Consider the following 56,365-nt stretch of genomic DNA (forward strand, 5'->3'; position numbering starts at 1 on the left):
GACCCAGCCATGTTGAAAGTGGGTCAAGCCTGCTTCCAGCAGGCTTGACCACGAACATAGGATCTCGGCTCTACAAGGTCCAGTAGATCCACGCCATGCGTGGATGCCCCCCGCGTCCCGTCGAAATCGAAGACTTCACAACCCACAAGCACGCCAACCGCGACCATGGGCCGCCCCACGCCCACGAGTTCCGCCGAGGATGCTGCAGAACCTGCTCCATTTCGCGCCGCTGCTGACGGCAGTGATGACCTGCGTGACCGCCTTGATCTGGGTGGTCTACCTCAATTTCTTCCTGCGCAGCTACCGCCGCCAGCAGCGCCCGTCGATCCTCATCACCTCCGGTGCCGGCCGCAACCTGGATGCGCACTGTTTCGTGACCAACCTGGGCCTGGAGCCGGTGTACCTGCTGGACGTGGTGATCGATCTGATCGAACCCGACGGCACCGTGGTGCGCGCGGTCATCCCCGAGCGCACCGAGCACTGGAGCAAGGGCGCGCCCAGCGAGGAGGAGGACATCCGCCGCGCCACCAACGTCGGCCCGCTCAGCAGCGGCGGTGAGCGCGACCTGGGGCGGTTCCGCACGCTCATCGACCGCGCCGGTACCGAGAACCCGGATATCAAGACCGGCAACGCCTTCACCAGCCTGGAAGTCACCGTGGTCATCGTCACCGCCAGCCAGGCCGAGCTCTGTGGTGCCTCGCGCTGCTATCGCATCGAATACGGCGCCGACGGCACGCCGAGATTGAAGGCGCGGACCATCAAGGCCGCGCAGCTGCAGGGGTATTTCGCGCGGCGGAACCTGACCCGGCTGCTGACCACGCAGCTGGAAGGCTCGCGCCGGTAACGTCGGGCCATGCTCGACGGCTCCGCTTTTGTAGAGCCGAGCCATGCTCGGCTGCATTGTTTTTGTAGAGTCGAGCCATGCTCGACTGGTTCGCGCAGACCGCAGCCGAGCATGGCTCGGCTCTACAGAGGAGCGAAAGGCAGCCGAGCATGGCTCGGCTCTACAGAGGAGCGAAAGGCAGCCGAGCATGGCTCGGCTCTACAGAAGAGCGAGGAGCAGCCGACTGCCTGCAGATCGCGTCGCTTTCGCAATTCTTGCATTGCTGCTGCGCCGCTCGAACGCATGCCGCCGCAGGGCCCCCACAATGCGTGCAAATTGCGACACGCATCGGTGTTTCGCAGTGTCCCTCCACCGCATCGCCAAGGCATTCGCGACAGCGCTTTACCCGTCAGCACAGCGGCCCGCGTTACAGCGGCAGCTCCCACTGCAGCCGTACGCTGGGGACCGACTGCCGCGCGCTGCGAACCACTTGGGTGCCGCCATCGTCGAAGCGCCATTGGCCGCTCTCGCTGTCCCGGCCGAGCAGGGTGCTGCCGGTCAGCCGTAGCTTGCCACGCCCGTGGGTGCTGTACTGCACCCACGCCTCAAGCTCGCGCCGGTAAGCGGCGATGTCGATTTCGCCCAGACTATAGCGGATGCGCCCGCCGCTGCGGTAGGTAAATGCCAGACCGCTGCTCCAGCGCGGGATGATCCGGTAGTCCATGGCCGCGCTGGCAGTGAACGGCACCTGGTCCTGGATGCGGTTGTCGGGCCCGGGGACACCGCGCACCCGTGACTGGTTCCACGTGGCGTTGCCGCGCAGTTCGATTTCAGGTGCATCGGGCAGCACGCGGGCCAATGGCATCTGTCCGTCGAGTTCGATACCCCAGGCAATGGCGCGGCTGCCGTTGACCGGGGTGGCGACCCAGCGCCCATCACGCAGCAGGGTTTCGGTGCGGATGGGTGAATCGATGCGGCGCAGGTAGCCGCCGATGCTGCCTTGTGTGCCTTCGCGGCCGTGCAGCTCCCAGGCAGTGTCCAGGCCCCAGGCCAGTTCCGGGCGCAGCGCCGGGTTGCCGATCTCGTCCGGGTTCAGTGCGCGGTTGTTGGTGGAGGTGTAGGGCCGTGGCACCAGCAGACGCAGCTCCGGCGCGCGGAAGGTGCGGCTGAGGGAGAAGCGCAGCTGGTCCTTGCCCTTGGCCCGCTTCCACAGCCCCTGCAGCACCGGGGTGAACACGCTGGCGCGATTGCGCACGGGGGCAAAGTCATGCCCTTCGCTGGTGGTCTGCAGCCGCTCCCAGCGGCCGCCGAGGTAGAAGGCGCTGTGCTCGCCCAGGGCGAACTCATCCTGCGCGTATACCGCAACACGCTGCAGGCGTGCATTGAAGGAGAGATCGCTCGTTGAACCGGCTGCGCCATCGAAGCCCTGCAGCTGCTGCAGGCGCGATTCGCGACGGTCGTCCAGGCTGCCTTCGGCGCCGACCTGCAGGGTATGGCGGCCGCGCGCAGGCAGGGTCCATTGCGCGCGGCTGCTGCTGCCCAGGACATGCAGTCGCGCATCGGTGTGATCGATCAGGTTGTCCTGCCCATCCTGTGCCTGGCCCTGCTCGCGAAAGCGATAGTTTTCGCGGTTGCCGTCCACGGCGCCGCGCACCGTGAGGGTGCCGCCGCGCTGCAGCTGGCGGGTCCATTCCGAGCTGGCCTGCCCTTGGTCCAGGCGCAGGCGCGTGCGCTGGCGGTAGTGCGGCGTGCGCAGGGCGGGTCCACGCTGGGTGTCCCAGTCGATCACCATGTCGCGACGGAAGTCGGACGCATCCAGCAGTGCCTGCAGCGAAACCGTATCGTCCGCCGTGGCATTGAGGGTCATCGAGGGTGACAGCGAAACGTTGTCGCGGCGACCGGTTGCGCGCAGCTGGCTGTGCCGCAGCAGCAGTGGCTGCCCATCGGCATCCCAGGCCTGTTCGCTGCCGTGCTCTTCCGCCAGGAACGCGCGTCCGGTGGCGGTTGCCGTAAGTGCATGGTCGACCCGCGCGCCTTGGTGCGTCTGCCGCCAGCTGGCCGTGGGCGTGCTGCGTGACTGGCTCCCGGCCCAGGACAGGGTCAGGCGTTGGCTGTCCTTGGGTGCGGTGGCGCGGGTGACGATGTTGAGGGTGCCGGCGATGGCGCCTGTTCCGTGATCGACGGTGGGCGCACGCAGGATCTCGATGCGTTCGATCTGATCGGTGGCCAGCGAATCGAGGCTGAACCCGGCGGGGGCGCGCTGGCCATCCAGCAGTATCTGGGTGTAGCCGCTGCCCAGCCCGCGCAGCGATACCGCGCCCGGGCGTCCCGGTGCGCCGCTGGAGACGCTCAGGCCGGGCAGGCGCTTGAGCGCCTCCAGCAGATCGGTATCACCGTGGCGCCTAAGGGTTTCGTGATCGACGACGATGCGGCTGGCCAAATCATCACGCCGCGCGTCATAGCGCTGCGTCTGCACCTGCACGGCCTCCAGTTCGGTGGTGGCCGGCGCCGATGGTGCGGTCTGCGCAGCAGCGGTGGCGGCGGGCCAGAGCAGGCAGCCGATGGCCAGGCGGGTGCTGGCTTGCAAGCGGCGTGGCGGTCGCTGCGTGGAAGAGCCTTGCATTCTCGTTGGATTCCTTTCTGATGGCGAAGCGGCGGGCAGCAGCGGAGCCTCCCGCGGCCGGGCATCGAGTCACTTCGCTTCGGGTGGCAACGCGCGGCGGGCGCGTCAGCGGGTTACTGCAGCCAGGCCTGCGGATCGACGCGCGTGCCGCTGCGCAGCAGTTCCATGTGCAGATGGGGGCCGGTGGTGCGGCCAGTGTTGCCGGTGCGGGCGATGACCTCGCCCTTGCGCACGCGTTGACCGACAACCACCTCGTAGTCCTGCAGGTGGGCAAGCAACGTCTGCCAGCCACCTCCGTGGTCGATGACCACCACGGTGCCGTAGTTGGGGCCATCAGGGTAAGTGCGAGTGGCGGCGATGATCGTGCCATCGGCCGGCGCCTGCACGGCTGTGCCACGTCGCGCTGCAAAGTCCACGCCACGGTGGGCGCGTTGGCGGAAGTCCGACGCATGGCCGAACACGCTGGTGACCCGCGCTTGGGCAACAGGCGCGGCAAAAGCGGGGGCCAGCGGCACAGTGGCTTCCAGCAGCGTGACCGATGCGGCCTGCAGCGGTACGGCCAGCGATGGCGGGACAGCGGTGGCCGCCGCCTGCACGGCAGCCAGGCAAAGGGTGGCGGTCACACCGGACGCGGCCAGCAGCAGCGTGATGGCCTTGCCGGGGCGGCGACCTGCATCGCCCTGCAGCATGTGCCGCAGGCGCAGCTGGTGGCCGCCGGGATCGCGGTGTGACAGTGCGCTGGCAGGCCGCAGTGCAGTGGCATGGCGCAGCGTTTCCACGTAGGCCTGCGCCAGCAGGCGGCCATCGCCAGCGGCGGGCGCTTCGGCCAGCGCACGGGCATCGCACTGCAGTTCGGCTGCGAGCTGTACGCGCGCGGCAATGCGTTGCACGAAGGGATTGAACCAATACAGCGCGGCTACCAGACGCATGATGCCGGCGCGCAGTGGATCACGGCGGTGCAGGTGCGCGGCCTCGTGGCCGATGACCAGGCGCAGTGCGCGGTCCGGCAGGGTGAGGCTGGCTGCAGGCAGGAGGATGCGTGCATGGGGCCAGCCGACGGCGAACGGCGTGCCGCCGCCTTCCGTGCAGCGGACAGCGATGCCTGTGGCCTGCAGCTGCCGTACCGCCTGCCGTGATTCTGGGCCCGGCAATTGCGACGTCTGCACGGGGTGACTGCTGCGCAGCACCGCCTGCAGCCGGCGCGTGGCCAGCGCCCAACGTGCCAGCCAAAGCAGCACGCCGCCGCCATACACCGCCCATAGCAGGGCCGGCAGGCCTGCCGCCAGTGACATGCCGAGCGCAGACGCGGGCTCGGCTGCGGGCAGCATGCGGTCCGGCAGCGAGTGCAGTGCGACCGGCAATGCGCCGGTCAGCTGCGGCAATGGTGCGTGCTGAAGCGGCAACAGCAATGCCAGCACGGGCGGCAGCACTGCACACAGCCACGCACCCAGCCAGTAATGCGACGACGCGTGGGAGAGCCGCAGCCTGCGCTGCAGTGTCTGTGCTGCGTACCAGGCCAGGCCAGCGCTGAGCAGGCTGGTTGCAAGCGCGGCCCCCCAGGTGGCGGCTGCCGGCAGGCTCATGGCTGGCCCTCGTCATGTGCACGCAGCAGGGCCTGCAACTGCTCGATCTCCTGGCTGCTGAGCAGCCGGCTGTCAGCGAAGGCCTGGCTGGGCAGCGGCCCATCGATTTCCAGCACGCGGCGCGCGAAATCCGTGCTGAGGGCTGCCAGGGTGGCCACTTTGCCGACCCTGGCGCTGTACACGTTGAGTCCGTGCTGGCTGCCTTCCTTCACCAGGCCCTTGTCGACCATGCGCTCCAGCGTCTTGCGGGTAGAGGAGTACGACCAGTCCAGCGTGGCGACAGCGGCGTTGTGCAGTTCACGTGCGCTGCAGGCGCCGTCGCGCCAGAGGCACTTCAACAGTTCCAGTTCGGCATTGGAGGGGGTGGGTGCGGAGGACATCATCTGGCCTGGCGTTTGATCGATGTCGCAAGTCTGCGACACATGTCGCAAGCAACGCAAGTCGGTCGGACATCACGGCGCGGCGCGAATTGTGCTGACGATCCACTCCGCATACCGCGAGATGCGTACGTTGTGGACCACCTGGCCGTAGAACCCTGCGTCCAGCGCGTGTTCCGGCACGGCGGTGATCCACGACGCCAAGCCGATGACGTGCCAGCCTGTCTGATCCTGGATCAGCAACGGGCCGCCGCTGTCACCGCTGCCGATCACGCCTTCCAGCGGCCGGCCACTGCCCGGGCCGTCGAAGCGATACCAGAGATAGCGGTCGTTGCCGCCGGTGACCGCGTTTTCCGCGCGGCGCAGCTCACCCCGGTGAGGAGCACCTGGCGCCAGCCCGGTCAAGCCGTTGCCTGTTGCACCTTTGCCCACGAGCGTGGCGATCCTGCCCGCTTCGTCATGCCCGCGATAGAGGCGGACCGGCGCAACGTCGTTGACCGGCGTGGCGAGCTGGATCAGCGCGATGTCATCGGAGGCGGCGAGGAAGGCGTGGATGGGGCCCGGGTCACCCGATGCCAATGCCGCCTGGCCCAAGGCATCGGGCATGCGCCGGTAGCCTGGATGCACGAACACCCGCTCGACGCGGTAGGCCTGACCATTGATCTGCACCTCGGCGTTCATGCCCTCCATCGGCGCGGCGTGCGCGGCGGTGACCACCCAGCGCGGTGCGATGAGCACGCCATGGCCCTCGCCGGGCAGGTCGGCCAGGGCCGGGAAGGCCGACGGCGGTATCCGGTAGGCGCTGTCATCCACATCGCTGCGGATGACGATGGCGCCAGCGGCGAAGGGCAGGGTGGCGAGTACGAGAAGAAGCCAGCGGCGCATGGGCAGGTGCAGTCGTGTGCGGGGTCAATCCGCACCGTATCCCGGTTCTGGCCCGCTGAGAACCCGTATGCGATGAAGCGGCCCGCACGTGCGACGAACACGTGCGGATCCGCGACGGAACGGCCAGCTCAGTGCGCGCGCAGCACCGCGTCGAACGTGGCCGAGTTGCCATCGTTGGCTGCCGCCGGCACGTCCAGCAGGCGGGCGAGCAGCGGATAGACATCCACGTTGTCGAAGCCATCCAGCGTCCTGCCCGCCTCGAACGAAGGCCCGCTGGCCACGAACACCGCGCGCATCGACGGCAGGGTGTTGTCGTAGCCGTGGGTGCCACGGTACGCATGGGCGTGGCGGGCCAGCATGCCGGGCGTCAGTGCATCCCAGCCTTCATCCATCTCGCAGATGATCGGCGGCGTGCGGGGGTGCTGGCCGTACTGCCAGCGCGGCGGCAGGTCGGCGCGCTTCCAGCACTGATAGTGGTCGTGGCGGCCCAGCAGCGCCCGTTCGGCCTCGCGTTCGCGCCCGGGCTTGGCCTGGAAGCCGACCGGCTGGCCCACGCTGGTGGCCACCGCAATGGCCGGATCGACCATGCGCTCGGTGTCCAGTACCTGGCCCTCGGGCAGCTCGGCCATGCCGTGGTCGGACACCAGCACGATGTTGGTGCCGGTGGCCAGGCCTCGTGCGTCCAGGCCTTCCAGCACCTGACCGACGATGGCATCGGCGCGCTGGATCGCCTGGCGGTACTCGGCCGAATCCGGCCCGTAGGTGTGGCCGGCCTTGTCGACGTTTTCCATGTACAGCGTGGCCAGGCGCGGCGCCTGCGGGCCGGTCTGCGCCAGCCAGCCCAGCACGGTCTGCACGCGGTCCTCCAGTGCGATGGAGCGGTCATAGACCTGCCACTGGCTTGGCCGCACGCCCTGGATGGCGGCCTCGCTGCCGGGCCACGACCAGGTGGCCGTGCGCACGCCGGCCTTCTCGGCGCTCACCCAGATCGGCTCGCCGCCCCACCAGCGCGCGTCGGTGACGGCGGCCGGGTTGCTGATCTCGAAACCGCCCAGCTGAGGGTCGTGCATGCTGTTGTGGATGATGCCGTGGTGGCCGGGACGCAGGCCGGTGACCAGCATGTAGTGGTTGGGGAAGGTCAGCGACGGATAGGACGGCGTCATCCAGCGTGCGCGTACGCCACCGTCGATCATCCGCTGGATGTTGGGGGTCAGGCCGCGATCAAGGGCATCGGCGCGCAGGCCATCGATGGAGACCAGCAGCAGGCGCGGTGACGGCTGAACCGTGGTCGGGGGCGTTGCAGAGGACTGGCGGGGCGATGGCGTGCTGCACGCCATCAGGGAAAGAGCGGCGATCGAGCCGCAGACAAGGCGCATGTTCATGGCCCATCCTAGCCCTGTGCGATGACAGGTCTAGGACGGATGTGGCCTCTACCGGGCCAGGGCCTGCCAATCGCGTTCCGGCTGCAAGCCGAGGCTTTCGATGAAGGGCTCCAGCCCCGCGTAGAACGCCTGCGGCACCGGATTCCTGGTGCCATCCCACTGCAGCTGGTTGCACTGGAAGCAGACCTCCAGCGTGCGGGTGCGCTTCTTCCCCTTGTAGAACTCGAAGCGATGGTGGGGCTCGAAGATGCAGGCGGTGGCCCAGTCGCTCACATAAGGGTCGATGCCCTCCAGCGTGGCCAGGAACGGCTGCTTGCGAGTGCCGGTCAGCACCGCTTCGCGATACCTGCGCTCCGCGGGGCGGCGTGGCACTGTTGCTGCTGTTGTTGGTGTCATACGGGGAGGAATGTTCAACGACCACGATGCGGTCGGCGTCGCGGGCCACGCGGGCAAGATCATCCAGCATGGGTTGGCCCTCGGCGTTGGGTGGCTTGTCTTCGATGGCCAGCGGGTCTTCGCTGGCGGCGGCCGGTGGTGGCACTGGCGCGGACGGGGTGCAGCCACAGGCAAGGCCCAACAGGCCCAGCGCTGTCATTCGTTGCAGCAGGTGCATCAGCGGTCACTCCTTGATTGGGCTGGATGGCCGTGTTCGACGCCGGGTAGCAGGCAGTCCGTTGCGGGTGCTGGGCATGCTCGTGGAGTCGAGGCAGTCGAGCAGGCTCGACTCTACCGGAGGGCGGCGGCGGTTGACGCTGGCCGCGGCGGGGCGCAGGCTGGACGGGCCTGGTTCCTGGACAGAAGGGAGACTTATGACCGCAAGCGCGTCCCTCCACCCCTCGCCTGGCACGCACGGCCACACGCGCCTGTGGAGCGTGTTCTGGCTGCAGGGGGTCATTCCCAGCAATCTGCTGTGGGCGGCAGCCCTCTGGGCCCTGGCCAACCAGCGCACCACGCTGCTGCTGGCCCTGTTTGCCGCGCTGCTGCTCTATACCGGCTGGATCATCCCGGCGGTGTGGCGGGCCGCGCCCACCGCGCGCACCCCCAACCTGGGCGTGGCCGCACGCGGGCTGACCGTGGCCTGGGGGCTGAACACCGTGCTGGTGATCTTCTTCCTGACCCTGCAGCTGCTGGCCTAGTAGAACTGGATCGGCTCGCCAGCGCGGTCGAAGGCGGCAAAGCGGCCGATCTGGCCGTCATGGATGGCATTGACCATCAGCTGCAGCGGGCGGGCGGCTTCATCGCTGTTGGGCGCAAAGCCGGCGCGCCCGTCCATGGCGGCCACGAACACCAGGTCCCAGTTGATGCCGGTGGTGGTCGATTCGGCGGCCAGGGCCCGGAAGCTGGGTACCTCCGCAGGCAGCTTGTCCACGCACAGCACCGGTGACAGCGTGCCGCCCTCGCGGCGGTCGTGCCGGTCGCGCTGGTCGGTGGTGGGCGACTCGGGCAGGTCGGCACGCACGAACACGAACAGCAGGCGCTGTGGCTCGGCCTGTTCAGCGGCGGCGTGCAGGAGTTGCTGGAAATCGTTCATCATCATGAGGGTTGTCACACATCCGCTGCACGGAAAGCCGCATGCTGCCACAACGCGTGCGCGGCCGGGCCAGCGGCGATTGATTTAAGTCATGCCCAAGGAACTGAAGGCCGCGTACTCTGGCAATCGTTCCAGCAGGCGAGGGTATCCGGACCATTCCGGGCATAGGCAATACGGTGGAGCAACAAGGTGGACCAGCCATGAGCCAACTCACCGACGGTTTCGGGCGCAGCTTTCCGTACCTGCGCCTGTCGCTGACCGAAGCCTGCAACTTCCGTTGCAGTTATTGCCTGCCCGATGGCTACCAGGGTGAGGGCAGGCCGCGCTTCCTGCAGGTGGACGAGATTGCCCGGCTGGTGCGCGCGTTTGCGGCGTTGGGCATGAGCAAGATCCGCCTGACCGGTGGCGAGCCGAGCCTGCGCAAGGACCTGGAGCAGATCATCGGCACCGTGGCTGCGGTGCCCGGCATCCGCAAGGTGGCCATCACCACCAACGGCACCTTGCTGCCGCGGCGCCTGCCGGGCTGGCATCGCGCCGGCCTCACGGCCTTGAACGTGAGCATGGACAGCCTGCAGCGCGAGCGCTTCCACGCCATTACCGGGCATGACCGGTTGCCGGAGATCGAGCAGGGCCTGGCCCTGGCCCAGGCGCTGGGCCTGCAGTCGATCAAGCTCAACGCGGTGCTGCTGCGCGGGCTGAACGACGACGAGCTGCCGCAGTGGATGGAGTACCTGCGCGAGCGGCCCTTCAGCGTGCGCTTCATCGAACTGATGCGCACCGGCGACAACGAAGCCTATTTCCAGCGCCACCACCTGCGCGCTGACGTGGTGATCGAACAGCTGCTGGCGGCTGGCTGGCAGGAGCGCCCGCGTGCGGCCGATGCCGGCCCGGCCCGCGAGTTCGGCCACCCGCAGCACCGCGGCACGGTGGGCATCATCGCGCCGTACTCGCGCGATTTCTGCAAGGGCTGCAACCGCCTGCGGGTGACCGCCAAGGGCGACCTGCGGCTGTGCCTGTTCGGCGAATTCGGCGTGCCGCTGCGCCCGTTGCTGCAGAGCGACGACGACCACGACGCACTGCTGGCACGCATCACCACCCAGCTCGGCCTGAAAGCGGCCGGGCACGGATTGCACCAGGGCCAGACCGGGCTGACCCCGCACCTGGCCTCGATCGGAGGATGAGCAACACCATGACCGGGGAATTGAACGCGGCCTTCCACATGGCCGATGTCCGCGACAAACGCATTACCCGCCGCCGCGCGGTGGCCGTGGGCGAACTGCATGCCGGGCCGGTGGCCTACCCGCTGATCGTCGAGCGCCGCCTGCCCAAGGGCGATGCGCTGGTGATGGCTGAGATTGCCGGCCTGCAGGGCGCGAAGATGGCGTCGATGCTGATGCCGCTGTGCCACCCGCTGCCGCTGGAACTGGTCCAGGTGTTCTGCGCACCGGTGCCGGAACGGCAGGCGATCCGCGTCTGGTGCGAGTGCGCCAGCGAGGCGCGCACCGGCGTGGAAATGGAGGCGCTGGCAGGGGTGAACGCGGCCCTGCTGACCCTGTACGACCTGAGCAAGCCGGTGGAACCGGCGCTGCGTATCGAAGGCGTCCGCCTGCTGTTCAAGGAAGGCGGCAAGCGCGGCGTCTGGCTGCACCCCGATGGCATGGACGAGGCCGAGCGCGCCCGTTTCAAGCCACGTGCGCCGAAGGGCCTGGAAGGCGCGGCGTGCGCGGTGATCACCCTGAGCGACCGGGCCAGTGATGGCACCTATGCCGATGCATCCGGCCCGAAGCTGGTGGCTGGCCTGCAGGCGCTGGGCGGCGAGGTGGTGGCGGCCGAGGTGCTGGCCGATGGCATCGAGCCGCTGGCCAGCCGCCTGCGCGCGCTGGCCGACAGTGGTGTGCGCCTGTGCCTGTGCACCGGCGGTACTGGCCTGGGCCCGCGCGACCTGACCCCGGAGGCGCTGCGTTCGCTGGACGCGCGCCCGGTGCATGGGCTGGCGCAGATGGTGCGCGCGCTGAGTGCGCAGCACACGCCGATGGCCTGGCTGAGCCGGGCCGAAGTGGTACAGCTGGGCGACCTGCTGGTGTTTGCCCTGCCGGGCAGCCCGCGCGCCGCCGCGCAGTGCCTGGACATCCTGGCGCCGGTACTTGGACATGCCCTGGCGATGGTCGATGGCGGTGGCCACGGCCAGGGGGGCGCCGCATGATTGCCTACAGCGAAGCACTACAGCACCTGCTGCAAGCGGCCTCGGCGCTGCCGGCCGAACGTCTGCGCCTGCACGATGCGGGCGGGCGCACCCTGGCCAGCGACATCATCAGCGCACAGTCGCTGCCGCCGTTCGACAACTCGGCGATGGATGGATTCGCGCTGCGGGCCAATGGCATGGCCTTCGCCAGTGGTACCGAATTTGCGGTGCAGGGCTGGCAGGCCGCCGGCGATGACGGCGCCGTGGGCGGCGAGGGCGCCTGGGAAATCATGACCGGTGCGCGCATGCCGACCGGCCTGGATACGGTGGTGCCGGTGGAGCAGGTGGAGATCCTGCAGCGGCACGAAGGCCGCCCGACCCGGATCGCGCTGCGCGCGGACGCCAGCCCCGGCCAGCATGTGCGCCTGCGCGGCCAGGACGTCAGCGAGGGCGAGCGCGTGCTGCGTGCCGGCGACGTGCTGGATATCAACGCCCGTACCCTGTTGCACGCCATTGGCGTCGGCGAGGTGGCGGTGGTCGCGCGGCCGAAGGCTGCGGTGATCGCCACCGGCAAGGAACTGGTGACCGAGGCCGCGCAGTCGCTGCAGTCCGGGCAGATCCGTGACAGCAACCGGCCCTATCTGGTGGGGCGCCTGCAGGCAGCCGGCGCCGAGGTGGTCTGGCAGGGCACGGTGGGCGACGAGGTGGCCGCCTTCAACGCCGTGCTGGACCAGGCACTGGACGCCGGGGCGCAGCTGCTGATCAGCACCGGTGCCGTGTCGGCCGGGCGCTACGATTTCGTGCCAGACGCCCTGCGTGAGCGCGGCGCCCGCATCATCTTCCACAAGGTGGCGATCCGCCCGGGCAAGCCGCTGCTGTTCGCGGTACTGCCTGGCGGCGCGTTGTATTTCGGCCTGCCGGGCAACCCGGTGTCGGCGGCGGTGGGACAGCGCTTCTTCGTCGAGCCGGTGCTGCGCCGCCTGTTGGGGCTGGCCCCGGAAACGCCGCTGCAGCTGCCGTTGCAGGCCGATGTGCGCAAGCCCGAAGGCCTGCGCTTCCATGCCCGTGCGCGGGTGGAGGTGGATGCGCAGGGACGGTTGAGCGCGCGCGTGCTGTCCGGCCAGGAGTCGTTCCGCCTGATGTCCATGCTGCGGGCCAACGCCTGGGTGGTGCTGGAGGCCGAGGGCAACCTCGCGCCGGCCGGGACCTATGTGCGGGTGCAGGGCTGGGGTCACCACGAACCGGTGCAGCTGGTAAGCGAGGAATCATGATGAAACAGGTGAACCTGCAGTTGTTTGGTGCGTTTTCCGACCTGGATGCGAGCCGCGAGATCGCGGTTGACGTTGCCGGGGCGACCATTGCCGATCTGCGCCAGGCGCTGCGCGAGCTGCTGCCGGTGCGCTGGCCGGATTTCCGTGCCGGCCTGCTGGACTACTCGGCGTTCGCCGACCAGCAACGGGTGCTGCGCGACCACGATGCGCTGCCGGCCGATGGCCGCGTGGCGATCCTGCCGCCGGTCAGTGGGGGTTGAGATGAGCCATCCCACGATCGCGAAGGTGGTCGACCGCGCACAGGCGGCGATTGATCCGGGCGAAGGCATTGCGGCGGTATCCGATCCCGGTTTCGGCGGCATCGACGTATTCATCGGCAAGGTGCGCGACCTCAACCAGGGCCGGCCGGTGCTGGGCATCAGCTATGACCTGTTCGAGCCGCTGGTGCTGAACGAGCTGCAGCGGCTGGCGGCCGAGGTGCAGGCCGCCTACGGGCCGAAGCTGAAGCTGTACGTGGCCCACGCCAGGGGCCGCCTGGCGGTGGGCGAGGTGGCGGTGGTGGTGGCCGCCGGCAGCCCGCACCGCGACGAAGCCTTCCGTGCATGCCGGCAGCTGATCGAGGCGGTCAAGCACCAGTGCCCGATCTGGAAGCAGGAGCACTACCAGGACGGTGACAGCGAGTGGACCGAGGGTTGCAGCCTGTGCCACGCCGACGACACCCCGGTGCATGACCATGACCACGAGTAGAACCACGCCACCGGCAGCCACGCATGGCGTGGCTCTACTGACGGTTGGGCCCAGTAGATCCACGCCATGCGTGGATGAGTGCGTGGCGCTGCCATGAACGCGCCGATGGCCGGCATCGTGCTGGCCGGCGGGCTGTCCAGCCGCATGGGGCGCGACAAGGCCATGCTGCCCTGGCAGGGGCGCACGCTGCTGGAACACATGCGCGGCCTGCTGATGCTGGCAGGCGCGGACCGGGTCTGGGTGAGTGGCCACTACCCGGCGTTTGATGGCATCCCCGACCGGGTGGCCCGCTGCGGTCCGCTGGGCGGGCTGTACAGCGTGGCCCTGCAGATGCCTGACGGCCCGGCGTGGGTGGTGCCGGTGGATACGCCACGCCTCACCCACCGGCTGCTCGAGCAGTTGCGTGATGCCCATCCTGGCCGCTGCACGATCTATGACGGCCATCCGCTTCCAATGCTGTTTAATGTGGACAATGAAAGCCGTACAGTCCTTGAAAGCATGATCCACGATCCCCTTGGCCCGCGTTCCCTGCAGGCCCTGCAACATCGCCTGGGCGCACACACCGTGCGCCTGGCCCACGCCGACGAAAGCGCCCTGGTCAACTGCAACACGCCCGCCCAATGGGAGGATGTCGCCTCATGAAGGTGCAGCTGCAGGATCAAGCCATGCGACTACGCCTGGACGAGGCCGAGCTGGCCCAGCTGCTGGCCGGCGAATCGGTCGAGAACCTGACCCGGTTCGGCGGCAATGGAGGCTGGGGCACGGCAGTGTCCCTGCATGGCGGCGACCAGGCCGTGCTGCTCGACGGTGGCACCTACTGCCGGCTGGTACTGCCGCGCGAGGCGGTCGAAGCGCTGGCCGGGCGCCTGCCGTGCCGTGACGGGCTGGCCTTCCCGCTGTACCTTGATGACGGCACCACGCTGCAGCTGCAGTTCGATGTGGATGTGCGCGACAGCGTGCGCCAGCGCGGCGTGAGCCGCCGCAGCAGTTCCGGGTCACCGGTTTGACATTTGTCAGGGGCAGGGTGGATACCGGCCCCTGATTGATCCAGATCAACCCCGTCGAGGGCATTGCCCGGCCTAATGGCTGCGTGACGACGGGTTACAACTTGAAAGCAGTACCCACGTCATTTCACAGCCCTGGAGCCATGTATGACCGTCGGTAGCGATCCTGTTGTCCCCAGCACTGCCCGATCCGGCCGCGTCATCAGCGACTGGATGCCGGAAGACGCCGGTTACTGGGAACGCACCGGCAAGCGGGTCGCCACCCGCAACCTGGTCATCTCCATCCCCTCGCTGCTGCTGGCCTTCGCGGTCTGGGTGCTGTTCTCGGCGGTGACCATCAGCCTGCCGAAGATCGGCTTCCCCTTCAGCACCGACCAGCTGTTCTGGCTGGTGGCGCTGCCCAGCCTGTCCGGCGCCACGCTGCGCATCTTCTACTCCTTCGTCATCCCGATCTTCGGTGGTCGCCGCTGGACGGCGCTGTCCACCGCCTCGCTGCTGGCGCCCACGATCTGGCTGGGGTTTGCCGTGCAGAACCCGGCCACCCCGTACTGGGTGTTCGTGGTCATCGCCATCCTCTGTGGCTTCGGCGGGGCGAACTTCTCCTCCTCGATGTCCAACATCTCCTTCTTCTACCCCAAGCAGAAGCAGGGCCTGGCTCTGGGCCTGAACGCCGGGCTGGGCAACGTGGGCGTGTCGGTGGCGCAGGCGGTCGTGCCGCTGGTCATCACCGTGGGCGTGTTTGGTGCGCTGGGTGGCGCACCGCAGCCGGTGGTGGACGGGGGCGCGGCGCTGTACCTGCAGAACGCCGGTTTCATCTGGGTGCCTGCCATCATCGTCTGCGCGGTCGCGGCCTGGTTCGGCATGAACGACCTGACCAGTGCGCGCTCCTCCTTCGCCGAGCAGGCGGTGATCTTCCGCCGCAAGCACAACTGGCTGATGTGCTGGCTGTACATCGGCACCTTCGGTTCGTACATCGGCTTCTCGGCCGGCTTCCCGATGCTGGTCAAGAGCCAGTTCCCGGACGTGAATCCGCTGGCCTACGCCTTCATCGGCCCGCTGCTGGGCGCGCTGATGCGCTCGGTCGGCGGCAGCATGGCCGACCGCTGGGGCGGCGCACGCCTGACCTTCTGGGTGTTCGCGCTGATGATCGCTGCGGTGTTCGGCGTGCTGCACTTCCTGCCCAGCGACGGCCAGGGCGGCAGCTTCAACGGCTTCCTGCTCAGCTTCATGGCGCTGTTCGTGCTCAGTGGCATCGGCAACGGCACCACCTTCCGCATGATCCCGGTGATCTTCCGCACCCTGCACGAGCGCTGGGCGGCCAATGACAGCGCCGAGGGCAAGGCCGCTGCCGGGCACCAGGCCAGCATCGAGTCGGCCGCCGTGGTCGGCTTCTCCGGCGCGATCGGCGCCTACGGCGGCTTCTTCATTCCCAAGAGCTACGGCTCGTCCATCACGTTGACCGGCAGCCCGGACATGGCGCTGTACGGATTCATCGCTTTCTACTTCACCTGCCTGGCCGTGACCTGGTGGTGGTACTACCGGCGCGGTGCTGAAACCCCCTGCTAGGGGCAGCCCAGCTGACAACCCGAGCAATGCACCGAAGCCAATGAACACCCCAGCCACGATGCCGATGTCCGCAAAGGGAGATCCACGATGAGTTATTTCCTCGATCGCTTGCAGTTCTTCAAGCGTGAACCCCAGACCTTTGCCGATGGCCATGGTTTTGCCAAGAGCGAGGGCCGTGACTGGGAAAACAGTTACCGCCAGCGCTGGCAGTACGACAAGATCGTCCGCTCCACCCACGGGGTGAACTGCACCGGTTCGTGCAGCTGGAAGATCTACGTCAAGAACGGCCTGGTCACCTGGGAAACCCAGCAGACCGACTACCCGCGCACGCGCCCGGACCTGCCCAACCATGAACCGCGTGGCTGCCCGCGTGGCGCCAGCTATTCCTGGTACCTGTACAGCGCCAACCGCCTGAAGTACCCGCTGATCCGCGGCACGCTGCTGCGCCTGTGGCGCGAAGCCCGCAGGACCAAGGCTCCGGTGGATGCCTGGGCCAGCATCGTCGAGGACAAGGAAAAGGCACGCTCGTACAAGACCCGCCGCGGCATGGGCGGCTTCGTGCGCCTGCAGTGGGAAGAGGCCAACGAGATCATCGCCGCCTCCAACCTGTACACGGTGAAGCAGTACGGGCCGGACCGCGTCGTCGGCTTCTCGCCCATTCCGGCGATGTCGATGGTGTCCTATGCGGCCGGCGCGCGTTACCTGTCATTGCTGGGCGGCGCCTGCCTGTCCTTCTATGACTGGTACTGCGACCTGCCACCGGCCTCGCCGCAGATCTGGGGCGAGCAGACCGACGTGCCCGAATCGGCCGACTGGTACAACAGCCGCTACATCATCGCCTGGGGTTCGAACGTGCCGCAGACGCGCACGCCCGATGCGCACTTCTTCACCGAGGCGCGCTACAACGGCACCAAGACGGTGGCGATCTGCCCGGACTATTCCGAGCTGGCCAAGCTGACCGACCATTGGCTGCACCCCAAGCAGGGCACCGATGCGGCGCTGGCGTTTGCCTTCGGCCATGTGATCCTGCGCGAGTTCCACGTCGATTCGCCTTCGCAGTACTTCCAGGACTACTGCCGCCAGTACTCGGACATGCCGATGCTGGTGCGCCTGGAGCGCCGCGAGGATGGCCGGCTGGTGCCGGGCCGCTTCCTGCGCGCCAGCGAACTGGGTGGCCTGGGCGAAGCCAACAATCCCGACTGGAAGACCCTGGCCTACGACGAGAGCAGCGGCCAGATCGTGGTGCCCAACGGCTCGATCGGCTTCCGCTGGGGCGAGAAGGGCAAGTGGAACATCGAGGAAAAGGAAAGCAACGGCGCCGATACGCGCCTGCGGCTGAGCCTGGCCGAGGGCCACGAGGGTATCGAAGCAGTCAGCTTCCCGTACTTCGGCGGCATCGAGACCGACGGCTGGACCCCGGCCCCGGCCGAGGACGTGCTTGAACGCAACATCCCGGTGCGTCGCCTGGCCCTGGCCGATGGCGGCGACACCCTGGTGGCCACGGTCTACGACCTGCTGCTGGCCCAGTACGGCGTGGACCGTGGCTTCGGCGGCGGCAACGTGGCCACCAGCTTCGACGACATGGTGCCGGGTACGCCGGCCTGGCAGGAGCGCATCACCGGCGTGTCGCGCGGCGAGGTGATCGAGATCGCCCGTGAGTTCGCCCGCACCGCCGACAAGACCCACGGCCGTTCGATGATCATCGTCGGCGCGGGCATGAACCACTGGTTCCACAACGACATGAACTACCGCGGCCTGATCAACATGCTGATCATGTGCGGTTGCGTGGGCCAGACCGGTGGCGGCTGGGCGCATTACGTGGGGCAGGAAAAGCTGCGCCCGCAGACCGGCTGGCAGCCGCTGGCCTTCGGCCTGGACTGGAGCCGCCCGCCGCGGCACATGAACGGCACGTCGTTCTTCTACTTCAACACCGGGCAGTGGCGCTACGAGAAGCTGCAGGTGGATGAGCTGCTTTCGCCGCTGGCCGATGCCAGCAAGTACAGCGGCAGCCTGGCCGACCTCAACCTGCGCGCGGTGCGCATGGGCTGGCTGCCCAGTACCCCGCAGCTGGACCGCAACCCGCTGCAGCTGGTGCGCGAGGCCGAGGCGGCCGGCGTAGCCCCGGCCGACTACGCGCTGGGCAAGTTCAAGGATGGCTCGCTGGACTTCGCCTTCGCCGACCCGGACGCGCAGCAGAACCACCCGCGGATGATGTTCATCTGGCGCTCGAACCTGCTCGGTTCCTCGGGCAAGGGCCATGAGTACATGCTGCGCCACCTGCTCGGCACGCGCCACGGCCTGCAGGGCAAGGACCTGGGCGAGATGGGCGCGATCAAGCCGCAGGAAGTGAAGTGGCATGACGAGGCGCCGGAAGGCAAGCTCGACCTGCTGGTCACGCTCGACTTCCGCATGTGCACCACCGCGCTGTACTCGGACATCGTGCTGCCGACGGCGACGTGGTACGAGAAGGACGACCTCAATACCTCGGACATGCACCCGTTCATCCACCCGCTGTCCAAGGCGGTGGACCCGGCCTGGGAATCGCGCAGCGACTGGGACATCTTCAAGGGCGTGGCGCGTACCCTCAGCGACATGGCACCGGGCGTGCTGGGCGTTGAAAAGGACCTGGTGCTGGTGCCGACCCTGCACGACACGCCCAACGAACTGGGCATGCCGTTCGGCGTGGCCGACTGGAAGAAGGGCGAGTGCGAGGCCATCCCGGGGCAGACCATGCCGTCGATGACCGTGGTCGAGCGCGATTACCCCAACCTGTACCGCAAGTTCACCTCGCTGGGCCCGCTGCTGGACAAGCTGGGCAACGGCGGCAAGGGCATGAACTGGGATACCAAGCACGAGATCGACTTCCTCGGCAAGCTCAACCATACCGTGCTCGACGAGGGCGTCAGCCAGGGCCGTCCGGCCATTTCCACCGCCATCGACGCAGCCGAAGTCATCCTGCACCTGGCGCCTGAAACCAACGGCCACGTGGCAGTGAAGGCCTGGGAATCGCTGGGCAGCTTCACCGGCCGCGAGCACACCCACCTGGCGGTCGGCAAGGAGCACGAGGCGATCCGCTTCCGTGACATCCAGGCGCAGCCGCGCAAGATCATCTCCTCGCCGATCTGGTCGGGCCTGGAGGACGACAACGTCAGCTACAACGCGGGCTACACAAACGTGCACGAGCTGATTCCATGGCGCACGGTGACCGGCCGCCAGCAGTTCTACCAGGACCATGAGTGGATGATCGACTTCGGCGAGGCCTTCATGAGCTATCGCCCGCCGGTCAACACGCGCACGGTGGAGCCGCTGCTGAACCAGCGCCCGAACGGCAACAAGGAGATCGTGCTGAACTGGATCACCCCGCACCAGAAGTGGGGCATCCACAGCACCTACAGCGACAACCTGATCATGCAGACGCTGTCGCGCGGCGGCCCGATCGTGTGGCTGAGCGAGGATGACGCGCGCAGTGCCGGCATCGTCGACAACGACTGGATCGAGCTGTTCAACGTCAATGGTGCGATTGCGGCGCGCGCGGTGGTCAGCCAGCGCGTGATGCCGGGCATGGCGATGATGTACCACGCCCAGGAACGCATCATCAACGTGCCGGGTTCGCAGATCACCGGCACCCGTGGCGGCATCCACAATTCGGTGACCCGCATCGTGCTCAAGCCCACCCACATGATCGGCGGTTACGCGCAGCTGGCCTATGGCTTCAACTACTACGGCACCTGCGGCACCAACCGCGACGAGTTCGTGATCGTCCGCAAGATGGACAAGATTGATTGGCTGGATGGCGAGGCCGTTCCGGCTGCCGCCAAGGAGGTGGTGTGATGAAGGTCCGTGCACAGATCGCGATGGTGCTGAACCTGGACAAGTGCATCGGCTGCCATACCTGCTCGATCACCTGCAAGAACGTCTGGACCTCGCGCGAGGGCGTCGAGTACGCCTGGTTCAACAACGTGGAAACCAAGCCGGGCATCGGCTACCCGAAGGAGTGGGAGAACCAGGACAAGTGGAACGGCGGTTGGGTGCGCACGCGCGCCGGCAAGCTGGTGCCGCGTGCCGGCGGGCGCTGGCGGATGCTGGCCAAGATCTTCGCCAACCCGGACCTGCCGCAGATCGACGACTACTACGAGCCGTTCGATTTCGACTACCAGAACCTGCACACCGCCAAGGACAGCCAGCACCAGCCCACCGCGCGGCCGCGTTCGCTGATCAGCGGCGAGCGCATGCAGAAGATCGAGTGGGGCCCGAACTGGGAGGAGATCCTCGGCTCGGAATTCAGCAAGCGCTCGCGCGACTACAACTTCAACGAGGTGCAGAAGGAGATCTACGGCGCCTTCGAGAAGACCTTCATGATGTACCTGCCGCGCCTGTGCGAGCACTGCCTGAACCCGGCGTGCGTGTCGGCGTGCCCGTCGGGTGCGATCTACAAGCGCGAGGAAGACGGCATCGTGCTGATCGACCAGGACAAGTGCCGTGGCTGGCGCATGTGCGTGTCGGCCTGCCCGTACAAGAAGATCTACTACAACTGGAAGAGCGGCAAATCCGAGAAGTGCATCTTCTGCTACCCGCGCATCGAGATGGGTGAGCCGACGGTGTGCTCGGAAACCTGCGTGGGCCGCATCCGCTACCTGGGCGTGACGCTGTACGACGCCGACCGCATCGCCGAGGCCGCCTCGGTGGCCGCGGAAAAGGACCTGTACCAGGCCCACCTGGACATCTTCCTGGACCCGGAAGACCCGGCGGTGATCGCCGCTGCGCGCCAGGAAGGGATCCCGGACAGCTGGCTGGAAGCGGCCAAGCAGTCGCCGGTCTACAAGCTGGCCATCGACTGGAAGCTGGCCCTGCCGCTGCACCCGGAATACCGCACGCTGCCGATGGTCTGGTACGTGCCACCGCTGTCGCCCATCCAGTCCGCCGCCGAGCGCGGCCGCATCGGCATGAGCGGCGAGCTGCCGGACGTGGCGTCGCTGCGCATTCCGGTGCGCTACCTGGCCAACATGCTCACGGCAGGCGACGAAGCCCCGGTGGTGCGCGCGCTGGAACGGCTGATGGCGATGCGCGCCTGGCGCCGGGCCAAGAACGTGGACGGCGTGGAGGACACCGCCGTGCTGGACCAGGCGGGGCTGAGCATCGCCCAGGTGGAGGAGATGTACCGCTACCTGGCCATCGCCAACTACGAGGATCGTTTCGTGATTCCCACCGGCCACCGCGAGTATGCCAACGACGCCTTCGGTGAGCGCGGTGGCTGCGGCTTCACCTTCGGCAACGGCTGCAACGGTGACAGCCCGGCCGACCTGTTCGGGCAGCGCAAGGCCACCACCTTCGTGGTCAACAACGGGCCCAACCACCGGCGCCGCAAGGAGGTGGTGGAATGAGCGTCCTCAAGCTGGTCGGGGTGCTGCTGGACTACCCCCGTGATGAACTCTGGCAGCACGGCGACGAACTGCTGGCTGCCTGTGACCAGGCGGCACTCCCCGCCGCTCGCCGCCAGCAGCTGCGCGGCTTCGTGCAGCAGCTGCTGGACAGTGACCCGCTGGACGCGCAGGCGGCCTGGCTGGCGACCTTCGACCGGGGCCGTTCGATGAGCCTGCTGCTGTTCGAACACATCCATGGCGAATCGCGCGATCGCGGCCAGGCCATGGTCGATCTGGTGGAAACCTACCGCCGTGCCGGCTTCGAGCTGGACGCGCGCGAGCTGCCGGATTACCTGCCGCTGCTGCTGGAATTCCTGGCGCACCGGCCACGGGAGGAGGCCCGCGAATGGCTGCACCATATCGGCCACATCGCCGGCATGCTGGCCGCGCGTGCGGCCGAACGCACGCTGCCGCACGTACCGCTGCTGGAGATCCTGGTGGAGGCCGGCGACGGCAAGGTCAACCTGGAGGCGCTGCGGCAGCGCGCCAGCGAAGAACCCCGCGACGACACGGCCGAGGCGATGGACCGGTTGTGGGAAGAAGAGGCGGTGCGCTTCGGCGCCGAAGCCCCTGCCGAAGACTGCAAGCCACCGACGCGCTCGCCCGGGCGTCCCGTGCACCGTGAGGTCCAGCCATGAACTACTACCTTCATCAATTCGCCTTCCAGTATTACCCGTACATCGCCGTGGCGGTGCTGCTGATCGGCAGCTGGGCCCGCTACGACAAGGCCATGTACACCTGGCGCACCGGCTCCAGCCAGATGCTGTCGGACAAGGGCATGCGGATCGGCAGCAACTGCTTCCACATCGGCATCCTGGCCATTCTCGGTGGCCACCTGGTGGGCCTGCTGACCCCGCATGCCGTGTACGAGCACTTCATCACCTCCTCGCAGAAGCAGATGCTGGCGATGGTGGTGGGCGGCGTGTTCGGTGCGCTGTGCCTCATCGGCATCAGCATCCTGCTGGTGCGCCGCCTGTTCAACGCGCGCGTGCGGGCCACCGGCAGCTTCGGTGACACGCTGGTGCTGGTGCTGTTGTTCGCCCAGCTGTGCCTGGGCCTGTACAGCATCCGCATCTCGTCCGGCCACCTGGACGGTGGCGTGATGGTGCAGCTGGCCGAATGGGCGCAGCACATCGTCACCTTCCGTGCCGGCGCCGCCGATTACATCGAGGGCGTCAGCTGGGTCTACAAGATGCACATCTTCCTGGGCCTGACCCTGTTCCTGATCGCGCCGTTCACCCGCCTGGTGCACGTGTGGAGCATTCCGATCAGCTACCTGTGGCGGCCATACCAGGTGGTGCGCCGCCGCCAGGCCCCGCTGCGCTACGGTCCGCGGGAGTAAGCCATGGGCAGCCTGCCGAAGTTCCTGCCGATCACCGTGATCGATTCCAATGCCCCGGTTCCGGCCGAGGCCCATTCGCACCACCACGACGCGGCGGAGCAGGGGCCGCGCTTGCTCGGGCAGCCGGCGCCGTGCCGGCTGTACGTGGACGAGACCGCGATCAGCGAGGCCGACATCGCCCGCGAGATGCAGCACCACCGGGCGATGCGCCCGGAGCAGTCGAGGGCCGAAGCGGCACGTGCACTGGTGGTGCGCGAGCTGCTGCGCCTGGAGGTGCAGCGGCTGGGCCTGCAGGCGCAGGAGGGCGGCCGGGTGAGTGACGAGGAAGTGCTGATCCAGCAGCTGATCGAGGACGCGATCGAAGACCGCGTACCCACCGACGAGGACTGCCGGCGCTATTTTGAACAGAACCCCGAACGCTTCCGCTCGCCCGACCGCGTGCGCCTGCGCCATATCCTGCTGGCGGCACCGGCCGATGACGTGGCCGGGCGCTTGGACGCGCGCAACGAAGGCGAGCGGCTGGTGGCGGAGCTGAAGCAGGCCCCGCACCTGTTTGCCGATTTCGCCCTGCGCCACTCGCGGTGCCCCTCCAGCAGCGACGGTGGCGACCTCGGTTGGCTGCAGCGTGGGCAGACCACGCCGGAGTTCGACCGCCAGGTGTTCCGCCTGCGCGAGGGCCTGGCGGGGTTCCCGGTGGAATCACGCTGGGGCTACCACGTGGTCTGCATCGACGCCCGCGAGGACGGCCAGCCGCAGCCTTTCGAGGCGGTGCTGCCACAGATCCGCGACTACCTGGAACTGCAGGTGCGCCAGCGCGAGGTGCAGGCCTACCTGCTGCAGCTGCAGGAACGTTACCCGGTGCGCGGGCTGGACGAGATCGAAGCCGAAGCCGAAGCCGGGAACGGCTGACCGACCCTTGAGAAAGGAGATTGCATGAACCAGGTCCTCGCCCCCGCCAGTGCCGGGCAGCAGCAGCGTGCGCTGTGGCTGAGCACGTTCGCCTTCACCGTGTGTTTCGCGGTATGGATGATCTTCTCCATCATCGGCATCCAGATCAGCGAGCAGCTGGGACTGAGCGACACCCAGTTCGGCCTGCTGATCGCCACTCCGGTGCTGACCGGTTCCATCAGCCGGGTCTTCCTCGGCATCTGGTCCGACCAGTTCGGTGGCCGCAAGGTGATGGTGCTGGTGATGCTGTGTGGCGCGGTGGCCACCTGGATGCTGACCTACGCCCACACCTACACCCAGTTCCTGTTCGCGGCGCTGTGCGTGGGCATTGCCGGCGGCAACTTCTCGGTGGGCGTGGCGTACGTCTCCCGCTTCTTCCCGGCCAGCAAGCAGGGTACGGCGCTGGGCATCTTCGGCGCCGGCAACATCGGCGCCGCGGTGACCAAGCTGCTGGCGCCGCTGGTGATGGTGGCGGCCGGCTGGACCATGGTGGCCAAGGTCTGGGCGGTGGCCCTGGCGGTCACTGCCATTCTGTTCTTCCTGTTCAGCAAGGAGGATCCTTCGCTCGAGCAGCGCCGCCGCGATGGCGTCAAGCCGGTGCCGTTCGCCGAGCAGATGGCCCCGCTGAAGAACCTGCAGGTCTGGCGGTTCTCGCTGTACTACTTCTTCGTGTTCGGCGGCTTCGTGGCGCTGGCGTTGTGGCTGCCGCACTATCTGGTGGGTGCCTACGGCATGGACGTGGGCCATGCGGGCATGCTGGCGGCCTGCTACTCCATCCCGGCCAGCCTGTTCCGCGTGGTCGGTGGCTGGATGTCGGACCGGATCGGCGCACGGCGGGTGATGTACTGGACCTTCGGCGTGTCGGCCATCTGCACCTTCCTGCTGGCCTACCCGGATACCGAATACGTGGTGAAGGGCATCCACGGCCCGATTCATTTCCACCTGGCCATCGGCGTGGTGATGTTCACCGTGCTGGTGTTCGTGCTGGGCTTCTTCATGTCGCTGGGCAAGGCGGCGGTCTACAAGCACATTCCGGTGTACTACCCGCACCACGTGGGTGCGGTGGGCGGGGTGGTCGGCATGATCGGCGGGCTGGGTGGCTTCATCCTGCCGATCGTGTTCGGTGCGCTCAACGATGCGCTGGGCATCTGGAGCAGCTGCTTCATGCTGCTGTTCGTGCTGGTGGCTACGGCGCTGGCCTGGATGCACTTCGCGATCCGCCGGATGGAGCGTCGCCACTTCCCGCAGATCGACCGCGAGACCGATCTGCCCGAAGCCATCGATGCGGCTGCGGCCGATCGTGTGCGTGGCAGGTAGCCGGCGATGCGGCACGCTTGATTTCAATCAGGGCAACGCGAAGAGGGACGCCCGAAGATGTCTGCCATGAGCTTCCACGCCGAACCGAGTGAGGACACCGCGCTGCAGGCAGCATTGCTGCGGCAACCCCGCCACGTGCTGTTCCCGGCGGCCGACCAGTTCAGTGCCGGCTTCGGCGAAAGTGGATGGCGCGGCGCCCTGCGCGCCAGCAACGAGCACCTGATCCCGCGCGGGCTGACTCTGGGCTTCCAGGCCGGCCGGGCAGGGCAGGCGGCAGCCGCGTCCGGCTATCTGGATACCCTGCTGACCGCATTGCGGCGCCAGGCCGATGCACTGGCCGATGATCGCGAGGCGGTGGCCATGGTGCTGCAGCTCGGCCTGGCCGAGGTGCTGGCGCCGGTGGCGTTGGGCCAGTTGCTGGATGCGGTGCCACAGCAGCTGCGCACCGTGGCCCGGCCGCAGGTGGAAGTCCGCGTGGATGCCGGCAGCACGCTGCCACCGGCGCAGCTCCGCGCCGTGGGCTGCACCCGTTTCAATGTGATCGACCGTGCTGATGCGCCGGGCCCGACCCTGCTGGCGCAGTCGCGCCAGGTCGGGTTCACTGCACGCTACTACCAGTTCCGCGTGCCGTCGGCGGAGGATCGTGGCTACATCGAGCGCGTGCATGAAGTCCTGGCCGAGGCACCGGAACGCATCCTGTTGCCGGCACCGTGTGCCGTGCCCGAACGGCCCGCTGCCGATGCGTGGCTGCAGACCTGGCGGCTGCTGCGCGACGCCGGCTACGTGGCCATCGGCGGCGACCACTACCAGCGCGGCGACCTGCCGGACCCCAACGGGCCGGGCGATGGGCAGCGCCATTGCGACCTGGCCGGCGTGCCACGCCGTGACCGCAGCGACTTCGTCGGCCTGGGCCTGGCGGCCTGCAGCCAGATCGGCGAGGTGTTCTACCGGCTGGAAGACGACCTGCAGGCCTGGCAGGCGCGCCTGCAGTCCGGACAGATCGGGGTGACGGCTGGCCTGATCCTGTCTGAACAGGAGCGACTGTCGTCCGAGGTGGCGCAGAGCATCGCCTGCGACCATTTCGTCGATGCCGCGGCGTTTGAATGGCGCAATGGCGTCGCGTTTGATACGTGCTTCGCCGATGCACTGCCGGCCCTGGATCCGCTGCTGGCGCGCGGCTGGGCCCACTGGGACGGGCGCGTGCTGCGCCTGGCCGAAGAAGGGCACCTGCTGTGGCGTATGATGGCGGCATGTTTCCGGCCGGCGGCCGCCATCGCTTGAGTGTCGCTTCGATGTCCTTGACTCCGCCTTCCCGCGGCCGCCTCGGCCAGGCCACGCCGAACCCCGCCGCCGCCGATGATGGCGACGCCCTGCATTTCTGCAGCACCTGCGCGTTTTCCGATGCCTGCATGTCGCAGGGCTACGACAAGACCGCGCTGGGTGACCTGCACGTGCTGGTGGATCATGTCGGCCCGTTCCATGCCGGCGATTACATCTTCCGTGCCGGTGAACAGTTCGATTCGATCGCCGCAGTGCGCGCGGGCATGGTCAAGACCTTCGTCGATGACAGCCAGGGCAACGAGCAGGTGCTCGGTTTCAGCCTGCCCGGCGAAGTGATCGGCCTCAATGCCATCCATGGTTCGCGCTTCCCCTGCAATGCGGTAGCGCTGGACACGGTGCACCTGTGCCGCATCTCCTTCCCGAAGCTGAGCCTGCTGGCCACGCGCATGCCCGGGCTGCAGGCCAAGCTGTTCAGCCTGCTCAGCGCGGAGATCGGCAAGGTCGCCACGCTGGCCGCCAACCACCGCACCGAGGAACGCATGGCCGCGTTCCTGCTGGACATGTCCGAGCGTTACGCGCGCCGTGGTTTCTCCGCCACGCGCTTCAACCTGACCATGGCCCGCACCGAGATCGCCAACTACCTGCGCATGGCGCCGGAGACTGCCAGCCGCGTGCTGCGTCGCCTGAGCGATGACGGTGTGATCGCGGTCAAACAGCGCGAGATCCTGCTGCTGCAACCTGAGCGTCTGGCCACCCTGGCGGTGGCCGACGAATCCGAACCAGACTGAATCCTGACGAGAGCCGATGATGAAACGTGCTGGACTGTTGTTGCTGGGCCTGCTGGCTGCACTGCCGGCATGGGCCGCCGAGCTGACGGTGTCGGCGGCATCGAGCCTGACCGAGAGTTTCCGCGAACTGGGCGCGGCCTACGAGAAGGCGCACCCGGGCACCAAGGTTGATTTCAACTTCGCCGCGTCCGGGGTGCTGCTGCAGCAGATCAGCCGCGGTGCACCGGTGGATGTGTTTGCGTCGGCCGACGAGACCACCATGGACCAGGCCGAACAGCAGAAGCTGCTGGCGCCCGGCACCCGCGAGGTGTTCGCGGTGAACGCGCTGTGGGTGGTGGTGCCGCCGCAGGCCAAGGCCGCCCCGCGTGCCCTGAAGGATCTGGCGGGCGGCAGCGTGCAGCGCATCGCGCTGGGCAACCCTGACAGCGTGCCGGTGGGCCGCTATGCCAAGGGTGCGCTGGAAAAGGCGGGGCTGTGGCCGGCGGTGCAGGGCAAGGCCATCACCACCCAGAACGTGCGCCAGTCGCTGGATTACGTGGCGCGCGGTGAAGTGGATGCGGGCTTCGTCTACGCCACCGATGCGCAGGCCATGCCCGACCGCGTGCGCCGCGCGTTTGAAGTGCCGGTCGCCGGTCGCATCGCCTATCCACTGGCGGTGGTCCAGGCCAGCACGCAGCCGGCCGAAGCCAAGCGCTTCACGGCCTTCGTGCGCTCGCCGCAGGGCCAGGCGATCCTGGTCAAGCACGGATTCGGCAAGCCCTGAGGCATGGATCTGGATTGGAGCGCCCTGGGCCTGTCGTTGAAGGTGGCCGGCTGGGCCACCGCGATCAACCTGGTGCTGGGCGTTGCGCTGGGTGCGCTGCTGGCGCGCAGGCGCTTCCCTGGCCGTGAACTGCTGGATTCGATACTGACCCTGCCGATGGTGCTGCCGCCCACGGTGCTGGGCTACTACCTGCTGGTGCTGATCGGCCGCAACGGTCCGATAGGCGTGTGGCTGCAGTCGTGGTTCGGCATCAACCTGGTGTTTACCTGGCAGGCGGCGGTGATTGCTGCAGCGGTGGCCTCGCTGCCGCTGGTGTTCAAGCCCGCCCGCGCCGCGTTCGAAGGCGTGGATGGCCAGCTCGAGAATGCGGCACGCACGCTGGGCGTGTCCGAGGCCGCGGTGTTCTTCCGCATCACCCTGCCACTGGCCTGGCGCGGCATCCTGGCCGGCCTGCTGCTGGCGTTCGCGCGAGCGATGGGCGAGTTCGGTGCGACGCTGATGTTGGCGGGCAGCATTCCCGGCCGCACGCAGACGCTCTCGATTGCGATCTATGAAGCGGTGCAGGCCGGGCAGGATGGCAAGGCCAATGCGCTGGTGATCCTGACCTCGGTGGTGTGCATCGTGATCCTGCTGCTGGCCGCGCGCCTGGTAGGCGGGCGCCGGCAGGAGCTGCGCGATGTGGCTTGATCTGCAGGTTCACCGGCCGATGCAGGCGGCCAGCACGCAGTTCGTGCTGGACGTGGCGCTGCAGTGCCGGCAGCGGCAGGTGGTGCTGTTCGGCCCGTCCGGTGCGGGCAAGAGCCTGACCCTGAAGGCCGTGGCAGGCCTGCTGCGGCCTTGGCACGGCCACGTGCGGCTGCAGGGCCAGGTGTTGTTCGACAGTGCTGCGGGGGTGAACCTGCCACCGCAGCAACGCCGGCTGGGCTATGTATTCCAGGACTACGCGCTGTTCCCGCACCTGAGCGTGCGGCAGAACGTGGCGTTCGGGCTGCACCGCGGCTGGCTCAATCCTCGCCGCGCCGTGCGCAATGATGCGGTGGAGCGCTGGCTGCAGGCCTTCCGCATCGACCACGTGGCCGATCTGCTGCCGTCGCAGGTGTCTGGCGGCCAACGCCAGCGTACGGCGCTGGCACGGGCGCTGGTGACCCAGCCGCAGGCGCTGCTGCTGGACGAACCGTTCGCCGCACTGGACCACGATCTGCGCCAGCACCTGCGCCAGGAGCTGGAAGCGGTGCTGGATGAAACGGGCATCCCGCTGCTGCTGATCAGCCACGACCCGCGCGATGTCGAAGTATTCGGCCAGCAGGTGGCCCGCGTCGTGGACGGCCGCATCGTCAGCGATTGAGGTAGTGCCGGCCGCTGGCCGGCAACCCCGTAACCCTGGATGGGTGGTCAACGGTTCGTGGCAGCGCCGGGCCATGCCCGGCGGAATCGATCCCGCCGTCAATACAGCTCGCAGTGGGTGCGGCCTTCACCGCGCAGCGTCTCCCAGCGTCCCTCGCCACCGATCGCATCGATGGCCTCACGCACCGCTGCTTCCAGGTGCCGCTTGTTGCCGCACAGGTACAGGTGGCCGCCACGTGCCAGCAGATCACGCACGTCATCGGCGCGCTGCTGCAGCACATGCTGCACGTAGACCTTTCCGGTGCCGTCACGCGAGAAGGCGGTATGCAGGCCGGCCAGCAGCCCCTGTGCGTGCCAGTCCTCCAATTGTTCGCGGTACAGGTAATCGTGTTGCCGGTGCTTCTCGCCGAACACCAGGTGCACGTCGCGCGCGTGCGTGCCGGCCTGCAGTTCCTGCATCAGGCCCATCAGCGGTGCGATGCCGGTACCGGTACCGACCATCAGCAGCGGCGCATCGGCGGCGTCGGGCAGGTGGAAGCCCGGGTTGGACCGGCAGTACACGCGTGCATGGCCGGCACCGTGCAACAGGCTGCCGGTGGCGGTGCCGCAACGCTCGCGGCCGCGAAGGTGATATCGCACCTCGCGCACGCACAGGCTGACCTGGTCATCGCCGGGGTGCGAGGCAATGGAGTAGGCGCGGGGCAGGCGCGGCGAAAGGATGCTGCACAGCCGGTCCAGCGGGACGCTGTCCGGCGTGGCATGATCCTGCAGCAGGTCCAGCACGTCCAGGCCGTGCAGGTAGGCGTCCAGTTCGCGCTTCTGGCTGACCTTGAGCAGGCCTTTCAGCGTTTCGCTGCCGCCAAGGCGGGCCAGTTCGCGCAGCACGCCCTTGCTGGGCAGGCGCAGCTCGCGGTCCTGCAGTGCCGTCACTGCCGCGGAATCGCCGTACCACGTTGCCAGTGCCTGCAGCAGCGACGGATCGTTGTCCGGCACCACGTGCAGAGTGTCGCCGGCACGGTAGGCCATGCCGCTGCCGGCAATGTCGAGCTGCACGTGCCACGCAGCGGGGTCGCTGCTGTTCAAGCGGCGGCGCTCAACGATGCGCGCGGCAAAGGCGTTGTCTTCGCCGTAGGCGGTGACCTGCAGGCGCAGGTCCTGGCCGGCGGCCAGGTTCCCCTGCAACACCTGGCCCAGCACCGGCTGCCATTGCTGGAAGAACTGCTCGTAGCCGAGATCGGCATCCACGCGGTGCAGCAGCGGCTGCGCCTGGCGCTCGCTCAGTGCGGCGTCCAGCGCCTTGGTGAAGCCACAGAAACTGGGGTAGCCGGTATCGCCCAGGTCGAACACGGCGTAGCGCAGCCCGCTCAGCATCGGGGTCTGGCGCAGCGTTTCAAAGAACTGCTCGCCATTGGCGGGCGGTTCGCCATCGCCGAACGAGCTGGAAATGGCCAGCAGCACGTCGCCGTGGCCGAGGCTGGCCACGTCGATGTCGTTGAACGGAAGGACCTGCGGCGCGTGCGGCTGCAGCTCCGCGCCGAGGCGCTGGGCCAGGGCGCGGGCATTGCCCGACTCGGACGCGAAGCCCACCAGCAGGCGGCTGAAGGACGTACTGGTCGGGAGGGCGTTCACGCGGCCTCGTAGAAGTCGTCGAACTTTTCCTTGCTGAACTCGACCAGGTCGTAGTTCTGCATCAGGTCGTTCACCACGCGGCGGATGCTGATGTACGAGGTGATGTTGCCTTCGGCATCGAACAGCGGCTGCACGGTGGTGTCGACCACGTAGAGCACGCCGCCCTTGCCCAGGTTCGGGACGATGCCGGTCCAGGTCCTGCCGGCCTTGATGGTGTCCCACATGTCCTTGTAGACGGCCTTGGGCACGTCGGGGTGGCGCACGATGCTGTGCGGCTGGCCGATCAGCTCCTCGCGCGCGAACCCGGTGAGCGTGCAGAACAGGTCATTGGCATAGGTGATGTTGCCCTGCAGGTCGGTGGTGGAGATCACCATGACGTTCTGCATGGCGTTCAGCAGCTGGGCGTTGTCGGGGGAGTAGCTCATCGCAGGTCCTTTGGATGCCGGTAACGCCGGCGTTGGGGTTCCTGCATAGAGATACGCGCACGGCACGCGGCGCGGATTGATATTGGTCAACTGCAGTTGCGTGAAGCCCTGCGACCAGGTGACGCAGGGGGCTCACAGCGGTGCGCATCCAACGATGCGTACTGAGCTGATGCCGCGCTGTCACAAAGAAATCGCCGTCGCTTCACGGATGTTTGATATGGAACAGTGCACATTCGTGTAAAGCCTACGCAAACGTCCCCCACGTTCCGCGACGACTTCCTTCCCAGACCTGGCGCCCATATGGGCGCGGCTGGCGTCTGCCTGACTGATTCAGAGAAGTTCACCATGGCCCTCGACCTCGTCGCCGATTCCCTGCACGATCCCGTTGCAGAGACTGTCCTGCCCGCCCTCGACCTGGTGCCCATCGGCACCCGCCGTGGCCCGTCACAGCCGATTGAACTGCCGGAGCTGGTGCAGCGGGTCCTTTTCGTGGCGACCGAAATGGCGGACTTCATCAAGGCCGGTGGCCTCGGTGATGTTGCGGCGGCCCTGCCGCGGGCGGTCCGCGCCGGTTGCGATGCACGCGTGCTGTTGCCGGGCTACCCTGAAGTGCTGCAGCGCCTGCCGCACCTGCGTGAAGTAGGTCGCGTCGCCGGGCGTGCCGGTCTGCCGGCCTGCACCGTGGCCATGGCGCTCCAGGCCGATGGTCTTCCGATCTATGTGCTGCTGTCGCCCGCGCTGTATGAACGCGAGGGCTCGCCCTATGTGGACGCGCAGGGCCGCGAATGGCAGGACAACGCAGTGCGTTTTGCCACCTTGTCGCATGCCGCTGCGGAACTGGCCGCCGGTCGTGCCGGGCTGGACTGGACGCCGCAACTGCTGCACCTGAACGACTGGCCAGTGGCGATGGCGGCTGCCTATGTGCGCTGGGATCGCACTGCGGTGCCGACCCTGCTGACCATCCACAACCTGGCCTACCAGGGCCTGTTCCCGTTTGCCCTGGCGCCGACCCTCGGCGTGCCTGCGGAGCATCTGGACGAACTGCATTTCCATGGCCACATGTCCTTCCTGCAGGGCGGCATTGCCAATGCTACCCGCCTGAACACGGTCAGCCTGCACTATGCGCAGCAGATCACTGCCGCCGAGGATGGCTGTGGGCTGCACGAACTGCTGGCGCGACGCGCTGCCGGTGGCCACCTGAGTGGGATCGTCAATGGCATCGACGCCAGCTGGGATCCGCGCCGAGACATTCACCTGAAGGCCCGCTTCAGCATCGGCCAGTGCGCAGGGCGCGAAGCCAATGCCGAGGCGGTGCGCCAGGCATTCGGCCTGAAGCCCTCGCAGGGCCCGCTGTTCGCCGTGGTCTCGCGTCTGGTCCATCAGAAGGGCCTGGACATCACCTGTGACGTCGCTCCGCAGATTGTGGCGGCCGGTGGCCAGCTGGTGGTGATCGGCGGTGGCGAGCCGCAGGTGGAAGCGCAGGTGCAGGCACTGGCCCAGCGCTACCCCGGGCGGGTCGGCGCCTTCATCGGCTTTGAGGAGGGCCTGGCGCGGCAGATGTTCGCGGGCGCCGACTTCCTGTTGATGCCCTCGCGCTTCGAACCCTGCGGCCTCAGCCAGATGTACGCGCAACGCTTTGGCTGCTTGCCCGTGGCCCATGCCACCGGTGGCTTGGTCGACACGGTCGAGGACGGCGTGACCGGCTTCCTGTTCCATGGCGCCAATGCCGATGGGCTGCGCCGCTGCGTAGAACGGGCGATGCGCACTTTCCGCCTGCCTGCACTGATGCATGCGATGCGACGTGCGGCGATGCTGCGTCCGGGCGGTTGGGAAGCGGCCGGCAAGGCCTACCTGGCGCTGTACCAGCAGACCTGCCAGGTGGCTGCATGAATGACGAAGGACGGGGTGTGGTGGCGTTCGGGTACGAAGACGTAGAGCAGCGCGATGCGGCCACGCCGGTCGCGCACGAACTGCAGGCGCTGGTGCAGGGTGGCCCGGCCGATGCCTTTGCCTGGCTGGGCCCGCATGCTGATGGCAGTGGTAGCCGCCGCCTGCGCGTGCTGGTGCCGGGCGCGCAGCGGGTCGAGGTGGTCGAGTCAGCGGGCAGCCGCTGGGACCTGTGTGCTACCGCGCTGCCGGGGCTCTATGAGGGGCCTGCAGGCGCGGATGGGATCCCGCTGCTCACGCTGCACTTCCCCGAGGGCATCGAGCAGGTGCACGACGCCTATGCATTCGGCCCGCTGCTGGATGAAGCGCTGCTGCAGCGTATCCATCAGGGGGACGCTGAGGCGGTCCGCGCCTTGGGCGCAACGCAGATGACCGTGCAGGATGTCGAGGGCGTTCGTTTCGCGGTATGGGCACCAAATGCCCGGCGTGTGGCGGTGGTGGGTGACTTCAATGGCTGGGACGGCCACCGGCACCCAATGCGGCTGCGGCACGCCGCCGGCGTGTGGGAGCTGTTCATTCCCGGGGTGAAGCCGGGCGACTGCTACAAGTTCCGTGTGATCGGCGTTGACGGCCAGAGCCTGCCCGACAAGCTGGACCCGATGGCGCGCTGGGCCGAGCGCTCGCCCGCCACAGCGTCGCGGGTGGTCGCCTCCGCGCCTCTGCAGTGGAACGACCAGGCGTGGTTGCAGCGCCGCAGCCAGCTGGGCATCACTGCGCCGCTATCCATCTACGAGGTGCATGCGGGATCCTGGCAACGTGCCGAGGACGGCAGCGTGCTCGACTGGGACGCGCTGGCGGATCGCCTGATTCCCCACGTCACCGGCCTGGGATTCACCCACATCGAACTTCTGCCCATCAGTGAGCACCCCTTTGGTGGCTCCTGGGGCTACCAGCCGCTGGGCATTTACGCGCCAACCGCGCGCTACGGCACCCCTGAGGCATTCGCCCGCTTCGTCGACCGCTGCCATCAGGCCAGCCTGGGCGTGATCGTCGATTGGGTCAGTGCGCATTTTCCTGACGATGCCCATGGCCTCGCTTGCTTCGATGGCACAGCGCTGTACGAGCATGCCGACCCGCGCGAAGGCAAGCACGCCGACTGGGACACGTTGATCTACAACTACGGTCGCAACGAGGTGTCTGCCTATCTCTTGGGCAGCGCGCTGGAGTGGATCGAGCGCTTCCACATCGATGGGCTGCGCGTGGATGCGGTGGCATCAATGCTGTACCGCGACTACAGCCGCCCGGAGGGGCAGTGGGTGCCCAATGCGCAGGGCGGCCGCGAGAACCTGGAAGCGGTGGCGTTCCTGCAGCGCATGAACCAGACTCTGCGCGAGCGCTTCCCGGATGTACTGGTGATCGCCGAGGAGAGCACGGCGTGGCCGGGCGTCACCAACGCGGTAGCCGACGGCGGGCTGGGATTCACCCACAAATGGAACATGGGATGGATGCACGACACGCTGCACTACCTGCAGCGCGATCCGGTGCATCGCCTGCACCACCATAGCGAAATCAGCTTTGGCCTGGTCTACGCCTTTTCCGAGCGCTTCGTGCTGCCGCTTTCGCATGACGAGGTGGTGCATGGCAAGGGCTCGCTGCTGAACAAGATGGCGGGCGACCGCGAGCAGCAGTTTGCCCAGTTGCGTGCCTACTACGCCTTCATGTGGGCCCACCCGGGCAGCAAACTGCTGTTCATGGGCGCTGAATTCGGCCAGCGCGGCGAATGGGCGCACCAGCGGGCGCTGGAATGGGATCAGGCCGGGACGGCCGAGGGGGGAGGGCTGATGCGCCTTGTCGGTGACCTCAACGCACAGCTGCAGCAGCAGCCTGTCCTGCATCGGGACGAGCGTGACGAGCGAGGGTTTGCCTGGAGCGTCGCCGACGACAACCGCAACAGCGTGTACGCCTTCATCCGCCAGGACCCGGCAGGCGTCGCGCCCGCGATGCTGGTGGTCAGCAATTTCACTCCCGTGCTGCGCGAAGGCTACCGCGTTGGCGTACCCGAGTCCGGCTTTTGGTCGGAGCGGTTGAACACCGACAGCCACCATTATGCAGGCGGCAACGCCGGCAACCTGGGGGCGGTGGCGACCGACGCGCGACCGATGCACGGGCACGCGCAATCACTGCGGCTGACTCTGCCGCCGATGTCGACGCTGTACCTGCAGGTTGTCGCATGACCGCTCCCGGTCGTCTGGGTGCGTGGCCAACGGGCGCGGGGATGGTGGAGTTCCGGCTGTGGGCGCCTGATATCAACCAGGTGGAGCTGGTGCTGTGCGGCGCCGCATTGCCGATGCTTCGGCAGGCCGACGGCGTGCATTGGATCCGTACGACAGCGGCGCAGGGCGATCGTTACCGCTTCCGCCTTCCGGATGGCAGCGAGGTGCCGGATCCCGCTTCGCGCTGGCAGCCCGAGGGCGTTGAAAGCCCAAGCGCCGTCCTGGCCGAGGATGCCTATGCCTGGCAGACGCGGGACTGGGGCGGCGTGGCCTGGCCGGACATGGTGATCTACGAGGTGCACGTCGAGGCAGCCGGCGGATTTGCCGCGCTGACGGCGCAGCTGCCTATGCTGGCGGCGACGGGCATTACCGCCATCGAACTGATGCCGGTGGCGCAGTTTCCAGGCAGCCGTAACTGGGGCTATGACGGTGTATTTCCCTACGCCCCGGCACAAGCCTATGGCGGACCCGAAGCACTGAAGCGATTCGTCGATGCCGCGCATGCCGCCGGCCTGGCAGTGCTGCTGGATGTGGTCTACAACCACTTCGGGCCGCAGGGCAACCATCTGGCGCAGTATGCCAAGGGCTTCTTCCACAGCGGCCGCAGTACACCGTGGGGCGAAGCCATTGACTTCGAGCAGCCCTGGGTGCAGCGCTTCTTCATCGACAATGCGCTGATGTGGCTGCAGGAGTACCGGTTTGATGGGCTGCGCCTGGACGCGGTGCACGCCATCGATGATGACCGCTTCCTGCAGCAGCTCAGTGATACGATCCGCGCCGAGGTTCCGCATGCGCATCTGGTGCTGGAAAACGAGCGCAACCAGGCCCGTTGGCTGCGCGGTGCCTATCAGGCGCAGTGGAATGATGATTTCCACAATGCCCTGCACGTGCTGCTCACCGGCGAGCATGAGGGCTACTACGCCGCTTACGCCGGGCGCGCCGAAGCGTTGCTGGCGCGCTGCCTGGCCGAGGGCTTTGCCTGGCAGGGCGAGCCCGACCTGCAGGGCGAAGCCCGCGGCGAGACCAGTGGCGACCTGCCGCCGTCTCGTTTCGTGGTGTTCGCGCAGAACCATGACCAGGTGGGCAACCGCGCGTTTGGCGACCGGCTGAGCCAGTTGCTGGAACCCCAGGCGCTGCGCATGGCCACCGCGCTGACCGTACTCACACCCATGGTGCCCATGCTGTTCATGGGTGAGCCATGGCAGGCCACCGCGCCATTCCTGTTCTTCACCGATTACCAGGCGCCGTTGGATGAGGCGGTGCGTGAAGGACGCCGACGCGAATTCGCAGGCTTCAGCGCGTTTGCCGACGCCGCATCACGGGCCCGGATCCCCGACCCGAATGACCCCGAGACACTGCAGGCTTCGTACGTGCCCCCACCGGGTGACGGCATTGCATCGCAGCAGGCGCTTGCATGGCTTCGCGATCTGCTCAGCCTACGTCGGCGCTGCCTGCAGCCAGGCCTGGAGCAGGCCCGTTCGCTGGGAGCGAAGGTGCTGGGCCCGGGCGCGGTGCAGGCGGGTTGGCAGCTGCCGGCGGGCCAATGGTGGATTGCCATCAACGCCGGCCCCGCCGAGCTGGCGCATTCCCTTCCTGATGGACAACGGCTGCTGGACCTGCCGAACGGCGCGCTGCTCCCGCCGGCTGGTGGCCTGCAGCTGCGCTGGCTGCCGGCATGAGCCGAGATGCAGCGTTGCAGGCCGCCGCGCGCGCAGCCGGGCTGATGCCGCAGTGGGAAGATGTTTCCGGGCGCCAGTGCGAGGTAAGGCCGGACGTGCTGCGCGCGGTGTTGCAGGCGCTGCAGCCGGATAGGGCCGACGCAGGCAGGCCGCTGCACACCGCCATCTGCGGAGAGGCGGTGGCCCTGCCCGGCGCTGCGGGCGTGGCGTGCTGGTTGGACGAAGCCGGGGAGGAGTCCGTGGCGCGTCAGGAGGGCGATGGACGTTGGCGCGTACCCTCGCAGCCCGGGTACTGGCATTGGCAGCAGGGGCAACGTCGTATTGCGGTTGCGGTCGCGCCCGAGAAGGCATGGTGGCCCTCACAGGTTGACCGTGGCTGGGGCCTGGCGGCGCAGGTCTACAGCCTGCGCAGCGAAGGCGATGCCGGTATTGGCGACAGCGCGGGTTGCCTGCCTTGGCTGCAGCGGCTGCGTCAGCACGGCGGGCAGGCGCTGGCACTCAGCCCGATGCATGCCGGCTTGCCACCCACTGCCGGCTACAGCCCCTATTCGCCCAGCGACCGTCGCTGGCTGGACCCGCTGCAGGCATCGCTTGTGCAGGCGGTACCGGAGGCAGCCCGCGCGGCACTCGCGGAAGATTCTGCCTTGGCCCGTTGCGTGCAAGCGGCCAGCGCCGCGCGTCGAATCGACTGGCCTGGCGCGGCCGACCTCAAGTGGCGCTGGCTGCGTTCGACCCGGCAGTATCTGCAGCAGGCGCAGCCCGACCTGTGGGCGGAGACCTGCCAGTGGCAGGCTGACGCGGGCGCTGCGCTGCGGGACTACTGCGTCCTGGCGGCCGACGCGCGCAGCGGTGACGCGCAGGACCATGCATTCGCACAGTGGGTGGCGCAGCGCTGCTGGACGCAGCTGCACGCGCAGGCCCGCAGCAACGGCGCGGCCATTGGCCTGATTGCCGATCTCGCGGTGGGCTGCGCACCCGACGGTGCGGAAGCACGTTCGCAGGCCAGCGCCATGCTGGCCGGCCTGGAACTGGGTGCACCACCAGACGCGTTCAATACCCAAGGCCAGGCATGGGGCATCACCAGCTTCTCGCCGCTGGCGCTGCGCAGGCAGGGCTATGCGCCTTTCATCACGCTGCTGCGGGCGGTCATGGCCAGCCGTGGCGGCGTGCGCATCGATCACATTCTTGGCCTGCACCGGCTGTGGGTGTTGCCGCAAGGCGCGCCCGCCAGTGAAGGCGTCTATCTGCAGTTCCCGCTGCAGGACCTGTTGAACCTGCTGGTGCTGGAATCGTGGCGGCAGCGGTGCGTGGTCATCGGCGAGGACCTGGGCGTGGTGCCAGCAGGTATCCGCCAGCAGCTGGCCGCGCGCGGCGTCCTCGGCGTGGATGTGCTGCCGTTCACCCGCGATGCGGCGGGCTTCCTGCCTGCCGAACGCTGGCGCCGCGATGCGGTCGCCATGCCGTCCACCCACGATCTGCCACCGCTACGTGGCTGGCTGCGCGGGCGTGACCTGCGCTGGCGGGCGCGCCTGGGCGAAATCGAAGGCCTGCCTGCAGCGTTGGGACAGCGTCGGCAGGATGCAGCGGCACTTGCAAAGATCATTGATGGAGACGACGTGGAAGACGAAGCACTGGACCTGCTGGCCAGCACCCCATCGCGACTGGCCCTGCTTCCCTTGGAGGACGCGCTGGGCCTGCGCGCACAGGTCAATCTGCCGGGAACCGCCGGCGGCCATCCGAACTGGCGCCGCCGGCTGCCCCTGCAGTGGGATGAGCCTGCGTTGCAGGCGCGCCTGCAGCGCATCAGCGTCGGCCGTGATGGAGCCATGGCATGACCGCGTTGCGCGCGACCGCGCGGCTGCAGCTGCACAGGGGCTTTGATTTCGACGCAGCGGCGGCACAGGTGGGCTACTTCGCCGACCTCGGGGTCAGTCACCTCTACCTCTCGCCCATTGCAGCCTCGATGCCGGGCTCGACCCACGGTTACGACGGCATCGATCCTACCCTCATCAATCAAGAGCTGGGCGGGGAGGGCGGCTTCCTGCGGCTGGCACAGCGGGCACGCGCACGCGGCCTGGGCCTGCTGCTGGATATCGTACCCAACCATCTGGCCGCCGCACCGCAGAATCCGTGGTGGTCGGACGTGCTGATGCACGGGCGCCGCAGCCGGCATGCGCAGTGGTTCGACATCGACTGGGAGGCGGTCGGCGCGGGTCAGCGGCTCTGGCTGCCCGTGCTCGACCGGCCGCTGCAGGAGGCCGTCAAGGCTGGCGCTCTGCGGGTGGAGAACATCAAGGACCAGCCTCTCCTGGTCCATCATGATCTGCGCCTGCCGTTGTCTCCGCGCAGCTATCCGTTGCAGCCTGGCGCGCGCCAGGGCTGGATCGAGCGCTGCAACCGCTCCGCGGAGCGCATGCACATGCTCCTGCAGCGGCAGCACTATCAACTGGCCTGGTGGCGCACCGGGGGCGACCAGGTCAACTACCGGCGCTTCTTCGACATCACCTCGCTTGCCGCGTTGCGGGTCGAGCGCGAGGACGTCTTCGATGCCGTGCACGCGCTGCCGCTGCGGCTGGTACGCGAGGGCTGGGTGGATGGCCTGAGGATCGACCACATCGACGGTCTGGCCGATCCGGGCGGCTACCTGCAGCGGCTGCGCGCACATCTCGATGCCGCCGCTGAAGCAGGCGGTCGTCGTGGTGCGGACATCACCCTGCACGTGGAAAAAATCCTCGCCGAGGGTGAGGCTCTGCCCGCCGGCTGGGCGTGCGATGGCACTACGGGCTACGACTTCATGGATCAGGCCGGTGCATGGCTGCACGAACAGAATTCGGCGCAGGCCTTGGCTGAGCAGTGGCAGGCGCGCTCGGGCGATATGCGCAGTCTCGAGCAGGTGCAGCAGGCGGCCCGCGATGCACTGCTGGATGGATCGCTGCACGCAGACCTGCAGCGCCTGCTGGTCTGTGTTCGGAAGACAATGGGTGAGGCAGCAGGCCTCGGCGACATCAGCGAGGCGATGTTGCGCCGGGCAGTCTGTGCGCTGTTAAGACACTATCCTGTCTATCGCCCCTATACGCTGCAGACGGCGACCGAGCGGAATGTCCTGGCCAAGGCCGAAGCGGCTGCCGTGCAGGGTCTCGACGCTGCGGGGCGCGGGGCCGTGAGCCTGCTGGTCAGCGCCCTGCAGGCGCCCGAGGGCCACGAACTGCGCGTGCGGTTTGGCCAGCTCTCGGCACCGCTCAATGCCAAGGCGGTGGAAGACACGGCGTTCTATCGCTACTACCGTGCGCTGTCGCGCAACGAGGTTGGCAGCGATCCGCAGCGCGTCGGGCTTGGGAGCGATGCACTGATTGAACTCTCCCAGGCCCGTGCGCGCCAGCACCCCCTGGCGATGCTGGCCTTGGCCACGCACGACCATAAACGCGGCCCGGATTCGCGTGCGCGCCTGGCGCTGATCAGCGCCGACGTCGGGGCATGGCAGTCGGCGCTGGCCGAGTGGGAGCAGCAGTGCGCGGCTGCGTCCATGCCGATGCCATTGCCCGCTGCCGAAAGCTATGCACTGTGGCAGGCGCTGGTCGGCGCCTGGCCGATGCACGGTGCGCCCGCCGCGGACTTCCCGAAGCGCATGGACCAGTGGCTGCGCAAGGCGCTGCGCGAAGGCAAGCGGATCAGCAACTGGCTCGATCCCGATCTCGCCGTTGAAGATGCCGCGCAGCAGTGGCTGCAGGACCTGATGCACGCCAGCGAACTGCAGGGCGTGCGCGATGCACTGGCTGATTTCGTGAGGACGCGGGCGGCCGCCGGAGCCAGCAACGGACTTGTACAGCTGTGCCTGCAGCTGTGCCTGCCGGGTGTTCCCGATATCTACCAGGGCACCGAGTTCTGGGATCTCAGTCTGGTCGATCCGGACAACCGACGCCCCGTGGATTTCGCACGGCGCGCACAGGCATTGGCTGATGATCGAGCGTGGACGGAGTTGCTGCAGCACTGGCATGAGGGAACGCCGAAGATGCGCCTGCTGTCGCGGCTGCTGCAGCTGCGGCGCGAGCATCCGGCGTTGTTCCGGTACGGCGCTCTGCAGGCCCTGTCCGATCCCGCTTCGGCAGATCTGGTCTTCGTGCGTGAGCATGCAGGGCAGGTGCTGCTGGTGGCGGTGCGCAGGGCGAGCGCAGCGCGGTGCCCTGGCCCTGCCCTTGCGTGGAGAGAGGATGCGGAGCAGCGCGTGACTGGGGTTCCGCAACGAACGATGCGCAACGTGCTGGACGGTCGCACGGAGATTTTCAACGGTTCTGCCTCGGATGCGCTGCTGTTTGCCGGCAGCCCCGTGGCGGTGTGGATCAGCCAGGAGAGTGGGGCAGATGGACAGCAGTGAACGACGCCGCCGCATCGAAATGCTGGCGCACCAGATCTGGGAGGCCGAGGGCCGCCCGGATGAGCAGGAACAACGTCATTGGCACATGGCCGAGCGTTTGGTGGAAGCAGAGATAGCAGCGCTTCATGCGGGTAAGGACGAGAACGATGGCAACCCGTAAGTGGACACAGAGCTCGCGCGTTCGCGAGGGCAGGCCGTTCCCGCTGGGCGCGACCTGGGATGGGCTGGGGGTGAATTTCGCACTGTACTCTCGGCATGCCACCAAGGTGGAGCTGTGCCTTTTCGATGCGCGCAACCGCGAGATCGAGCGCATCGTCCTGCCGGAGTACACCAACGAGGTCTGGCACGGCTACCTGCCGGACGTGCGCCCGGGCCAGCGCTATGGATACCGCGTGCATGGCCCCTATGCGCCGCAGGATGGACATCGCTTCAATCCGAACAAGCTGCTGCTGGACCCGTATGCCAAGCAGATCGTGGGCGAGATCAAGTGGGCGCCGCAGCTGTTCGGCTATACGCTGGGACACCGCGACGCCGACCTGAGCTTCGACCGCCGCGACAGCGCGCCGTACATGCCGCGCTGCGCGGTGATCGACCCGGCCTTCAGCTGGGGCAGCGAGCGCGCGCCCGCTACACCGTGGGATCGCTCGGTCATCTATGAGGCGCACGTGCGCGGCCTGACCATGCAGCATCCCGGCGTCCCCCACGCCGAGCGCGGCACGTTCTCGGCGCTGCGGCACGATGCGGTGGTGGACCACCTGGTGCATCTGGGCGTAACGGCTATCGAGCTGCTGCCTGTGCATGCCTATGTGGACGACCAGCAATTGCTGGAGCGCGGCCTGCGCAACTACTGGGGCTACAATACCATCGGCTTCTTCGCGCCGCAGCCGCGCTACCTGTCGCTGGAGACGGTGGCTGAGTTCAAGCAGATGATCGCCCGCCTGCACAGCGCGGGCATCGAAGTGATCCTGGACGTGGTCTACAACCACACCGCCGAAGGCAATGAACTGGGGCCGACGCTCTCGTTCAAGGGCATCGACAATGCCAGCTACTATCGCCTGGCCGATGACCGGCGCTTCTATATCAACGATACCGGCACGGGCAACACCTTCGACCTGACCAATGCCGGTGCGCTGCGCATGGTGATGGATTCGCTGCGGTACTGGGTGACCGAGATGCGCGTCGATGGCTTCCGCTTCGACCTGGCCACCATCCTCGGCCGCGAGCGGCATGGCTTTGACCCGTCGGGCAGCTTCCTGGATGCGGTGCGCCAGGATCCGGTGCTGAGCCAGGTCAAGCTGATCGCCGAACCGTGGGACATCGGGCCCGGCGGCTACCAGCTGGGTCAGTTCCCGCCGGGATGGGCCGAGTGGAATGACCGGTTCCGTGACACCACCCGAGCGCTGTGGCGCGGGGATGCTGGCCAGTTGCCGGAGTTCGCGGCGCGCTTTACCGGCTCTGCCGATCTGTTCGACCATCACGGCCGTCGGCCGTCGGCCAGCATCAATCTGGTCACCGCGCACGATGGCTACACCCTGCACGATCTGGTGAGCTACAGCGACCGCCACAATGAGGCCAATGGCGAGGACAACCGCGATGGCCATTCCCACAACCTGTCGTGCAACCACGGCGTGGAAGGCGATACGGACGATGAGGGCATCCTCGCCCTGCGTTCGCGGCAGATGCGCAATCTGCTCGGTACGCTGCTGCTCGCACAGGGCACGCCGATGCTGCTGGCGGGCGATGAGTTTGGTCATTCGCAGCAAGGCAACAACAACGCCTATTGCCAGGACAATCCACTGAGCTGGATTGACTGGGAGCGTGCGGCGCAGCCGGGGCCGCAGGCGCAGGCGGCCTTCGTGCGGCGTGCCCTGGCACTGCGGCGCCGCTACGGGCTGCTGCGGCGCAATCGTTTTCTCACCGGAGACTACGACGAATCGCTTGGAATGCGCGATATCGAGTGGCGCAGGCCCGATGGGCAGCCGATGGGCGAGGGGGATTGGCACAACCCGGAGCAGCGGGCGTTGCTGATCGTGCTGGATGGACGCAGCCCGGACAGCGGGCTGCGTGAGCCAGGGCGCCATGTCAGTCTGGCCCTGCTGCTGAACCCGGGTGACCAGCCACAGCGGTTCAGGCCGTCCGACGAGACCCTGTCATTCCGTCGCGTGGTGCTGCAGACCGACGATGCGCCACTGGAGATGGACGAGGAAGGGCAGTGGACGCTGCCTGCGCGGAGCCTGTGCCTGCTGGCCTCCAGCAGCGCAGGGTGATGGCGTGGAATCAGTAGCGCCGGGCCATGCCCGGCGGGCCGTTCACCCCATCACGTAGCGCAATACTCCGGCCGAAACGACACCGATCAGCACCGTCGGCAGCATCGACCACCGCGTGGCAGCCAGCAGGGTGATCGCCAGCGCGGCAAGATCGGCCGGATGGCTGGAAACGAAGTCCGGTGCGATCACCGAGATCAGCACGCAGCCCGGCGCCGCTTCCATCACCGTTACCGCGCGCTTGCTGAGGGTGCGGTTGCGCAGGGCCAGGTAGCCAAGGATGCGGGTGAGGTAGGTCACGGCCGCCATCAGCACGATGGTCAGCAAGGAGGTCCAGTGGATCAGTCCGCCGAGGATCATGCCGCGTCCTCCGCCAGCAGCCACGCGGCGGCAAGCCCGGCCAGCGCACCGCTGGCCACGTACCACGCGCCGGGCACCAGCAGGTAGGTGCCTGCGGCCACCAGCAGGCTGACCAGCCAGGGGCGAGCGGCCTTCATGCCCTGCCACATGCCGCGCAGCAGCACCAGGAACACGGCCGGGAAGGCCATGTCGAACCCATAGGCGTGGATGTCGCCCAGCAGCGGCCCGACCAGCGCGCCCAGCGTGGTGAACACCACCCAGACCGTGTACAGCCCCGCCGAGACTCCCAGGTAATAGGCCAGGCTGAAGCCGCGCCCACGGTGCCGCGCATCGGCCACGCCCAGCGCCCAGCTTTCATCGCACATGAAAAACAGCGCGGGCAGGACCCGGCGCCGCGGCAGCTGCTGCAGCAATGGGGCGAGGCTGGCGCCCATCAGCAGGTGGCGGCTGTTGACCAGGGCGGTGATGGCCACGATCAGGGCAATGTGCGGCGGCGAGGTCCACAGTTCCACCGCAGCGAATTCGGAGCCGCCAGCGAAATTGAGGCCTGTCATCAGCGGCACTTCCAGCGCGGTCAGGCCCTTCTGCGCGGCCTGGGCACCCAGCACCAGGGCAAAGGGAAGGAAGCCGATCATCACCGGAATGGCGGCGCGCAGGCCACGCAGGAATTCGGCACGGGGCGCGGTGTCGCAGGCGGGGTCGGGCAGGGGCAGGGTGGTGCGGGCGTCCATGGAGCGATCGCAGGTGGGGGACGACCATGCTAACGGCCAGCCCCTCGAATCGGGTTGCGTTGATGCCGTGATGATCCGAATATCTGCAATCCTGTGCGCGCCATCGCCATTCCAGTGAAATCCCATGCAGAACGAGCTCGACAGCCTGGACCGCCGCATCCTCGATGCCCTGCAACGTGACGGGCGGCTGCAGAACCTGGAGCTTGCCCGGCAGGTTGGCCTGTCTCCATCGGCTTGCCTGCGCCGGGTGCGGCTGCTGGAGGAGGGGGGCTACATCGACCGCTACGTGGCGCTGCTCAATCCGGCCAAAGTCGGGCGCGGCTTCACGGTGTTCGTGCGGGTGTGGCTGCGCGGGCAGGACGAGGACACCACCAACCACTTCATCAACAGCATCAAGTCTTTCCCCGAGGTGCTCGAGTGCCACCTGATGGCCGGTGACTGTGACTTCCTGCTGCGGGTGGCCGTGGCGGACCTGGATGCGTACCGGCAGTTCCAGATCCGGCACCTGAACCGCATCGCGGGCGTGCAGAACACCAAGACCGAGATCCCGATGCAGCGGATCAAGCAGACCACCGAACTGCCGCTCTGAGCTCCGGCCCTCAGCCCACCTGCCCGCGCTCGCTGGTGATGCGGGCACCCTCGCGCATCACCAGGGTCACCGGGGTCTTTTCCACCACCTCCAGCAGCCGCGACCACTGCGCATCGCTCAGTTCCGCGCTGGCGTGCAGCACCCGGTGCACATGCAGGCGACCGTCCGCGTCGCGCTCCGAGCGCAGTTCAGCGTGGAATTCGCCCAGCTCCCAGCCCTTGCGCTGGGCATACATGCGCAGGGTGATGGCCGTACATGAGGCCAGCGAGGCCAGGTACAGGTCGAAGGGGGCGAAGCCGCGGCCCTGGCCGCCCAGCGACGCCGGTTCGTCGGCATCAACGGAATACGTGCCGTTGCTGACGTGGTGCAGGTAGTTGTCGGCGGTGGAGGTGATGCGTGCGTAGGCCATTGGGGGCACAGGAAAGTGGAGGCCCGGAAATGGTACCGCCGACGGCCCGGCACCGGTACGTGGTCCTGTCGTCACGCGATCTTGTAGGCCGATTGGCCACCCTTTGCCTGCAACAGACGGAGGTGCCGCCTGGACAGGAGCGTTGTACGTGTTGGGAGCCGTTGATAACCCGGGCCTGCAAGGGGTGCGTGTGCTGGTGGCGGAAGATGAATTCGCCACTGCCATGTTCCTGGTCGACTATCTGGAACTGAAGGGCGTGCACATCGTGGGCCCCGCCGGCGACCTGGCCGCGCTGAACAGGCTGTTCGAGGAGCAGCCCATCGATGTCGCCCTCCTGGATATCAACCTGGGGGGCGAGCAGGTCTACCCCCTGGCGGATCGGCTGGCGGCCGCAGGCATTCCGTTCCTGCTGACCTCCGGCTATGACGACAACGTGCCCAGCCGCTTTGCCGATACGCCTCGCTGCGCCAAGCCCTACCACATCCAGGCGCTGGCCCAGCAGCTGGAGACACTGGTGCATGCCCGCCGAGCCACCGCAGGTGGCAGTTGAAGGTGCCACATGGCTAGCCGGATGGAGCTGAGCGCGCCCGTCGCCACGACGCCGGTGCTGCCCGCGTCGCCGCCGCTGCACGCGCTGCGCGGTGGCATGGCCGAACGGATCGCCGGGCACGACTGGTCGGCGACGCCGCTGGGTGCACGCGACGAGTGGGCACCGCATCTGCGGGCAACGGTTGACCTGATGCTGGCCCACGGCTTCCCGATGATCGTGCTGTGGGGCGAAGAACTGGTCCAGCTGTACAACGACGGTTATGCCGAGATCCTGGCCGACAAGCACCCGCACGGCCTGGGCCAGGCGACCCGCATCTGCTGGCCCGAGGTGTGGCACATCAACGGCCCCATCTATGCACGGGTATGGCAGGGCGAAACCATCACCTACGAGGACAAGCTGTATCCGCTTGCCCGGCAGGGGGTACTGGAAGACATCTGGTTCACCATTACCTACAGCCCCATCCGTGATGCGTACGGGCGCATCGATGGCGTGCTCGTCACGATGTTCGAGACGACCGCCGCGCATGCCGCGCACGCTGCACGTGAAGATGAACAGCGACGCAGGCGGCAGAGTGACGAGCGCCTGTCACTGGCCTTCCAGATGCTTCCGGTGGGACTGTGCATCGTCGATACCGAAGGCCGGGTACTGCAGTCCAACGAGCAGATGCGCGCCTACCTGCCCAGCGGCGAACTGCCGTCACGCGACAGCCGCAACATGCCGCGCTGGCAGGGCTGGCATGAGGATGGCAGCCTGATCGGCCCGGAAGACTTCGCCGTAGCGCGCGCGCTTCGCGGCGACACGGTCGTGCCGGGGCTGGAATTCCAGTTCACCCACGAGGATGGACAGGTGCGGTGGACACGCATCGCGGCAGCGCCGCTGCGGGATGCGCAGGGCGAAGTCACCGGTGTGTTCGCCATCGCCATCGACATCGATACGCTGAAGCGTGCCACCGAGCGCCAGGCCGTGCTGCTGGCCGAGCTGCAGCACCGGGTGCGCAACATCATGGCAATGATCCACGCCATTGCATGGCGCACGCAGGAAACCGTGGGCAGCGTCGAGGAGTATGCCGAGCGCTTGTGCGGGCGGTTGATGTCACTGGCCCGCACGCAGGCGCTGCTGACCCGCGCGGACAACGCGGGGGTCTGCCTGCGCGGCATGCTGGACGAGGAAATATCGGTGCAGGTGCACCGTTCCGACCAGTATCAGCTGGATGGCCCTGACGTGCTGCTACCGCCGAAGGCCGCCGAAGTGCTCTCGCTGGCCGTGCATGAGCTGGCGACCAACGCGCTCAAGTACGGGGCCATCCGCAGCGATGGCCGCATCGACGTTTCGTGGTCCGTGCAGGCGCAGGAGGGGAGCAGCCCATGGCTGGCCCTGCACTGGTGCGAACGGCATTCGCCTGTGGACGGCTGGTCGCCACCGCAGCGTCGCGGGCTGGGCTGCTCGCTCATCGAGAAGCGGGTGCCCTACGAGCTGGCGGGCAGCGGGCAGCTGCTGTTCCGTGCCGACGGCGTGGATGCCCACATCCGCTTCCCACTGCGGGACCGCGACAGCCTGCTGCAGACCGACGCACCAGCAACGGGTTGACGCGTCGCGGCCGGCTACGCGCCGGGAAGCGGCTCATGCAGCGGGCAGCCATTGTGCTGCGAGCGATGCGCGCGCGAAGCAGCCATCACCACGCGGCGTGCCCGATTCAAAGCGCCCAATGGCCGGTGCGCCTGCAGTGCGTGCCATGGGCTGAAGGCCAGGCGGTCCTCGATGCCCGGTGACTCGGCGTCGTCCCAGCTCACCTGGGGTGGAACGTGCAGCGTAGCCACTGCAATGAACGGGCTCTGCTCCTGCGGCCATTCCACCGAGGCATCCTCGATGGGCATCGTCTGCTCGTCACGGCACAGCTGTGCACACAGTTCCCAGACAAGCTCAGTGCGGCCGCTGGCAAGCGCGTCCTGGATGGCATCGCGCTGGCTGTCCTCGCTGTTCTCCACGGGCGCACCGCTGAGCGACTGCAACGTCGCTGAGACGGGGCGAAGGCAGAACTTGGCCACATAGGGGCCGAAGCGGAACGGCACCTGGCTGAAGAAGGTTTCGCCCATCGGGTGGGTCTGCGGTTCGCCACCCATTCCCTTGATCTTGCCGCTGCCGCCGCCGGCGGCTTCCAGCAGCCGCTCGCCGCCACGCAGGGCGGCTGAAATCACTGCCTTGGTTCGCGGCATGCGCTCGGTGGTTGCCGCCAGCAGCTTGGTGGAGCGGAGGAAGCCCTTGGGGCCCGGGCTGGTGAAGGCCGGGCCGTTGACCATCAGGAAGTCCTGGCTGTGCTGTTCTTCGCTTTCCGCCACGCGCTCGCCCGGCACGCCAAGAATCTTCAGCGCAATCGCACGTGGCGTGGACACCGTGTCCGGCAGCTGCTCGGCAGGCGGGGAAGAGAAGCGCACGACCGCTTCATACGCGCCCGGCGCGGCAAACAGTCCATGTGCGAGCTCCTCTGGCAGGTTGTCTGCTATCTGCAGCTTTCCCTTCAGCAGGGCCTGGCCCTTGGCGTGCACGGCGCGATGCGCGTGGCCTTCAGCGGCGGCGACCGTGCGGGCCATGTCCAGGAACACATCGCGCAACGCATCGATGGTCTCAGCTTCGTCAGCCTCGGGCTGCTCCATGCCGGCATGGAACGGAACGGGGGAAAGTAGCGGGCGCATGGCTGGCTCCATCAGGGATGAAGCCAGCATGCGTGATTGCGGTTATCCGCCAGTGCAGGGCCGGCATGGGCCGCTTTCACGACCCATGCGCGGGCGCCTGCGATGCCTCAGGCAGGCTTGGGTGCCTCGCCGTCACCGGCGTCCGGCAGCGGCGGCAGGGTCGGGTCCACGGTCACCGGTACATCGCTCTTGAGCAGCGCAGCGGCTTCCTTGTCGCTGGCCACGGCCGGCGGTGAACCGCGCAGCGGCATGTTCGCCGTCTCCTTCACGAACACCATGGTGACCAGGCCGATCACCGCCGCAATCATCAGGTAGTAGGCCGGCACCAGCGGGTCGCCCGTGCGTTCGACCAGCCAGGCGGTGACCAGCGGCGTGGTGCCACCGAACAGCGAGACCGACACGTTGAAGGCGATCGACAGTGCGCTGTAGCGCACCGGCGTGTAGAACAGCGCCGGCAGCGTGGAGGGCATCGAGCTGGTGAAGCACACCAGGGCCAGGCCGAGCAGCATCAGGCCGAGGAAGATCAGCCAGTCATTGCCGCTGCCGATCAGCAGCAGGCAGGGCACGGCCAGCACCAGCAGCGCGATGCAGGCACCGATGATCATCGGCCGGCGGCCCAGCTTGTCGCTGAAAAGCCCGCCGACGATGTTCAGCGGCATCATCACCAGCATCACGATGATGATCAGCAGCAGGCCCTTGCTCTCGGCATACCCCATGGTCACGCTCAGGTAGCTGGGCATGTAGGTCAGCAGCATGTAGTCGGTGACGTTGAACACCAGCACCAGGCCCATGCACACCAGCAGCTGGCGGCCATGCACGCGGAACAGGTCCCCCAGGCCCGGGCGGTCGTGCTCGCGCTTCTCGGCTTCTTCGGCAAAGGCGCGGAAGGCCGGGGTTTCTTCCAGCTTCATGCGCATGTACAGGCCGAGCAGGCCCAGCGGGCCGGCCACCAGGAACGGAATGCGCCAGCCCCAGTCCAGCATGTCCTCGCTGCTCAACAGCATGTGCAGCGCGGTGACAGTGCCTGCACCGGCGATGTAGCCGCCCAGCGTGCCGAACTCCAGCCAGCTGCCCATCAGGCCGCGGTTGCGGTCGGTGGAATATTCGGCGATGAAGGTCGCCGCGCCGCCGTACTCGCCGCCGGTGGAGAAGCCCTGCACGACGCGCGCGAGCAGCAGCAGGACCGGCGCCCAGATGCCGATGCGCTCGTAGGAGGGAATCAGGCCGATGGCAAAGGTGCCCAGCGCCATCAGGATCATGGTGAACGCCAGCACTTTCTGCCGCCCGTAGCGGTCACCCAGCGGGCCGAACACCAGGCCGCCCAGCGGGCGCACCAGGAACGCCACGGTGAAGGTGGCAAAGGCGGCGATGACCTGCGCGGTGGGGTTGCTGGAGGGGAAGAAGACCTGGCCAATGGTCACGGCAAGGTAGCCGTAGACGCCGAAGTCGAACCATTCCATCGCGTTGCCCAGTGCAGCGGCACCGACGGCGCGCTTGAGCATGGGCTTGTCGACGACGGTGATCTCGTCGACCTTCAGGTGGCGGCGGCGCTTGAACCAGCCGAAATGGGCATGGGCATCGGGGTTGTCCTGCATGGGACGTCCTTTCTGTTCTTGGATTGGAGTGCGGAATAGGCGGTGTGGTGTGTCCCGAGAATCGGAAACGGCGATGCTGGCGCAACTGGCGCAGGGGCATCGGTGCGGGCGGTCCACGCTGGACCAGGACGTACGGGAAAAGACCACGCACGGGAAACTACGCCGTGGATCGGCGAGGGCTGGTGAAGATCAAAGATCCGGGCCAGCCGCGATGGCAGCTGCTGCCGATCAGCGCAGGCTGATCAGTTCAGGCGGGCAGGGTGCACATCGGGAGAAGCAGCGAAGAACGACGCCTGAGCGGTGTCATCCACCCGGATCCTGCGCGCGGCGGAGGAATGGCGGGGTGGGAGCGGGTGTGGCAAGCGGTACGCCGGTCGGCCGTGCTTCCCACGTAACAGGCGTGCCTGTCACGTAGTACGTCGTGTCGATCATCCGTTCATGATAACGGTTACGGCGTGAACATGCAGCGAAGCGGTCACGCGCGGACGCTGTGTTCCAGCGTGCCTGTTCATGTGTGTGTCGTGATGACATGCTGTGGACGCAGTGTGGCCGCATCGCTCACAACGCAGCCTTTACGGTGGTGGCGAACCAACGCAACCGGAGCATCGCATGACCCGTCGCATTCCCGAAGGTACCCTTGTCGTCGTCACCGATGGTGGCTCGGCACGCGTGTTCACCAACGTCGGCACCGATCATCAGCTGACGCTGAAGCAGGAAGGCGAGCTGCGCCTGCAGGACATCAGCGAGCAGGGCGTGTCGGGCCAAGGCCCTTCCGGTGCTGTGCCGAAGGACATGTCCATTTCCCAGCTCAACGAAGCCACGTTCGCCAAGCAGGTGGCCGAACAGTTGAATGAGGATGCGTTGAAGAACCGCTATACGCACCTGATCCTGGTGGCTGACCCGATCACCCTGGGCCGCATCCGCCCGCTGCTGCACAAGGAAGCGCAGGCGCGACTGCTGGATGATCTCGCCAAGAACTTCACCAACGCGCCGCTGGAAGACATCCAGCGCGCACTGGCGGCGTAACCGCATGCCGTTCATGCGCGACCACCAGGCCGTCGAGCCGGCCCGCAGCGATGTCGATGCGCAGGCGGGTTGGCTGCTGATCGAGTTCGGCGCGCCCTGGTGCGGCCACTGCCAGGCCGCGCAGCCGGCGCTGCAGGCCTTCGTGGACGCGCATGACCTGCCGCACTGGAAAATTGAAGATGGCAAGGGCAAGCCGTTGGGCCGCTCATTCCAGGTAAAGCTGTGGCCCACTGTCGTGCTGCTGCGCGACGGCCAGGAAGTGGCCCGCGTAGTGCGGCCGGTGGACAGCGCGGATCTGTCCACGCTGGTGGCGGCGCTGCCGACGTAGCGTCGGGCGTGCTCGACTGTTCCTGCCTTCGCCTCTTGCTCTGGTAGGCGTCGAGCTTGCTCGACGGAACGGCAAAAGGCGGTCAAGCAAGCTTGACCACTACCAAAGCAAACCCGAAGCACGACCCCGCCGCAGCGCTATACTCCGCGCGTGCTGTCGCTCTGCTTGAATCCTGATGACCTCTCCGCTTTCCGTTGAATCACTGCGGCGTCGTGCCGCACCCGCGATCTGGGATGACCTGCTCGCCCATCGCTTCGAGGCCATCGAGTCCGCCTTGCCTGAACTCCTCGCGCCGCAGGACGCCGATGGCGGTGCGCGCGCGCTCGCCCTGCTGGCGCCTCCGCAGGCGCTGCCGATCAACACGTTGTGGCAGGCATTGGCTGCCTGGCAGCAGGTCTCGCCGCAGGCCGACGCGCCGCTGCTGCTGGCAGCGCTGGTCTGGGACCGCATCGCCGTCGATGCGCGCGGCTCCGGCTGGACTGCTTCGGTGGGCGAGGGCGCCTGGTCGAGCGTGCACGCCGCGCAGACCGCGCTGTTCGTGCATGCCATCGCCCTGGCCGATCGTGGACCGCTGTGCTGGCCGCTGCTGCACCAGCTGATGCGCAGCGTGGCGGCATTCGGCGTTCCCGTGTGGATGAGCGACTGGATGCATGATGGCTTCCATCCCGCCGATGGCGCCGGCCCCTGGCGCGACATGCAGGCACTGCTGGGTGCGTGGATGGCCGAGGCACCCCGCCTGCCGGCGCTGCCAGCAGCGTTGCCCGCTTCCTGGGGGGCCGCGATTCCGCCGCCGCCGGAGCTGGACGAGGATGGCGACCCGATCGAGGGGCACGGCACTTCGCCGGAGCCGGCGCTGGCCTGGCTGCAGATGGGCCTGGAGGCCGCCGGCCATGGTCTGCCGTTGCTGGACACCTACGCGCGGCTGCGCACGCCACGTTGGGGTGGCAGCCATGACGAGATCCTGGCGCTGGCCGATGGCCCCCTGGCCGAAGGCCTCGACGCATCGCAGCGCAACCAGCTGCGGATGGTCGCCTGGCTGGACGCCATCGACGTGGACAGCATCGATACCGGCAACCACGGCGCGGTGCAGCAAGCGTTTGCGCGCGGGATGGAACTGCTGGCGCAGCCGCAGTCGGCACTGGAGCGGACGGGCATCCACCTGCAGCTGGCCGAACTTGCATCGCGGGTGGACAACACCGATATGGCCGCGGCGCATTATGCGCAGGCGGCCGACCCCAGCGTGCCGCGCGGGTTTGATGACCATCAGTTGATGCGCATGCTGCACGCGGCTGCCGCCACCGGCATGGGCGAATGGCTGGCGCCGGTCGTAGCGCGGCAGTGGCGCAATTCTGCCTGGGCAGCGGTGATGCAGGGCGTACTGCGCGACACAGGCTGGTGCGGCGTGACGCCGGATGCAGCACAGGCCGAGGTGGCCTATCGCCATGCGGCGGCGCTGATGGCGGTGCCTGCGCCTGGCGCGGACTGCCCGTTCAACGACGTCTATTACGCCTTCGACGAAACGCTGCAGCACACCGCGCTGCTGCACATGGCGCAGGTCGGTGCCGAGCTGGGCTTCCCGGAAATGCAGGCCGCGCTGGGCTACCACTATTTCGAGCATGCGCCGGCCTACGATCCTGCGCTGGCCATCCAGTGGTACCGCCGCGCAGCGGAGCAGGACAGTGGCCGCGCGCTCTACAACCTCAGCCTGGTCTACGACCGCGGGCTGGAGGAGGGCGGCATTGCGGGCATGGGTGTGGACGAACTGGTGCATCTGTCCAACGCCTGCGAGCTGCGCTGCCTGGAACTGGCTGCGACCGAAGAGGAGTGGGGCGAGCGCCTGCAGCGTCGGGTGCGCAGCTGCGTGGCCGGCGTCGGTTATTACCTGCGCACGCAGGTGCCTGCCGAAGGTCGCCTGCCACGCCTGCTGGAGACCCTCGAATTCTGGGCTGGCCAGGCGTGGACGCAGGCCGCCTGGATGCTGGCGCAGTACTACGCCGCACGCAGCGAGCACGACTTCGACCGGGCGGTGTTCTGGGCCGAGCGCGCCTGCGCGCAGCAGCCGGACAATGAGGACGTGCTGGCGCTGCGCACGACGCTGCAGCGCGGCCTGTTCGGCAGCCGGCGCTACCGGCAGGCGCTGGAGCGCGTCAGCGGCGGCCTGCAGTAGCGTCGAGCTTGCTCGACTGCTGTGTCTGTAGAGCCGAGCCCATGCTCGGCTGAGAGGGCAGCCGAGCATGGGCTCGGCTCTACCCACCCGGGCCTCAATGCAACGTCATGGGGCCGTGGTGTGCGCGCAGTTCACCCAGCAACCGGCGGCCGCGCTGGCTGACAGCAATGATGGCCGAGCTGACCTTGTGCACGTTGTAGCCCGGCCGGCCATGCGCCGCCGGGTCCGGCGGTTCGTTCTCGTTGATCATCGTCGCCATGCCTTCGGCGGTGTACAGGGCGTGTTCCAGCCGGAAGAACAGCGATTCCACTTCGTTGGTGATGGTGGGTGCTTCAGGTGACATGCGATGGCTCCTGCAAGAGTGGGCCACCCGTAGGTGGCGGGCGATACGCGGGTGGAACTTCGGCTGAAACAAGAAGAAAGAGCCGGTGGGCCATGCGGCCGCCGCGCACCGCCCGCCGTAGTCACGGCAGGCAGCCTTCTTGTTTCATTTCGGGGTTCCACGCCCGGCAGCGGTTACGCCACTGCGCCGCCATCCTGCACTCCGCCATCGCAGCGGATCCAGTTTCTTTTTCATCATCGCGTTGCCTCAGTTTCGGCGCCGCCAACAGCGCTTGAACGCACACCCCTGCAAGTGGTCCGCATGCGTCACGACATGGCGCAATGCACCCAACGGAAAGCACTCTGCTTACCTGCGGGCGCTCAGCCCCAACAGGGCGGAAGGCCGTCGGCACCCGCATCGGCGCCACGAAACAACGCCAAAAACGTCGCAAGCGCGCCAGCACATCAGCAGGCGGTTCTCGTTGTAGAGGTGCAGTGCACCGCTACCGATCCAGTCTGTCCGCCGGGGCAGAGGTGGTGAATACAAAAAGTTGCATATGAAAGCGACACTTTTCGTCGCATCTCCATCTGTTCAGTTGCAACGCAGCATGTGCAGGCCTTGGCCCGGTGCTACGATCCGGTCACCACCTGAATCGATCCAAATGCCGATGCCCCTGCTGGACCGTCGCCTCCTGATCGCCGTCGCCGCCACCGCCATGCTCGCCTCCGGCGTGGGCACGGCCGCCACGCCGAAGTCCGCCGCCGACAAGGCCTATGCCTCGGTCGACCCCTTCATCGGCACCGGCGGGGAAGGCCATACCTACCCGGGTGCCACCGTGCCCTTCGGCATGGTCCAGCTCAGCCCGGACACGCGCATCCAGCCGCGCGAGAAGGCCTATGGCTGGGCAGCGGGCTACCGCTACGACGACAGCAGCATCGTCGGCTTCTCGCATACGCATTTCTCCGGCACCGGCCATTCCGACCTGGGCGACATCCTGGTGATGCCGTTCACCGGCGAACCCGGCCTGGAGCGCGGTGACCCGGAAAAGCCGCGCAGTGGCTACGCCTCGCGCTTCCGCCATGACGACGAGAAGGCAGAGCCCGGCTACTACGCCGTGACCCTGGACGACTACAAGGTGCGCGCCGAGCTGACCACCAGCGCCCGCGTGGGTGTGCATCGCTATACCTTCCCCAAGGGCACCGACGCGAAGATGCTGCTGGACATGCGCACCAGCATGTACGACTACCCGTGCAAGATCCTGTGGTCGCGGGTGCGCGTGCGTGACGATGGCACCGTGACCGGCTTCCGCGAAACGCGGGGCTGGGCTGCGGGCCGCCAGTTGTACTTCGCCATGCGCTTCTCGCGGCCGCTGGCCAGCCACGAGCTGCACAGCACCGAGAAGGACATCGTCTACAAGGGCTTCGCGCCCCCGGGCGAGAAGGATCCGGCGCAGCGGGCGCAGATCGAGGGCCGCCAGCTGGTCGGCACGTTCGACTTCGGCAAGCTGGATGCGCCGCTGATCGTCAAGGTCGCGATCTCGCCGGTCAGCGAGGCCGGTGCGATCGCCAACCTCGACGCAGAGGTGGCCGACTTCAATTTCGACCGCGTGCGCGCACAGGCCAAGCAGGAGTGGACCCAGGCGCTGTCGGTGCTGGACATCGACGCGCCCGAGCATGCACGGCGCAGCGCCTACACCGCGCTGTACCACACCCTGCTGGGCCCGACGCTGTTCATGGATGCCGATGGCCAGTACCGTGGTGCCGACAATGCGGTGCACAAGGCCGAGGGCTACACCAACTACTCGACCTTCTCGCTGTGGGATACCTACCGCGCCCTGCATCCCCTGCTGACCCTGGTGCAGCCGGAAAAGCGCAACAGCGATTTCATCAACT

General features: G+C 67.5%; 50 protein-coding genes (1 of these 50 cut by a window edge). 35 read left to right on the forward strand and 15 right to left on the reverse strand.

The features are described 5' to 3' along the window. Positions 1-199 precede the first annotated feature (199 nt). Positions 200-844, forward strand: coding sequence for a hypothetical protein (locus AC3WL7_RS15020; protein WP_492751247.1), 645 nt, complete (start codon positions 200-202; stop codon positions 842-844). Between the two features lie 406 nt (positions 845-1,250). On the opposite strand, the gene AC3WL7_RS15025 is transcribed toward AC3WL7_RS15020, so the two are convergent. The 6 genes from AC3WL7_RS15025 to AC3WL7_RS15050 form a co-directional block, all read right to left on the reverse strand. Continuing rightward, complete coding sequence (locus AC3WL7_RS15025) at positions 1,251-3,446, reverse strand: TonB-dependent receptor plug domain-containing protein (protein WP_492751250.1); 2,196 nt, start codon at positions 3,444-3,446, stop codon at positions 1,251-1,253. Positions 3,447-3,559: 113 nt separating this feature from the next. Further along, positions 3,560-5,029, reverse strand: coding sequence for a peptidoglycan DD-metalloendopeptidase family protein (locus AC3WL7_RS15030; protein WP_492751252.1), 1,470 nt, complete (start codon positions 5,027-5,029; stop codon positions 3,560-3,562). Further along, positions 5,026-5,409: a BlaI/MecI/CopY family transcriptional regulator gene (locus AC3WL7_RS15035; protein ID WP_108770696.1), complete on the reverse strand. Its 384-nt coding sequence runs from the start codon at positions 5,407-5,409 to the stop codon at positions 5,026-5,028. Before AC3WL7_RS15035 ends, AC3WL7_RS15030 begins: the two co-directional genes overlap by 4 nt. 72 nt (positions 5,410-5,481) lie before the next feature. Next, a complete protein-coding gene (locus AC3WL7_RS15040; RefSeq protein ID WP_492751259.1) occupies positions 5,482-6,291 on the reverse strand; it encodes a S1 family peptidase in 810 nt (269 codons plus the stop codon). A 128-nt stretch (positions 6,292-6,419) separates the two neighbouring features. Next, a complete protein-coding gene (locus tag AC3WL7_RS15045; RefSeq protein WP_492751261.1) occupies positions 6,420-7,673 on the reverse strand; it encodes an alkaline phosphatase family protein in 1,254 nt (417 codons plus the stop codon). A 48-nt stretch (positions 7,674-7,721) separates the two neighbouring features. Further along, a complete protein-coding gene (locus AC3WL7_RS15050; RefSeq protein ID WP_492751263.1) occupies positions 7,722-8,006 on the reverse strand; it encodes a hypothetical protein in 285 nt (94 codons plus the stop codon). A 476-nt stretch (positions 8,007-8,482) separates the two neighbouring features. Here AC3WL7_RS15050 and AC3WL7_RS15055 point away from each other — a divergent pair, with 476 nt between their 5' ends. Continuing rightward, a complete protein-coding gene (locus tag AC3WL7_RS15055) occupies positions 8,483-8,809 on the forward strand; it encodes a hypothetical protein (protein WP_079222095.1) in 327 nt (108 codons plus the stop codon). Here AC3WL7_RS15055 and AC3WL7_RS15060 read toward each other — a convergent pair. After that, positions 8,806-9,210, reverse strand: coding sequence for a ribonucleotide reductase subunit alpha (locus AC3WL7_RS15060; protein ID WP_492751362.1), 405 nt, complete (start codon positions 9,208-9,210; stop codon positions 8,806-8,808). The genes AC3WL7_RS15055 and AC3WL7_RS15060 overlap by 4 nt on opposite strands. Before the next feature lie 194 nt (positions 9,211-9,404). Between AC3WL7_RS15060 and moaA the strand changes: the two genes are divergently transcribed. The 19 genes from moaA (at position 9,405) to AC3WL7_RS15155 (ending at position 29,178) form a co-directional block, all read left to right on the forward strand. Next, the gene (moaA, locus tag AC3WL7_RS15065) at positions 9,405-10,385 is read left to right on the forward strand and encodes a GTP 3',8-cyclase MoaA (protein ID WP_108746824.1); all 981 of its coding nucleotides are present in this window, start codon (positions 9,405-9,407) and stop codon (positions 10,383-10,385) included. Between the two features lie 8 nt (positions 10,386-10,393). Then, positions 10,394-11,407, forward strand: coding sequence for a bifunctional molybdenum cofactor biosynthesis protein MoaC/MoaB (gene moaCB / locus AC3WL7_RS15070; RefSeq protein ID WP_492751364.1), 1,014 nt, complete (start codon positions 10,394-10,396; stop codon positions 11,405-11,407). Next, a complete protein-coding gene (locus tag AC3WL7_RS15075; protein WP_492751268.1) occupies positions 11,404-12,657 on the forward strand; it encodes a molybdopterin molybdotransferase MoeA in 1,254 nt (417 codons plus the stop codon). The genes moaCB and AC3WL7_RS15075 overlap by 4 nt, the downstream gene beginning before the upstream one ends. Beyond that, a complete protein-coding gene (locus AC3WL7_RS15080; protein WP_079222091.1) occupies positions 12,657-12,917 on the forward strand; it encodes a MoaD/ThiS family protein in 261 nt (86 codons plus the stop codon). Before AC3WL7_RS15075 ends, AC3WL7_RS15080 begins: the two co-directional genes overlap by 1 nt. Position 12,918: 1 nt before the next feature. Beyond that, positions 12,919-13,404 carry a molybdenum cofactor biosynthesis protein MoaE gene (locus AC3WL7_RS15085; RefSeq protein WP_492751270.1) on the forward strand — a complete coding sequence of 162 codons (486 nt, stop codon included), beginning with the start codon at positions 12,919-12,921 and terminating at the stop codon, positions 13,402-13,404. A 93-nt stretch (positions 13,405-13,497) separates the two neighbouring features. Next, entirely contained in the window at positions 13,498-14,046 is a 549-nt protein-coding gene (gene mobA / locus AC3WL7_RS15090; protein ID WP_492751272.1) for a molybdenum cofactor guanylyltransferase, read from the forward strand. Then, positions 14,043-14,411: a hypothetical protein gene (locus AC3WL7_RS15095; RefSeq protein WP_295520998.1), complete on the forward strand. Its 369-nt coding sequence runs from the start codon at positions 14,043-14,045 to the stop codon at positions 14,409-14,411. Before mobA ends, AC3WL7_RS15095 begins: the two co-directional genes overlap by 4 nt. A gap of 144 nt (positions 14,412-14,555) precedes the next feature. Continuing rightward, a complete protein-coding gene (locus AC3WL7_RS15100) occupies positions 14,556-15,974 on the forward strand; it encodes a NarK family nitrate/nitrite MFS transporter (protein ID WP_492751276.1) in 1,419 nt (472 codons plus the stop codon). Positions 15,975-16,061: 87 nt separating this feature from the next. Continuing rightward, positions 16,062-19,805, forward strand: coding sequence for a nitrate reductase subunit alpha (locus AC3WL7_RS15105; RefSeq protein WP_492751278.1), 3,744 nt, complete (start codon positions 16,062-16,064; stop codon positions 19,803-19,805). Further along, the gene (gene narH / locus AC3WL7_RS15110) at positions 19,805-21,355 is read left to right on the forward strand and encodes a nitrate reductase subunit beta (protein WP_492751279.1); all 1,551 of its coding nucleotides are present in this window, start codon (positions 19,805-19,807) and stop codon (positions 21,353-21,355) included. The genes AC3WL7_RS15105 and narH overlap by 1 nt, the downstream gene beginning before the upstream one ends. After that, on the forward strand, positions 21,352-22,032 hold the full coding sequence (gene narJ / locus AC3WL7_RS15115) for a nitrate reductase molybdenum cofactor assembly chaperone (RefSeq protein ID WP_492751281.1): 681 nt from the start codon (positions 21,352-21,354) through the stop codon (positions 22,030-22,032). Before narH ends, narJ begins: the two co-directional genes overlap by 4 nt. Further along, a complete protein-coding gene (narI, locus tag AC3WL7_RS15120) occupies positions 22,029-22,736 on the forward strand; it encodes a respiratory nitrate reductase subunit gamma (RefSeq protein WP_492751283.1) in 708 nt (235 codons plus the stop codon). Before narJ ends, narI begins: the two co-directional genes overlap by 4 nt. Before the next feature lie 3 nt (positions 22,737-22,739). After that, on the forward strand, positions 22,740-23,645 hold the full coding sequence (locus AC3WL7_RS15125) for a peptidylprolyl isomerase (RefSeq protein ID WP_492751285.1): 906 nt from the start codon (positions 22,740-22,742) through the stop codon (positions 23,643-23,645). A gap of 24 nt (positions 23,646-23,669) precedes the next feature. After that, complete coding sequence (locus AC3WL7_RS15130; RefSeq protein ID WP_492751287.1) at positions 23,670-25,001, forward strand: MFS transporter; 1,332 nt, start codon at positions 23,670-23,672, stop codon at positions 24,999-25,001. A gap of 66 nt (positions 25,002-25,067) precedes the next feature. After that, on the forward strand, positions 25,068-26,282 hold the full coding sequence (locus AC3WL7_RS15135; RefSeq protein WP_492751289.1) for an oxygen-independent coproporphyrinogen III oxidase: 1,215 nt from the start codon (positions 25,068-25,070) through the stop codon (positions 26,280-26,282). Positions 26,283-26,293: 11 nt separating this feature from the next. Next, positions 26,294-27,070, forward strand: coding sequence for a helix-turn-helix domain-containing protein (locus AC3WL7_RS15140; protein ID WP_492751291.1), 777 nt, complete (start codon positions 26,294-26,296; stop codon positions 27,068-27,070). 19 nt (positions 27,071-27,089) lie between these two features. Beyond that, the gene (gene modA / locus AC3WL7_RS15145) at positions 27,090-27,833 is read left to right on the forward strand and encodes a molybdate ABC transporter substrate-binding protein (protein WP_492751293.1); all 744 of its coding nucleotides are present in this window, start codon (positions 27,090-27,092) and stop codon (positions 27,831-27,833) included. 3 nt (positions 27,834-27,836) lie between these two features. Beyond that, positions 27,837-28,520: a molybdate ABC transporter permease subunit gene (gene modB, locus AC3WL7_RS15150; RefSeq protein ID WP_492751295.1), complete on the forward strand. Its 684-nt coding sequence runs from the start codon at positions 27,837-27,839 to the stop codon at positions 28,518-28,520. Beyond that, positions 28,510-29,178 carry an ATP-binding cassette domain-containing protein gene (locus tag AC3WL7_RS15155; RefSeq protein ID WP_108759776.1) on the forward strand — a complete coding sequence of 223 codons (669 nt, stop codon included), beginning with the start codon at positions 28,510-28,512 and terminating at the stop codon, positions 29,176-29,178. The genes modB and AC3WL7_RS15155 overlap by 11 nt, the downstream gene beginning before the upstream one ends. Before the next feature lie 98 nt (positions 29,179-29,276). Here the strand turns inward: AC3WL7_RS15155 and AC3WL7_RS15160 are convergent, their stop codons facing one another. Both AC3WL7_RS15160 and AC3WL7_RS15165 read right to left on the reverse strand, forming a co-directional pair. After that, on the reverse strand, positions 29,277-30,806 hold the full coding sequence (locus AC3WL7_RS15160; RefSeq protein ID WP_492751298.1) for a diflavin oxidoreductase: 1,530 nt from the start codon (positions 30,804-30,806) through the stop codon (positions 29,277-29,279). After that, a complete protein-coding gene (locus tag AC3WL7_RS15165; RefSeq protein ID WP_200732369.1) occupies positions 30,803-31,231 on the reverse strand; it encodes a PAS domain-containing protein in 429 nt (142 codons plus the stop codon). The genes AC3WL7_RS15160 and AC3WL7_RS15165 overlap by 4 nt, the downstream gene beginning before the upstream one ends. A gap of 345 nt (positions 31,232-31,576) precedes the next feature. Here AC3WL7_RS15165 and glgA point away from each other — a divergent pair, with 345 nt between their 5' ends. The 7 genes from glgA to glgX are packed head-to-tail and all read left to right on the forward strand — an operon-like array spanning position 31,577 to position 43,709. Then, a complete protein-coding gene (gene glgA / locus AC3WL7_RS15170; protein WP_492751301.1) occupies positions 31,577-33,121 on the forward strand; it encodes a glycogen synthase GlgA in 1,545 nt (514 codons plus the stop codon). After that, a complete protein-coding gene (gene glgB / locus AC3WL7_RS15175; RefSeq protein WP_492751303.1) occupies positions 33,118-35,352 on the forward strand; it encodes a 1,4-alpha-glucan branching protein GlgB in 2,235 nt (744 codons plus the stop codon). The genes glgA and glgB overlap by 4 nt, the downstream gene beginning before the upstream one ends. Further along, positions 35,349-37,070: a malto-oligosyltrehalose trehalohydrolase gene (gene treZ, locus AC3WL7_RS15180; RefSeq protein ID WP_492751305.1), complete on the forward strand. Its 1,722-nt coding sequence runs from the start codon at positions 35,349-35,351 to the stop codon at positions 37,068-37,070. The genes glgB and treZ overlap by 4 nt, the downstream gene beginning before the upstream one ends. Then, positions 37,067-38,905 (forward strand): 4-alpha-glucanotransferase, encoded by a 1,839-nt coding sequence (locus AC3WL7_RS15185; RefSeq protein WP_492751307.1) that lies wholly within the window; start codon positions 37,067-37,069, stop codon positions 38,903-38,905. The genes treZ and AC3WL7_RS15185 overlap by 4 nt, the downstream gene beginning before the upstream one ends. After that, positions 38,902-41,442, forward strand: a complete 2,541-nt coding sequence (gene treY / locus AC3WL7_RS15190; protein ID WP_492751309.1) for a malto-oligosyltrehalose synthase — start codon at positions 38,902-38,904, stop codon at positions 41,440-41,442. The genes AC3WL7_RS15185 and treY overlap by 4 nt, the downstream gene beginning before the upstream one ends. After that, a complete protein-coding gene (locus AC3WL7_RS15195) occupies positions 41,429-41,602 on the forward strand; it encodes a DUF2934 domain-containing protein (RefSeq protein WP_108746804.1) in 174 nt (57 codons plus the stop codon). The genes treY and AC3WL7_RS15195 overlap by 14 nt, the downstream gene beginning before the upstream one ends. Further along, on the forward strand, positions 41,589-43,709 hold the full coding sequence (gene glgX, locus AC3WL7_RS15200; protein WP_492751314.1) for a glycogen debranching protein GlgX: 2,121 nt from the start codon (positions 41,589-41,591) through the stop codon (positions 43,707-43,709). Before AC3WL7_RS15195 ends, glgX begins: the two co-directional genes overlap by 14 nt. Before the next feature lie 42 nt (positions 43,710-43,751). Here glgX and AC3WL7_RS15205 read toward each other — a convergent pair whose 3' ends face one another. Then, positions 43,752-44,066, reverse strand: a complete 315-nt coding sequence (locus tag AC3WL7_RS15205; RefSeq protein WP_216821152.1) for an AzlD family protein — start codon at positions 44,064-44,066, stop codon at positions 43,752-43,754. Next, entirely contained in the window at positions 44,063-44,797 is a 735-nt protein-coding gene (locus tag AC3WL7_RS15210) for an AzlC family ABC transporter permease (protein ID WP_492751320.1), read from the reverse strand. Before AC3WL7_RS15210 ends, AC3WL7_RS15205 begins: the two co-directional genes overlap by 4 nt. A 124-nt stretch (positions 44,798-44,921) precedes the next feature. Between AC3WL7_RS15210 and AC3WL7_RS15215 the strand changes: the two genes are divergently transcribed. Further along, entirely contained in the window at positions 44,922-45,386 is a 465-nt protein-coding gene (locus AC3WL7_RS15215) for an Lrp/AsnC family transcriptional regulator (RefSeq protein ID WP_079222062.1), read from the forward strand. A 10-nt stretch (positions 45,387-45,396) separates the two neighbouring features. On the opposite strand, the gene AC3WL7_RS15220 is transcribed toward AC3WL7_RS15215, so the two are convergent. Beyond that, a complete protein-coding gene (locus AC3WL7_RS15220) occupies positions 45,397-45,795 on the reverse strand; it encodes an OsmC family protein (RefSeq protein ID WP_079222061.1) in 399 nt (132 codons plus the stop codon). Positions 45,796-45,943: 148 nt separating this feature from the next. Between AC3WL7_RS15220 and AC3WL7_RS15225 the strand changes: the two genes are divergently transcribed. Next, a complete protein-coding gene (locus AC3WL7_RS15225; RefSeq protein WP_492751326.1) occupies positions 45,944-46,345 on the forward strand; it encodes a response regulator in 402 nt (133 codons plus the stop codon). Positions 46,346-46,354: 9 nt separating this feature from the next. Beyond that, the gene (locus AC3WL7_RS15230; protein ID WP_492751328.1) at positions 46,355-47,932 is read left to right on the forward strand and encodes a sensor histidine kinase; all 1,578 of its coding nucleotides are present in this window, start codon (positions 46,355-46,357) and stop codon (positions 47,930-47,932) included. A gap of 14 nt (positions 47,933-47,946) precedes the next feature. Here the strand turns inward: AC3WL7_RS15230 and AC3WL7_RS15235 are convergent, their stop codons facing one another. Together AC3WL7_RS15235 and proP are read right to left on the reverse strand one after the other, a co-directional pair. Further along, positions 47,947-49,035, reverse strand: a complete 1,089-nt coding sequence (locus AC3WL7_RS15235) for a catalase family protein (RefSeq protein WP_108746798.1) — start codon at positions 49,033-49,035, stop codon at positions 47,947-47,949. A gap of 107 nt (positions 49,036-49,142) precedes the next feature. Then, positions 49,143-50,630, reverse strand: a complete 1,488-nt coding sequence (gene proP, locus AC3WL7_RS15240) for a glycine betaine/L-proline transporter ProP (RefSeq protein WP_492751330.1) — start codon at positions 50,628-50,630, stop codon at positions 49,143-49,145. A 609-nt stretch (positions 50,631-51,239) separates the two neighbouring features. On the opposite strand from proP, the gene AC3WL7_RS15245 reads away from it, so the two are divergent. The 3 genes from AC3WL7_RS15245 (at position 51,240) to AC3WL7_RS15255 (ending at position 54,151) form a co-directional block, all read left to right on the forward strand. After that, positions 51,240-51,656 carry a host attachment family protein gene (locus AC3WL7_RS15245; RefSeq protein WP_200732383.1) on the forward strand — a complete coding sequence of 139 codons (417 nt, stop codon included), beginning with the start codon at positions 51,240-51,242 and terminating at the stop codon, positions 51,654-51,656. A 4-nt stretch (positions 51,657-51,660) separates the two neighbouring features. Beyond that, positions 51,661-51,984 (forward strand): thioredoxin family protein, encoded by a 324-nt coding sequence (locus tag AC3WL7_RS15250; protein WP_079222057.1) that lies wholly within the window; start codon positions 51,661-51,663, stop codon positions 51,982-51,984. A gap of 175 nt (positions 51,985-52,159) precedes the next feature. Next, positions 52,160-54,151 (forward strand): DUF4034 domain-containing protein, encoded by a 1,992-nt coding sequence (locus AC3WL7_RS15255; protein WP_492751333.1) that lies wholly within the window; start codon positions 52,160-52,162, stop codon positions 54,149-54,151. A gap of 94 nt (positions 54,152-54,245) precedes the next feature. On the opposite strand, the gene AC3WL7_RS15260 is transcribed toward AC3WL7_RS15255, so the two are convergent. After that, positions 54,246-54,494: a hypothetical protein gene (locus tag AC3WL7_RS15260; RefSeq protein ID WP_492751335.1), complete on the reverse strand. Its 249-nt coding sequence runs from the start codon at positions 54,492-54,494 to the stop codon at positions 54,246-54,248. A gap of 640 nt (positions 54,495-55,134) precedes the next feature. Here AC3WL7_RS15260 and AC3WL7_RS15265 point away from each other — a divergent pair. Further along, positions 55,135-56,365 carry the 5' portion of a GH92 family glycosyl hydrolase gene (locus AC3WL7_RS15265; RefSeq protein ID WP_492751337.1) on the forward strand. Its footprint extends 1,124 nt past the window's final position, so the window shows 1,231 of its 2,355 coding nt (coding positions 1-1,231); it begins with the start codon at positions 55,135-55,137; its stop codon lies beyond the right edge, outside the window.

Source organism: Stenotrophomonas sp. FW305-3-2-15-E-LB1 (genome assembly GCF_058787375.1).

Excerpts from the sequence above, each read along its gene's own strand:
- AC3WL7_RS15020 (WP_492751247.1), top strand. The coding sequence starts at position 200 with ATGCTGCAGAACCTGCTCCATTTCGCGCCGCTGCTGACGGCAGTGATG.
- AC3WL7_RS15025 (WP_492751250.1), bottom strand. The coding sequence starts at position 3,446 with ATGCAAGGCTCTTCCACGCAGCGACCGCCACGCCGCTTGCAAGCCAGC.
- AC3WL7_RS15030 (WP_492751252.1), bottom strand. The coding sequence starts at position 5,029 with ATGAGCCTGCCGGCAGCCGCCACCTGGGGGGCCGCGCTTGCAACCAGC.
- AC3WL7_RS15035 (WP_108770696.1), bottom strand. The coding sequence starts at position 5,409 with ATGTCCTCCGCACCCACCCCCTCCAATGCCGAACTGGAACTGTTGAAG.
- AC3WL7_RS15040 (WP_492751259.1), bottom strand. The coding sequence starts at position 6,291 with ATGCGCCGCTGGCTTCTTCTCGTACTCGCCACCCTGCCCTTCGCCGCT.
- AC3WL7_RS15045 (WP_492751261.1), bottom strand. The coding sequence starts at position 7,673 with ATGAACATGCGCCTTGTCTGCGGCTCGATCGCCGCTCTTTCCCTGATG.
- AC3WL7_RS15055 (WP_079222095.1), top strand. The coding sequence starts at position 8,483 with ATGACCGCAAGCGCGTCCCTCCACCCCTCGCCTGGCACGCACGGCCAC.
- AC3WL7_RS15060 (WP_492751362.1), bottom strand. The coding sequence starts at position 9,210 with ATGATGATGAACGATTTCCAGCAACTCCTGCACGCCGCCGCTGAACAG.
- moaA (WP_108746824.1), top strand. The coding sequence starts at position 9,405 with ATGAGCCAACTCACCGACGGTTTCGGGCGCAGCTTTCCGTACCTGCGC.
- moaCB (WP_492751364.1), top strand. The coding sequence starts at position 10,394 with ATGACCGGGGAATTGAACGCGGCCTTCCACATGGCCGATGTCCGCGAC.
- AC3WL7_RS15075 (WP_492751268.1), top strand. The coding sequence starts at position 11,404 with ATGATTGCCTACAGCGAAGCACTACAGCACCTGCTGCAAGCGGCCTCG.
- AC3WL7_RS15080 (WP_079222091.1), top strand. The coding sequence starts at position 12,657 with ATGAAACAGGTGAACCTGCAGTTGTTTGGTGCGTTTTCCGACCTGGAT.
- AC3WL7_RS15085 (WP_492751270.1), top strand. The coding sequence starts at position 12,919 with ATGAGCCATCCCACGATCGCGAAGGTGGTCGACCGCGCACAGGCGGCG.
- mobA (WP_492751272.1), top strand. The coding sequence starts at position 13,498 with ATGAACGCGCCGATGGCCGGCATCGTGCTGGCCGGCGGGCTGTCCAGC.
- AC3WL7_RS15095 (WP_295520998.1), top strand. The coding sequence starts at position 14,043 with ATGAAGGTGCAGCTGCAGGATCAAGCCATGCGACTACGCCTGGACGAG.
- AC3WL7_RS15100 (WP_492751276.1), top strand. The coding sequence starts at position 14,556 with ATGACCGTCGGTAGCGATCCTGTTGTCCCCAGCACTGCCCGATCCGGC.
- AC3WL7_RS15105 (WP_492751278.1), top strand. The coding sequence starts at position 16,062 with ATGAGTTATTTCCTCGATCGCTTGCAGTTCTTCAAGCGTGAACCCCAG.
- narH (WP_492751279.1), top strand. The coding sequence starts at position 19,805 with ATGAAGGTCCGTGCACAGATCGCGATGGTGCTGAACCTGGACAAGTGC.
- narJ (WP_492751281.1), top strand. The coding sequence starts at position 21,352 with ATGAGCGTCCTCAAGCTGGTCGGGGTGCTGCTGGACTACCCCCGTGAT.
- narI (WP_492751283.1), top strand. The coding sequence starts at position 22,029 with ATGAACTACTACCTTCATCAATTCGCCTTCCAGTATTACCCGTACATC.
- AC3WL7_RS15125 (WP_492751285.1), top strand. The coding sequence starts at position 22,740 with ATGGGCAGCCTGCCGAAGTTCCTGCCGATCACCGTGATCGATTCCAAT.
- AC3WL7_RS15130 (WP_492751287.1), top strand. The coding sequence starts at position 23,670 with ATGAACCAGGTCCTCGCCCCCGCCAGTGCCGGGCAGCAGCAGCGTGCG.
- AC3WL7_RS15135 (WP_492751289.1), top strand. The coding sequence starts at position 25,068 with ATGAGCTTCCACGCCGAACCGAGTGAGGACACCGCGCTGCAGGCAGCA.
- AC3WL7_RS15140 (WP_492751291.1), top strand. The coding sequence starts at position 26,294 with ATGTCCTTGACTCCGCCTTCCCGCGGCCGCCTCGGCCAGGCCACGCCG.
- modA (WP_492751293.1), top strand. The coding sequence starts at position 27,090 with ATGAAACGTGCTGGACTGTTGTTGCTGGGCCTGCTGGCTGCACTGCCG.
- modB (WP_492751295.1), top strand. The coding sequence starts at position 27,837 with ATGGATCTGGATTGGAGCGCCCTGGGCCTGTCGTTGAAGGTGGCCGGC.
- AC3WL7_RS15155 (WP_108759776.1), top strand. The coding sequence starts at position 28,510 with ATGTGGCTTGATCTGCAGGTTCACCGGCCGATGCAGGCGGCCAGCACG.
- AC3WL7_RS15165 (WP_200732369.1), bottom strand. The coding sequence starts at position 31,231 with ATGAGCTACTCCCCCGACAACGCCCAGCTGCTGAACGCCATGCAGAAC.
- glgA (WP_492751301.1), top strand. The coding sequence starts at position 31,577 with ATGGCCCTCGACCTCGTCGCCGATTCCCTGCACGATCCCGTTGCAGAG.
- glgB (WP_492751303.1), top strand. The coding sequence starts at position 33,118 with ATGAATGACGAAGGACGGGGTGTGGTGGCGTTCGGGTACGAAGACGTA.
- treZ (WP_492751305.1), top strand. The coding sequence starts at position 35,349 with ATGACCGCTCCCGGTCGTCTGGGTGCGTGGCCAACGGGCGCGGGGATG.
- AC3WL7_RS15185 (WP_492751307.1), top strand. The coding sequence starts at position 37,067 with ATGAGCCGAGATGCAGCGTTGCAGGCCGCCGCGCGCGCAGCCGGGCTG.
- treY (WP_492751309.1), top strand. The coding sequence starts at position 38,902 with ATGACCGCGTTGCGCGCGACCGCGCGGCTGCAGCTGCACAGGGGCTTT.
- AC3WL7_RS15195 (WP_108746804.1), top strand. The coding sequence starts at position 41,429 with ATGGACAGCAGTGAACGACGCCGCCGCATCGAAATGCTGGCGCACCAG.
- glgX (WP_492751314.1), top strand. The coding sequence starts at position 41,589 with ATGGCAACCCGTAAGTGGACACAGAGCTCGCGCGTTCGCGAGGGCAGG.
- AC3WL7_RS15205 (WP_216821152.1), bottom strand. The coding sequence starts at position 44,066 with ATGATCCTCGGCGGACTGATCCACTGGACCTCCTTGCTGACCATCGTG.
- AC3WL7_RS15210 (WP_492751320.1), bottom strand. The coding sequence starts at position 44,797 with ATGGACGCCCGCACCACCCTGCCCCTGCCCGACCCCGCCTGCGACACC.
- AC3WL7_RS15215 (WP_079222062.1), top strand. The coding sequence starts at position 44,922 with ATGCAGAACGAGCTCGACAGCCTGGACCGCCGCATCCTCGATGCCCTG.
- AC3WL7_RS15220 (WP_079222061.1), bottom strand. The coding sequence starts at position 45,795 with ATGGCCTACGCACGCATCACCTCCACCGCCGACAACTACCTGCACCAC.
- AC3WL7_RS15230 (WP_492751328.1), top strand. The coding sequence starts at position 46,355 with ATGGCTAGCCGGATGGAGCTGAGCGCGCCCGTCGCCACGACGCCGGTG.
- AC3WL7_RS15235 (WP_108746798.1), bottom strand. The coding sequence starts at position 49,035 with ATGCGCCCGCTACTTTCCCCCGTTCCGTTCCATGCCGGCATGGAGCAG.
- proP (WP_492751330.1), bottom strand. The coding sequence starts at position 50,630 with ATGCAGGACAACCCCGATGCCCATGCCCATTTCGGCTGGTTCAAGCGC.
- AC3WL7_RS15245 (WP_200732383.1), top strand. The coding sequence starts at position 51,240 with ATGACCCGTCGCATTCCCGAAGGTACCCTTGTCGTCGTCACCGATGGT.
- AC3WL7_RS15250 (WP_079222057.1), top strand. The coding sequence starts at position 51,661 with ATGCCGTTCATGCGCGACCACCAGGCCGTCGAGCCGGCCCGCAGCGAT.
- AC3WL7_RS15255 (WP_492751333.1), top strand. The coding sequence starts at position 52,160 with ATGACCTCTCCGCTTTCCGTTGAATCACTGCGGCGTCGTGCCGCACCC.
- AC3WL7_RS15260 (WP_492751335.1), bottom strand. The coding sequence starts at position 54,494 with ATGTCACCTGAAGCACCCACCATCACCAACGAAGTGGAATCGCTGTTC.